The sequence below is a fragment of the Culturomica sp. genome, from assembly GCF_003524185.1.
GTDB lineage: Bacteria > Bacteroidota > Bacteroidia > Bacteroidales > Marinifilaceae > Culturomica > Culturomica massiliensis.
In genome coordinates, this window is sequence record NZ_DOED01000004.1 from 1 (window position 1) to 54200 (window position 54200).

General features: G+C 44.8%; 41 protein-coding genes and 2 pseudogenes. 21 read left to right on the forward strand and 22 right to left on the reverse strand.

What is annotated here, in order from left to right; all coding sequences use genetic code 11:
* The 4 genes from DD657_RS00870 to DD657_RS00885 form a co-directional block, all read left to right on the forward strand.
* Positions 1–780: hypothetical protein (locus DD657_RS00870; RefSeq protein ID WP_287048045.1), on the forward strand; the 780-nt coding region annotated here is incomplete at its 5' end.
* Complete coding sequence (locus tag DD657_RS00875) at positions 777–1277, forward strand: hypothetical protein (protein ID WP_287048046.1); 501 nt, start codon at positions 777–779, stop codon at positions 1275–1277. The genes DD657_RS00870 and DD657_RS00875, both read left to right, overlap by 4 nt.
* 1175 nt (positions 1278–2452) lie before the next feature.
* A complete protein-coding gene (locus DD657_RS00880) occupies positions 2453–3058 on the forward strand; it encodes a DUF6088 family protein (RefSeq protein WP_287048048.1) in 606 nt (201 codons plus the stop codon).
* The gene (locus DD657_RS00885) at positions 3055–4095 is read left to right on the forward strand and encodes a nucleotidyl transferase AbiEii/AbiGii toxin family protein (protein WP_287048110.1); all 1041 of its coding nucleotides are present in this window, start codon (positions 3055–3057) and stop codon (positions 4093–4095) included. Before DD657_RS00880 ends, DD657_RS00885 begins: the two co-directional genes overlap by 4 nt.
* Positions 4096–5131: 1036 nt before the next feature.
* Here DD657_RS00885 and tsaA read toward each other — a convergent pair.
* The 8 genes from tsaA to DD657_RS00925 all read right to left on the reverse strand — a co-directional run bounded on the left by tsaA (position 5132) and on the right by DD657_RS00925 (position 15194).
* The gene (gene tsaA, locus DD657_RS00890) at positions 5132–5992 is read right to left on the reverse strand and encodes a tRNA (N6-threonylcarbamoyladenosine(37)-N6)-methyltransferase TrmO (protein WP_235837457.1); all 861 of its coding nucleotides are present in this window, start codon (positions 5990–5992) and stop codon (positions 5132–5134) included.
* 56 nt (positions 5993–6048) lie between these two features.
* Positions 6049–6804 (reverse strand): ABC transporter ATP-binding protein, encoded by a 756-nt coding sequence (locus DD657_RS00895; RefSeq protein WP_118774280.1) that lies wholly within the window; start codon positions 6802–6804, stop codon positions 6049–6051.
* A complete protein-coding gene (locus DD657_RS00900) occupies positions 6801–7856 on the reverse strand; it encodes a FecCD family ABC transporter permease (protein ID WP_021986634.1) in 1056 nt (351 codons plus the stop codon). The genes DD657_RS00895 and DD657_RS00900 overlap by 4 nt, the downstream gene beginning before the upstream one ends.
* Positions 7857–7927: 71 nt before the next feature.
* A complete protein-coding gene (locus DD657_RS00905; RefSeq protein ID WP_021986633.1) occupies positions 7928–9034 on the reverse strand; it encodes an ABC transporter substrate-binding protein in 1107 nt (368 codons plus the stop codon).
* 96 nt (positions 9035–9130) lie between these two features.
* Positions 9131–11194, reverse strand: a complete 2064-nt coding sequence (locus DD657_RS00910) for a TonB-dependent receptor (protein ID WP_287048050.1) — start codon at positions 11192–11194, stop codon at positions 9131–9133.
* Positions 11195–11291: 97 nt separating this feature from the next.
* Positions 11292–12746: a nucleoside hydrolase gene (locus DD657_RS00915; protein ID WP_021986631.1), complete on the reverse strand. Its 1455-nt coding sequence runs from the start codon at positions 12744–12746 to the stop codon at positions 11292–11294.
* A 10-nt stretch (positions 12747–12756) separates the two neighbouring features.
* Positions 12757–14643, reverse strand: a complete 1887-nt coding sequence (locus DD657_RS00920; RefSeq protein ID WP_287048053.1) for a TonB-dependent receptor — start codon at positions 14641–14643, stop codon at positions 12757–12759.
* A gap of 179 nt (positions 14644–14822) precedes the next feature.
* Entirely contained in the window at positions 14823–15194 is a 372-nt protein-coding gene (locus tag DD657_RS00925; RefSeq protein WP_147379514.1) for a hypothetical protein, read from the reverse strand.
* A 360-nt stretch (positions 15195–15554) separates the two neighbouring features.
* Between DD657_RS00925 and DD657_RS00930 the strand changes: the two genes are divergently transcribed.
* From DD657_RS00930 to DD657_RS00985, 12 genes are all read left to right on the forward strand, one after another.
* Positions 15555–15857 carry an urease subunit gamma gene (locus DD657_RS00930; protein WP_021986628.1) on the forward strand — a complete coding sequence of 101 codons (303 nt, stop codon included), beginning with the start codon at positions 15555–15557 and terminating at the stop codon, positions 15855–15857.
* Between the two features lie 8 nt (positions 15858–15865).
* Positions 15866–16375: an urease subunit beta gene (locus DD657_RS15200; RefSeq protein ID WP_021986627.1), complete on the forward strand. Its 510-nt coding sequence runs from the start codon at positions 15866–15868 to the stop codon at positions 16373–16375.
* A gap of 2 nt (positions 16376–16377) precedes the next feature.
* Positions 16378–18096, forward strand: a complete 1719-nt coding sequence (locus DD657_RS00940) for an urease subunit alpha (RefSeq protein WP_021986626.1) — start codon at positions 16378–16380, stop codon at positions 18094–18096.
* Positions 18097–18268: 172 nt separating this feature from the next.
* Positions 18269–18937 (forward strand): urease accessory protein UreE, encoded by a 669-nt coding sequence (locus tag DD657_RS00945; protein ID WP_021986625.1) that lies wholly within the window; start codon positions 18269–18271, stop codon positions 18935–18937.
* A 46-nt stretch (positions 18938–18983) separates the two neighbouring features.
* Entirely contained in the window at positions 18984–19676 is a 693-nt protein-coding gene (locus DD657_RS00950) for an urease accessory protein UreF (RefSeq protein WP_068691882.1), read from the forward strand.
* 109 nt (positions 19677–19785) lie between these two features.
* Positions 19786–20436, forward strand: coding sequence for an urease accessory protein UreG (gene ureG / locus DD657_RS00955; RefSeq protein ID WP_021986623.1), 651 nt, complete (start codon positions 19786–19788; stop codon positions 20434–20436).
* Positions 20433–21350 (forward strand): urease accessory protein UreD, encoded by a 918-nt coding sequence (locus DD657_RS00960; RefSeq protein WP_287048060.1) that lies wholly within the window; start codon positions 20433–20435, stop codon positions 21348–21350. The genes ureG and DD657_RS00960 overlap by 4 nt, the downstream gene beginning before the upstream one ends.
* A gap of 47 nt (positions 21351–21397) precedes the next feature.
* On the forward strand, positions 21398–22372 hold the full coding sequence (gene yut / locus DD657_RS00965; RefSeq protein ID WP_021986621.1) for an urea transporter: 975 nt from the start codon (positions 21398–21400) through the stop codon (positions 22370–22372).
* Positions 22373–22465: 93 nt separating this feature from the next.
* Positions 22466–23848, forward strand: a complete 1383-nt coding sequence (locus DD657_RS00970; RefSeq protein WP_287048062.1) for an MFS transporter — start codon at positions 22466–22468, stop codon at positions 23846–23848.
* 58 nt (positions 23849–23906) lie between these two features.
* Positions 23907–24284 carry a fluoride efflux transporter CrcB gene (gene crcB / locus DD657_RS00975; protein WP_021986619.1) on the forward strand — a complete coding sequence of 126 codons (378 nt, stop codon included), beginning with the start codon at positions 23907–23909 and terminating at the stop codon, positions 24282–24284.
* Positions 24285–24509: 225 nt separating this feature from the next.
* Complete coding sequence (gene crcB, locus DD657_RS00980) at positions 24510–24887, forward strand: fluoride efflux transporter CrcB (protein ID WP_068691884.1); 378 nt, start codon at positions 24510–24512, stop codon at positions 24885–24887.
* A 185-nt stretch (positions 24888–25072) separates the two neighbouring features.
* On the forward strand, positions 25073–27157 hold the full coding sequence (locus DD657_RS00985; RefSeq protein WP_287048065.1) for an LTA synthase family protein: 2085 nt from the start codon (positions 25073–25075) through the stop codon (positions 27155–27157).
* 135 nt (positions 27158–27292) lie between these two features.
* Here the strand turns inward: DD657_RS00985 and DD657_RS00990 are convergent, their stop codons facing one another.
* The 7 genes from DD657_RS00990 to DD657_RS01020 all read right to left on the reverse strand — a co-directional run bounded on the left by DD657_RS00990 (position 27293) and on the right by DD657_RS01020 (position 33448).
* On the reverse strand, positions 27293–28663 hold the full coding sequence (locus DD657_RS00990) for an FAD-dependent oxidoreductase (protein ID WP_287048067.1): 1371 nt from the start codon (positions 28661–28663) through the stop codon (positions 27293–27295).
* A 6-nt stretch (positions 28664–28669) separates the two neighbouring features.
* A complete protein-coding gene (locus DD657_RS00995) occupies positions 28670–29263 on the reverse strand; it encodes a DUF417 family protein (protein WP_273134105.1) in 594 nt (197 codons plus the stop codon).
* Between the two features lie 85 nt (positions 29264–29348).
* Positions 29349–30188 carry an AraC family transcriptional regulator gene (locus DD657_RS01000; protein WP_068691889.1) on the reverse strand — a complete coding sequence of 280 codons (840 nt, stop codon included), beginning with the start codon at positions 30186–30188 and terminating at the stop codon, positions 29349–29351.
* A gap of 27 nt (positions 30189–30215) precedes the next feature.
* Complete coding sequence (mnmA, locus tag DD657_RS01005) at positions 30216–31295, reverse strand: tRNA 2-thiouridine(34) synthase MnmA (protein ID WP_021986613.1); 1080 nt, start codon at positions 31293–31295, stop codon at positions 30216–30218.
* The gene (gene trmB / locus DD657_RS01010; RefSeq protein WP_287048070.1) at positions 31292–32053 is read right to left on the reverse strand and encodes a tRNA (guanosine(46)-N7)-methyltransferase TrmB; all 762 of its coding nucleotides are present in this window, start codon (positions 32051–32053) and stop codon (positions 31292–31294) included. The genes mnmA and trmB overlap by 4 nt, the downstream gene beginning before the upstream one ends.
* Positions 32054–32074: 21 nt before the next feature.
* Complete coding sequence (locus DD657_RS01015) at positions 32075–32533, reverse strand: gliding motility lipoprotein GldH (RefSeq protein WP_021986611.1); 459 nt, start codon at positions 32531–32533, stop codon at positions 32075–32077.
* Between the two features lie 24 nt (positions 32534–32557).
* Positions 32558–33448, reverse strand: a complete 891-nt coding sequence (locus DD657_RS01020; RefSeq protein WP_021986610.1) for a S66 peptidase family protein — start codon at positions 33446–33448, stop codon at positions 32558–32560.
* Positions 33449–33768: 320 nt separating this feature from the next.
* On the opposite strand from DD657_RS01020, the gene metG reads away from it, so the two are divergent.
* Positions 33769–35799 (forward strand): methionine--tRNA ligase, encoded by a 2031-nt coding sequence (metG, locus tag DD657_RS01025; protein ID WP_068691892.1) that lies wholly within the window; start codon positions 33769–33771, stop codon positions 35797–35799.
* A 59-nt stretch (positions 35800–35858) separates the two neighbouring features.
* On the opposite strand, the gene DD657_RS01030 is transcribed toward metG, so the two are convergent.
* Complete coding sequence (locus DD657_RS01030; protein WP_287048072.1) at positions 35859–38426, reverse strand: beta-mannosidase; 2568 nt, start codon at positions 38424–38426, stop codon at positions 35859–35861.
* 389 nt (positions 38427–38815) lie between these two features.
* On the opposite strand from DD657_RS01030, the pseudogene DD657_RS01035 reads away from it, so the two are divergent.
* Positions 38816–39226, forward strand: a pseudogene (locus DD657_RS01035) (MATE family efflux transporter); the annotation flags it as partial.
* Here DD657_RS01035 and DD657_RS01040 read toward each other — a convergent pair.
* From DD657_RS01040 to DD657_RS01065, 6 genes and pseudogenes are all read right to left on the reverse strand, one after another.
* Positions 39217–39549, reverse strand: a pseudogene (locus DD657_RS01040) (HsdM family class I SAM-dependent methyltransferase); the annotation flags it as partial. The pseudogenes DD657_RS01035 and DD657_RS01040 overlap by 10 nt on opposite strands.
* A gap of 178 nt (positions 39550–39727) precedes the next feature.
* Positions 39728–40519 carry a nucleotidyl transferase AbiEii/AbiGii toxin family protein gene (locus DD657_RS01045; RefSeq protein WP_287048073.1) on the reverse strand — a complete coding sequence of 264 codons (792 nt, stop codon included), beginning with the start codon at positions 40517–40519 and terminating at the stop codon, positions 39728–39730.
* Positions 40516–41328, reverse strand: a complete 813-nt coding sequence (locus DD657_RS01050; RefSeq protein WP_287048075.1) for a type IV toxin-antitoxin system AbiEi family antitoxin domain-containing protein — start codon at positions 41326–41328, stop codon at positions 40516–40518. The genes DD657_RS01045 and DD657_RS01050 overlap by 4 nt, the downstream gene beginning before the upstream one ends.
* Positions 41329–41485: 157 nt before the next feature.
* On the reverse strand, positions 41486–41803 hold the full coding sequence (locus tag DD657_RS01055; protein WP_287048076.1) for a hypothetical protein: 318 nt from the start codon (positions 41801–41803) through the stop codon (positions 41486–41488).
* 438 nt (positions 41804–42241) lie between these two features.
* Positions 42242–44689: a choice-of-anchor J domain-containing protein gene (locus tag DD657_RS01060; protein WP_287048078.1), complete on the reverse strand. Its 2448-nt coding sequence runs from the start codon at positions 44687–44689 to the stop codon at positions 42242–42244.
* Positions 44690–44785: 96 nt separating this feature from the next.
* On the reverse strand, positions 44786–47386 hold the full coding sequence (locus DD657_RS01065) for a TonB-dependent receptor (RefSeq protein ID WP_021986606.1): 2601 nt from the start codon (positions 47384–47386) through the stop codon (positions 44786–44788).
* A gap of 265 nt (positions 47387–47651) precedes the next feature.
* Here DD657_RS01065 and DD657_RS01070 point away from each other — a divergent pair, with 265 nt between their 5' ends.
* The 3 genes from DD657_RS01070 to DD657_RS01080 are packed head-to-tail and all read left to right on the forward strand — an operon-like array spanning position 47652 to position 54169.
* Entirely contained in the window at positions 47652–50369 is a 2718-nt protein-coding gene (locus tag DD657_RS01070; RefSeq protein WP_021986605.1) for a TonB-dependent receptor, read from the forward strand.
* A 27-nt stretch (positions 50370–50396) separates the two neighbouring features.
* The gene (locus tag DD657_RS01075; protein WP_287048079.1) at positions 50397–53042 is read left to right on the forward strand and encodes a single stranded DNA-binding domain-containing protein; all 2646 of its coding nucleotides are present in this window, start codon (positions 50397–50399) and stop codon (positions 53040–53042) included.
* A complete protein-coding gene (locus DD657_RS01080) occupies positions 53042–54169 on the forward strand; it encodes a DNA/RNA non-specific endonuclease (RefSeq protein ID WP_021986603.1) in 1128 nt (375 codons plus the stop codon). Before DD657_RS01075 ends, DD657_RS01080 begins: the two co-directional genes overlap by 1 nt.
* The last annotated feature ends 31 nt before the right edge of the window (positions 54170–54200 follow it).

Sequence of the window (54200 nt, forward strand, 5' to 3'; positions counted from 1 at the left end):
TTGCCTGAAGGCAGCGTAGCGGATAACCTGATGGACTACCGCCACGGGCGGGAACTGGCTAAATGGCAATGGGACGTGATCCACGACCCGGGTATAGTGTTGCGGGTGTTTGAGCGGGATGAGGATGTAATGAGACGTTTTAATAATTTTGAGGCATTTAAAGAAATTGTTAGTGTTTATATTAATAACTTGCTTAATTGGGGTATAAAGGAAGGGTATGATATTGGTACTACGGATGCAGGTGTTAATTTATATAATTCTTCTTTGGATATTTATAAACCTAATCAGGTATCTGGAAATAATATAAGTTATGTCAAAAAATTAAATTTAATGGGCATGAATGAATACTCAGAGGAGATTGAAATAGAAATTTTATCTGGAATAAAACTTAAAATGACAATTGAATTTATTTTATCACCGAATAATGATTATAATGAAATAAAGTCTACAGAATATTTAGGTTTTTCTGCAAGTATTATACATGGAAATCCGGGATATTTTTTCTTATTTTTAGGTTTAAATAATAGAAAAATAGGAACAATAAATTTTAGTAATGATGATTATGATCTTTTTGCTAAATTTCTTAGATATTATAAACTTAAAGGATTTAATATAGGATTAAAAGATTTGATGCAGAATGATGTGGAGCGGGCGCAACAATATGAAAAGTGGGGAATACAAGAAAAAGAATACTACAAATGGAATGAAGTTGTTTCTTCTAAATATTTAATTATAAAAAGGGTTAGTTCTGGAGAAACCTTTAAATTATACTGTGAATGATGAAAAAGAAAAATTTGAGAAAGATATTTTCTGTATTAATTATATTGTTGTTTTTTTATTTATTTTATTCATTTGTAGTATATGAAATAAAAGTATATGTATTAAAAAATACGCTATTTGTTAGTCAATTGTGGGGAGCATATGATGCATTTTATCGGAAAAATGAATATTATCCTACTCAGCAAGATGAGTTAATGAAATTTGTATCAGATGTAGAATATCCGGGTCTTAAAAAACAAATAAAATATTTTAAGTGTACTGTTCTTGTAAAAAAAGATACTTTATATATATATGATTATGGATTTAATGGTGTTAATGATCATATGGAACCCTATATAGATAATATAAATAAAATAACGTTTATAGATGTATTTTTTCGGAAAAAGGGGGATATTTTGTTGGTTAAGCAGCCTGTTTTAAAGTATCAAAAAATTGAGATGGAAAAAATAGATGGAGAAAAGCCAATACCACCACTTAAACAAAAAAGTCGTAAGTGATAATTAAGTTCTTTGAAACTTTATAATCTCTTTGGAGGGTCGTTAATTATGTAATTCTCTGTCCTGAAAAGATGAATATGACATAGTTAAAAGAGCAGCATCCAGTCAGGATCGCCTTCTGAATTTTGTCCGGGACCATCCTTTCGGTCGCTTCCGGGAGGTAGCTCATGGCTTATTTGATAGTGCGCTATTTACAGAAGACGGGGAATCCGGCATCGGAAAACAGTTTGCTTTTTGGTACAGGGACCATAAATTCTCCGGTTACTGTAGTAAGATCGGCAAGGAAACAACCTCTTCGCCGGATTCCCGGTATTTTGTCAGATTTGAATATTCATAATGTCGAACAGAGATTAAGATTCGGTTCTGCAAAAACTCATGATTTTGCTGAAGGATTACAATATGTTATAAATTATATAATGTCTAATCTTGACTTGAATGGTAAATTAATTTTTGAAGGAAAATATTGGATTGATTTTCCTTTTGATTGGCATGAATATAAATAGATTAATGATTGTGACTAAACCTAATTACAAACATATTGCTCAAATTATTAATATGAATTAAATGATTATATGTTTTCGGAAATTTGAACATTTAGGACGGATTCATGTTGTCAATAGAGGTTTAGTGGAATCGCAAAACAATTAGAAATAAAAGGAATTAAAGAGGGAACAAAGATTTTTGATGATTACAGTTGGGAGACTTATAATAAGCCTTGGTTGGAAAGTGCTTTACGAAGAGGAAATGATATTGTGTTAGGGAGAGAGCCTTTCAATTTTAAAAAGATAGAGAATGTATATATGAATAATTGATTATCAGTTGTTTGTGGATGATGTGATAGAAAAGTCCTTGTGATTTGATGATAGTGGTCTGAAAAGTGGAGATTTAGCATTTTAAATCTTTGTTGTTGTAAAAATGAGAGAATAAAAAGTTTTTGTTCGAAGAGTTATGTTCCCATACGATTAAAATAACCTCGTCTTTAAATCGGAATATACCTCATATCCACAAAAGGGGGCGGTTGAAACGACCTCCTTGTATATTACTTTATGTTGCCTATAATAGAATCAGCAGATAGAGTATAAGACATCATAAAATCAGCGTAAGAAACAAATAAATCCCATAAGAGCTACGATTTGCCACAAAAAAAGAGTAATTTTGTGGCAAAACATAAAACTATGGGTGCAAACAGCTCTTACAAGGCAATGTATGATATTGTGGAACAAGCTAAGGATGGAACAATTTTCATTCCAGATGATTTCATGATGTGTGGCACTCCCGATGCAGTTCGTTCGGGGTTAAGCCGCTTATGCCGAAATGGAAAATTGTACCGCTTTGCAAAAGGCATTTATTATGTTCCGCTATATGACAAGTGGGATGGGACATTGCGTGAACCGTCACTGGATGACATTGCCCTAAAAATTGCGCAAAGAGACAGTGCGCGTATCATTCCGACAGGAGCGTATGCGCTTAACAGGCTGGGGCTATCCACACAAGTACCGGCCAACATTGTTTACATAACAGATGGTTCTGCACGGCAGATTAAGTTTGGCGAGGGGAAGAGCATTACATTTCGCCATAGTAATGATTTGGGTAATTTTGCCTATCACTCCAAACTGATGCAACTGGCCGTACTTGCTATGCGGGAGATTGGCGAGAAGTCAATAACGGAAACACAAAAGGGAAAAATCAAGAGTATGATAACAGAACATGTTTCGGAACAAGACTTCAAACATGATATAATACTTGCTCCAACATGGGTAAAAATGATATTGCAGCGGTGAAATTTGTAGACTTGTCAAAAGAAGACCGCGTGGATATACTTGATCGTGTTTCCGCAGAATTGAACATACGGCAACGTGAGGTCATAGAAAAGGATTGGTGGGTAACGGCTGTCCTCCGTGCCATGTTTAGTTTGCCGTATGCCGGTCATCTGTCTTTCAAGGGAGGTACATCGTTGAGCAAGTGCTGGCATTTGATAGATCGCTTCTCGGAAGATATAGACATTGCCATTGACCGGGAGTATCTTGGTTTCGGTGGAGTATTGTCGAAAACACAAATCAGCAACAAATTGCGCCGTGCTGCCTGTACCTTTGTAAGAGAGACCATGCAACACGATTTGGCGGGACAATTGTACAAGAGTGGCATCTCAAAAGAAAAGTTCAAGGTAAATGTTGATACAACCCCTGTTACCACAACTGACCCCGAGGTTATAGGCATTAACTATGACTCAGTTTTATCCTTTTCCATAGATGGAAAGGATGGTCAGTATATCCTGCCTAAAGTGAAAGTGGAAGTAAGTGGCAGGTCTATGAGTGAACCTGTAAGCGAGGTGGCTCTTGATTCAATGATAGACCAGGTGTATCCGAAGGCGCCTTTTGCAGAACCTGAGTTCATGGTACGTGCCGTTCTTCCTGAACGCACCTTTCTTGAAAAGGTATTCCTGCTGCATGAGGAGTTTGCCAGGCCAGAGGAATTAATTCGTGTGGAACGTATGTCGCGACATATGTACGACATCGGGCAGATGTTGAAAACCCCAATAGCCGGGCGTGCCATAAACGATGTAGAACTTTACCGTCAGGTAGTAGCGCATCGCCGCGCATTCATCGGCTTACGTGGTTTCGACTATGATACGCTTTATCCGGCTACGCTCAACATCGTTCCTCCGGCTTCTGTTTTAGAGCAGTGGAGAGCCGACTATGAGAATATGCGTCTGCACATGATATATGGTGATTCTGTTTCATTTGAAGAGTTGGTAAACGATCTTAATGATTTGAATGATTGGATAAAAGAGTCACACATAACTTCGCAAATTAGATAATATGGCAAATTGTTGAAATATATTGCAGAAGAAACACAAGGTGCGCCACTATTCAAATTCTTCTTGGATGGTTCTCGTAGAGTGTATAAAGTTGACGACATTCAGTATGACAAGAAAGTATTTCCTATCGTGAGTGGACAAATATCTGTGGCATGCTGTGGCTGAGAAATGAATGTAAACAATACATTTAAGAGTTTTTAGCATGTTCATGAAGAATCATACCCTGTTCTTTGTTTACCAGTGACAGCTAATCTTATCAATGAGCGTAATCCCGTATGTTACGGGACGGATACAAGATGGGTGGATCATCTTTATCCGGTCTATATGACTGAGTGCTATTGCAAAAGTCGCTTCAAAAGCAATTATTACTTTTTGAATTTATTCTAATTAAACTATGGATACAATAGGAAAGGTTATTGTTACCGAAAAGCGACCAATGTCGGCAATAAAATAAATTACGGTACTGACGACAAGCTTTTTTACCTTCAGAGTTGAAGATAGGTATCAGTTTGACCGGTGTTTTTCGGAGATGTTACCAGTTATCTGTGGGATTGGAAGGCGGAAAATATCTGGTTTCTTTGAAAGAAGAGGATCGTGATCATTCATTGCCCGGAAATATTGGCGCTTCGTTTTCAGACAGAGAAATCAACCGTATTTTTGGGAAAGTCGGATTTGAATACGGTTTCCAGGAGATGGTGTATGGACGTGTGGGCTATTTAATGAAAGGAAGGCGGGATTGCAGCGTAAATACACTACTTTCGAAACCGGGATCCGTTTTATGCGTATTCATCTGGACGCGGCTTATTTCGTGTCACATTTCCGGAATACCTATCTTTGGGACAATAGTTTTCGTTTATCGGCGGGAATGGATTTTAATTATACTTTTACAATTGCAGATTTTAAATTATTGGGCAACCTGATTTGTTGTCGAATTCATTTCATTTAAAATCTGCAATCGTAAATCTACAATTTTGTATCCCTTTGCTTCGCTCTGCTTTTACCGACCGTATAGGCAAGAGAAAGGCCGTTGCCGGTTTTAATCCAGTTCTTCGATGGTGAATAATTCGTCCGGGGATAGTTGTAGGGTGGCGAAGCCTTTTTCAATGGGGGATAGGTTGGCGGGGAGGTGCTCGCTCATGTATTCCCGGTTGTTCGGTTTGAAGCTGACTTTCCAGCCTTTGCCGGCTTTATTTTTGAGGTAAAAACACATATTTTCGGGTGGGCCTTGCAGGTAGCGACGGGTGCCCGGGGTGCAGCCGGTGACGAACAGAACACCGTCGACCGGGCAATTTTGCATTTCTGCGGTAAGGGTATAATCTCCGGGATCTTCCTGATTGTTGTACAGGCATTGCATAACCCGGGTTGCCCCCAGCACGCCCAGGGCCAGACCCGGACAGATGTGGCCGTGTAGTTGTGCTGCTTTTAGCAGAAGTTCTTTGGTGTTGTTTGCCAGAATGTTACGGACAATATCGATCCGGGGGGAATCGGCCTGGATGGTTTGGTGTATACTTTGCTGATCGAAGACGGAGGTGTCGCAATATTTTATATCTATGACCGGGGAACCGTCTAATGCGTCGGCGCCTTTAACGTACAGTTTATTGCCTTCCCGCTGAACCAGTTTGACCGTGGTGATGCCTATGTGGTTGGGACGTCTGGGGGAACGGGAGGCAAAGATGCCTTTGGTTTCACCGGTCCGTATTCTGGTGGTGAGCTCGGTCCGTTTTTCATGGTGGAAAGTGAAGACCAGGTCGATATATTCGGCCTGCTCGATGTCCTGTAAACCTTCCGCATATTCCGGGAGAATTTCTATTTCCGATACTTCTTGTTTGATGACTTCAGGAGTCTGGCTGGTGGTACATGCGTTGTGTACGAAACCGATGGGTTCTAATACGATCATAGTAAAACAGGGTAAAAGGTTAGTGATAAAATGTAATGGGTTCATAATGATTACGGTTATTGAGGGATGATACAGATACAGTTTTTGTGGTGTAATACATCTACCTGAATGTCGTATAGGTTTTCGATGTTTTCGGGGGTGTAGACGGATTGGAGTCCCGATGCAAATACGTTGCCTTGTTTCAGCATCAGGGCTTTGTTACAGAAGCGGGCGGCCATATTGATATCGTGTATGGTGATGATAATCGTCATGCCTTCCCCTGCCAGTTGTTGTAAGAGTTTCATTACTTTCATCTGGTGGTTGATGTCCAGGTTGGCAATGGGTTCGTCCAGCAATAATATGGACGGTTGTTGTGCCAGGGCGCGGGCGATGTAAACGCGTTGCTGCTGACCGCCGCTGAGGGTGTTGAGGTGGCGCATGGCAACTGCCTCCAGTTCAAGTCGGGCAAGCAAGCCGGCTACCAGTTCCATATCGGCCGTTGTCGGTTTGCTGTGGATGTAGGGTTTGCGTCCGAGTAATACGGTATCGAATACGCTGATGCCGCCGACAATTTCTTCAGATTGCGGGATGTAGGCGACGGTGCGCGATAATCTTTTCGGAGAATACTCTTTCAGCGGAATATGTCCGATGGAAATCAGGCCCTCATTGATTTTCAGTATGCGGTTGAGGCATTTCAGCAGGGTGCTTTTGCCGGAACCGTTTTGTCCGATAATGGCCAGCATATCTCCCGATTGGACTTCGAAGGAGATGTGTTTCAGGGCTTTGAAGCCGGTGTAGCTGAACGATATGTCGTCGACTTTAAGGTGCATCATACTTTTTTTCGGGTTAAAAGGAACAGGAATAAAGGTACTCCCAGGAATGAGGTCAATATGCCTACGGGAAGAATAATGGGGGAGATGACCGTCCGGGCTACCGTGTCGCAAAGGAGCAGGAACATACCGCCGAATACGGCCGATCCGGTGATCAGAAATTCTTCGTTGTCACCGATAAATTTGCGGACGATGTGTGGAACCACAAGTCCGACAAAAGCGATAACGCCGAAAAAAGAGACGGCAACGGCTGTAATCAGCGAGGTAACGACCAGACCGACGACGCGAATGCGTTGCGGACGGACGCCCATGCTTTGGGCATAATCGTCGCCGGAGCCCAGTACTTTATAGTCCCATCGCTTGTAATAGAAATAAATCAGGGCGGGTAGCAGGACGATGATCAGGAAAACCAGTTTGCTCCAATCGCTGCGCCCCAGGTCGCCGAAGTTCCAGAAGACGATGGAGGCCAGTTGAACGTTGTTGGCAACATATTGCATGACGGCAATACCGGCGCCGAAAAGCGAATTGATGATGACTCCCGAAAGGATGATCGTTTCGACGGAGGCTTGTCTGATTTTGATGATGAGCAGGATTATGGCCAATCCCAGCAGGCTTCCCAGAAAAGCGGAGATTGTGACAATGTAGGGATTGGTGATCATAAAGAGGTCGGATGAACGGGCGATGCCCGTTCCGGCCCCCAGAAAAACAATTCCGAAGGAGGCTCCGAAAGCGGCGGCATTGGATATTCCCAGGGTGTAAGGAGAGGCCAGGGGGTTGCGTAACAGAATCTGCATGATTGCTCCGGATATGGACAGGATGATGCCGGTGACAATTGTCGCCAGGATTCTGGGGAGGCGGATGTTGAGAATGATCTGCCGGTTCATTTCGATACCTTCGCCTCTTACCAAGGCCCATAAATCGGACCAGCCGATCTGGTGAGAGCCGGCGATCAGGGCCAGCAGGGCGATGGCGGCCAGCAGCACCAGCAGGATAACGATAAAGCGTGCGTTGCGGATCCGGTATTTTTTGTATTGTATTAAAATTTCATTGTCCATAGGCTCTGGTAAATACAGGTTTTATTTTGATTTCCGATTGAAGAACCCACAGTTCTTTCCGATTCGGCGGATCAAAGATCTGTCATATCATTCAACGTGTTCTTTTCTGTGCCGAATACGTTTCGGTAGTCGCCCCAATTCCGGACAAGGCTGTCTGCTACGGGGCTACCGACGAACATGGTCAGAATTTCGTTTGCTTTGTCTGTTACGTCAATATCGGTAAATTGTTCCGGAAAAAGCACTTTACCGGCATTCCAGGCATTGATGAGCATTACCTCGAAGTTGGTGTGGTTGTTGTTGTACGGCCACAGGGTATAGATTTGCCGGTCCCGGTAAGCCGTTAACAACCGGTTCAGGCTTTTACGTGTTTTAAAGTCTTCCTGCACGAGCGGCCAGCCGTCGGTATCGACGAAAATTACCTGCGGATTCCAGTCTGCCAGTTGTTCCCAGTCGATATACGTTCCTGTGATGGGAGATATGTAGGCTGAGTCGATTACGGAGGCTACATTATCGGTTTTTAAAAAATCGAATGCGGCATAGTAAGGATCGGTGGACGTAATGCCTTTTTGTCCTTTGTAGGAAATGCCTCCGACATAAATACGGGGGGATTTGCCGGAAGATTGTGCCCGTTGCCCCAGTTCGGCAATCTGACGATCGGTATAGCGGATCAGGCTGTCTACTTGCCGGGTGGTGCCCAACACTTCGCCTATGGAGCGCAAAGAGTTGTAAAATGTTTGCCGGTTGCGGCCGATGTCTCCGTACTCTATCGTAAATACAGGTATTCCGGTACGTTGCTGTAAGGCATCGGCATCTCCGGCCGTTGTGGTCGACATAAAGATTACATCCGGCCGGGCAGCCATAATCAGTTCCGGATCGCCTCCCATAGATGGGCCGATGATCGGTTTTTGTCTCAATTCCGGGTGGGCGAACAGGTGGGTGAAGCAGTTGTCCCGGGTTTCCTGCTCTTCAACTCCACAGATAAAAGGGGCTCCTCCGGCATAGGTGACCAGACGGATCGCCGAAGCCCGGATACAGACGATTCTTTGAATGGAATCGGGCAGGACAACTTCCCTTTGCAGTGCATCGGTAATGACCCGGCCGGTATTTGGGTGTTTATCGGGCCGTGTACCGCAGGAACCGCAAAGCAGTACGCAAAGAATGTAACAGTATATTTTCATTGTATCGGTTTGAATGAAAATCCGGAAATGTGAATATAAACCGGTTATCGGTGCTGGGAGGTTATTTTCAGATTTCCGGATTTCCGGTTATTGCATTTACCGGTTTATATTGACAGCCAGCTTGATATTCATCAGTCTGCCGGCAGACATATACTCTTTGGTGTTCATGTGCCGGTTGTTGAATATATTGATGATCTCCCCGCTGACGTACAGACGGTGGCGGAAAAGCCATTTGGATAGCTGGGCATCCCATATCGCAAATCCCTTAATGGCAGTGGAGTTGTCTTCGGAGGTATATTGTTTGGATTTATAGCGTCCGCGAAACATGGCATCGACAATACCGCCCGTCCAGAGAATATAGCCTTTGACCTGGTGTTTAGGGGCATATGTCAACAGTTTGTCGTTTAATTCGGGCTGCTCTTTGAAATCTTTGATTTTAGCGTCGTTGTATGAATAATTGAGGTTGATTTTCAGGTTGTTGACAGGAGTGTAGTTTAAGTCGGCTTCTATTCCCTTGACATCCACTTTGGAGATATTCCGGCGTTGGAAAATGTCCCGTTTGCCCCACATTTTTTCTCCGGTGGCGACATAATACAGGAAATCTTTTCCTTTGGCGTAATAAAATGAAGGGGAGAAGGACAGGGTGCCGGTGAGCCGGAAGGTTCCGCCGATTTCGTAATTATCGATCTGTTCGGGTCCGAGGTCGGGGTTGGCAATTTTAGGGCCGACCCACATCCATCCCGAACGGCAGAGATCGTCCAAAATAGAAGCCCGGAATCCCTGGGAATAAGAAATGTAAGCGGATATGGTTTCGGTTGGGTTATAGCGTAAGGCTATCCGGGGGGAGAAATGTTCCCAACGGTTGTTTTTCAATTTCCCGTTGTAGGTGTTAAAGTCGGAGACATTTTCGCCGATGGCCTCGAACCAGCCTTTGTGAAAATAAGCATTGTCGTAGCGTAAAGCCATTTGTAACCAGATTTTCTTGTTCAGAAGACTCAGTTCGTCTTGTGCAAATACGGAGATGATACGGATTGTACCCCGGTTGAGTACCTTATCGGGAGAGGTAACATAATGGTCACCGCCGTCGATGCTGCCGTTTTTGAATTCGCTGCCTATGACCAGGTCGTTGAATTTACCGGACAGTCTGAGGTGCATGATGGCACCCCAGTCGTCACGGTGGGATTTGACATCGAATCGCTGGTAATCCGAGTTTTTCATCCGTTCGTCGAGTTTGAAATAGTCCTGGCGTTGAAAGTAAAGAGCTGCGTTGTAGGAAAATTTACCTTTTTCACCGTAGAAGCGGCCTTGTACCCTGTGGTGGTTGAAGTGACGGTATTCCCCGTCCGGAGCTTGGATTTTTTCACCTTCTCCCCGTTTGTCTTTGTAAAGGTCATAGGCCAGATCGATGTTGAAGAGTGCGGTTGGACTGTATAAGATTTTGGTGTATAAGCCGCCTTCTTTTACAAAGCGGGCTACGCTGTAGTCCGGGTTGGTCCGCAGGCTGTCGGGGACATTGTTAAAACCGTCGCTTTTGTTGTAATAGCCGGAAAGGAAAACGGAAAACTTGTCATTGACCCGGCTTGAAATACCCAGATTGGTTTTCCAGGTGTTCAGGGAGCCGTAACTCCCGGAGGCATTGACAGAGAACGGGGAGAACGGTTTTTTGCTGATGATGTTGATGACTCCTCCCATAGCGTTATTGCCGTAGAGCGAGGAGCCGGGACCTTTGAATACTTCGATCCGCTGGATGTTGTCCATGTGGAGACTGTTCCAGTTGACGCCTCCTTCATCGGACGTATTGATCGGAATGCCGTCGAAAAGTACTAAGGTACGTCCTTGCTCGTCTCCGGCAAGTCCGCGGATACTGACATTGGTGTGCATATTACTGATACCGTCCGAACGGGTGGTATTGACACCGGAGATCATCGTCAGGATGTCGTCGACACTTTGTGCCGGCGTATTCCGGAGAAGCACAGGGCTGACGATACTGATACTTCCCGGACTTTGGGTCACCGGACGTTCTGTGCGGGAACCCGTTACGACGACTTCATGCAGGACCAGGGTTGTATCGACCGTTTCGGTGCGGGCGTATGCCCCAAGATAGAGTCCTGATAAAAGCAGGGCAGATAGAGTTGTTATAAGGCTGTATTTTAGTTGCATTTCACTCGGTTTTATGAACAATAAATAAATTCCGATAACGCTTGAATTTGCTATTCAGAAGCGGTAAAAGCGCAAGCGTGACTTTATTGAAGGTGTTTCAAAGGATATCGAAAATCTCGTGGCGGTCCCAGTCGAGCCAGTATTGTATGGCCAGAGCACGGACATATTGCCAATTGGCTTCTGTATCCGCTCCGTAGGTTTCGACCCCTTTTTTCAGGTCTTCCCGTACACGGCGTTCGTATTCGGGTTTCAGCCGGAGGGTGACTTTTTTATTCTTGAATGTAAAGGTGGCCTCCGGTCGTGTGTCGCCGGCTTTTACTTCGGCAACTGTAATCAGTCCGTGTCCGAGAGTGCCTCCGGTACTGACTTGCAGGCCGTCATTGAGGCAACTTACCGGGGGCCGGTTACCGGCATAAGTGGTGACGTGCATGTCGTCGACGCCGATATCGAAATATTCCCGGGCCCGAATTCCCATTTTCACGCCGACGGTGGCGAATATACCGAGATGTCCGTGTAATTCGTTGGTCAGAACGGCAGCCCGGAATTCACTTAATCCGTAACGTTGAACGGCCCGTCCGATAATCGGCATAATGTCGCGGATATAATAACCTTCATCGAGTGGGAAATGGTAGAATACTTTTCCTTCGGTGTTTTCCGGTCCCTGATAAACAGCCAGTATTTGCTGTTCGATGGGGCGTATTTTCCGGGGAACGTCTATGCTGTACCATTCGATTGCGGGAGAAAGGCTGTCTTTGTTGAAAAGTTGCGGTGAATTGAGTGCCAGTACGGTCAGTTCGTCCCAGATGCGGAGGTGTTCGTCCCGTATTAATTCCCGGAGCGGAGGAATGGCGTGTGTTTCGGCGACTTTCTGAGCATACCGGGAATTTTGGAGATAACCCAGCTCGGTGAGGAATTGCCTGTCTACCGGCGCCGATGCCTGATCGGCAGAGGAGACGAGCAGCATGTTGATCCCGCTGTCCATGACTTTCCGGGCAGCTTCCGGGTCCGTTTCATAATTTATTCCGCTTATGGGACTGGCGCCGCTGTTATACCAAACCAGGCGTTCGATTTTTTCTTTCAGACGGGGATCGGTTGTCAGGGCGTCACTGATATTCGTCAGTGCCCCCAGGCATATCAGGGTTACCGGTTTCTTTTCGTTCCCGATGGTTCTTATCAGCAATTCTTCGGCTGTCAGTTCGGGCATATCGGCGGGCACACTGTCTCCCCACGGAATTGCCCGGGCAATATGCCGCCATTCGGGAGCAGGGGCATGTACTTCCCTGCCTGGGGCGACCGGAATTCCCTGATGGTAAAAATCATTCAGGAGGGCTTTTACTTTCCGGTATCCCTGTTGCGGTGTAAGGGCACCTTCCGAGGTGGTGATCGCCAGTATTTCGATGTCGTGGTCACCCAGCAGCATGCAGAGGGTACGTAAATCATCGGCAGCACAGTCGGTATCGACAATTGCGTACATACGGGGTTTCCCGGAATGGGCGAATGCGGTAAGCGTGAGTGATAAGATGATTCCCAATAAAAATAGCTTATGTCTCATGATTCGGATTTTAACGGTTAATGGATAAATGCAAACCTCCGAAGAAGATGGCTCCGGGCATAGGATAGCCGTCCAATATCTGGTATTTTTCCCGGGTGAGGTTTTCCCCTTTGGCAAAGATCGTCATTGCCGGGAACAGTTTGTAGGATACCTTGGCATTCAGCAGGCCATAGTCTTCCTGTCTGGCATTTTTCCCGGTGACCAGATATAAGCCGTTGATGTATTGATAGCCGATGTTAACCTGCCACTTGGGGGTATGGAAGTTGGCATTGACGTAAAGCTGGCGTTCAGGAGCATTCAATACCGGGATTTTCATATAAAGCCATGAATAGTTTCCGCTAAGGCTGAATTTACCGGAAAGGTCGGCTTGCATTGCTACTTCAATCCCTTTGTTTTTGAAGCTGCCTGTATTGACATTCATGGGTTTGTTGTTGATGATTTGGGTTTGAATCAGGTTCTTCCCGTCGGCGATAAAGCCGGAAACTTCCAGGTAAAGGCTGCGTTTGAAAAGATAATGTTCCAGTACTACTTCATAATTGGTCATCTCTTCCGGTTTCAGGTTGGGATTGGCAGGTGCCCACATAAACATTTCGCGGATGGTCGGGTTGCGGAATCCTTTGGAAAAACTGGATTTGATGACGAAATTTTCGGTAGGACGTATAGCTAATCCGATTTGCGGAATCCATTTGTTGCCGTAAGATTTATTGTGCTCTAGGCGGCCTCCGGCATTTAACGTCAGCCGATCCTTGAAAAGATTTTGTTGCATGATGGCATATCCGCCCAGATCGTAGGAGGAGGTATCGACCATGATTTTATCGGGGGCGTGATTCAGAAAGCGGTTCCAGGCTTTACCGCCATATGATTTATAATCGAAACCGAGTGTAACCATATTCCCTTGCCAGGGTCTTACGATTTGGTAGAAGAGTAGTCCATAGGCGTTGTCGCGTGAGCGGTAGCGGTAGTCCAGCGGTTTGCCGCCGGTGGTGTATCCGTCGTTGATATTGTGATCACCCCAATTGTAGAAAAAAGCCAGGGCTCCGTTCAGGTGCCGGAATTCATTCTCAAGGGATGCCGAAGTCATTCCCCGGAGGACATCTACTGTGTTGTCGAACATGGGTTTCGTGATCATGCCCGGATTTTCCGCTACATAGCCGGCGACGCTGATATCGGCGCGAAACCGGAAGTGTTCGGAGAGGCGTAATCCTGCGTTGGCAAATCCATTGGTAATATGGAATTTCGAGTTTTCCCGATCGCCGTCTGTCCGGTCGTGGTTGACGGAGGCATAGGCATCTACACGACCTTTACGGCCTCCGATATTGGCCATGTATTTCTGGGTGTTGTAACTTCCTCCCATGGCCCGGGCATTCAGTGAAAAACCTTCCCGGTTTTGTTTGCGCGTGATGATATTGATAACGCCTCCCATCGCATTGGTACCGTAAAGAATAGAGGCGGGACCTCTAACAACCTCCACACGCTCGACATCGGAGGCGACATAGGCGTCGGGGAGGGGATGTCCCATTAATCCCATAAATTGAGGATGGCCGTCGATGAGTACCAGCATTTGGGTGTTGGGAGATCCGCCTATGCCGCGGATCGAGATACCTCCGGCTGCTCCGCTGGCTACACCGAATCCGGTGATACCCCGTTCGGAAACGAACAGACCGGGCACCCGTTCGGAAAGTACCGGTAAAAGGGCCGATTCGCTGCTGTTTTCAATTTCATTACGTCCGACGACGGTGATGTTCATCGGGACGTTGTTCCGGTTCACCAGAGTACGGTTTCCGGTAACGACTGCTTCCTGTAATATCAGGGCTGTGTCTGCTTTCTGCTCCTGTCCGTAGCTGGCATTATGGCAAACCCATAACGTCAGCCATATAATAATGGCTGTATATTTCATTGCATATTTGGATTGTGTCGGGAGGCGAACGTTTTAATTGCAGATTTTAGATTGACGATTTTAGATGAAAAGAATCTGACGACAAATCAGGTTGCCAGATAATTTAAAATTTACAATCTGAAATTTACAATGTATATCGACATTACATTTCGGGCTTCCGGCAATGTTATTTATTTACTTCAAAAGGAACGGTCGAATCGGCTCCAGGGAATTATCTGTACCGGCCTCGGGAGATTTCCCGGGGAGGTAAAAGGGGATTTACCGGTAGGTTTGGGCCGGTACGAAAATAGAAACGGAGTCTTTGTCGGATCGCTTTGATAAAGGAATGCGTTGTTCCGGGGGATGGCGAGAGTAGGATAACAAGGGAAAAATATACAGCGCTTGTCGTGCAGGGTGATCTGCGATGCGAGAGGCGAGATGGCTTTCCTGCTGATAGTTTCTATCACGCCTCCCCTGGCAATGTTGCCAGACAGGAAAGTCCCGTGTTCCGATAGGTAGATACCCGGTGTTTTCAACAGATACCGGATATGCTGTTGTGTTTTTTTGTCCATTTGCTTTTCGTTTCGTTTATTTTGCTTGTAACGGATTGCCTATCCGTTTGTTTCAAATTACAGGGGATTTCGGATGAAACGGTCATAAATCCGGAGAATGATTCCGGATATTTAATTGAATGTATTTTCTCAATGTTTTACTATTTGCAAGCGGTTTTCTATCGGTAGGTATTTTATGAATCGGAGTAGCGGATGTTTTCCCTGATAATTCTTAGGTTAACGTAGTATAAATAAGTTAATAATCCGGCCGGATTTGTAACAACTTTCGTTTTTCAGCGTAGTTCTCGTGTTAAAGTCGGAGGGAAATAAATTCCTTTCGTTGCTGGAAAAATTATTTTTTAACTATTAAAACCGAAAACTATGCATTTAACACCAAAGGAGATTGACAAGCTAATGCTGTTATCGTTAGGAGCAATCGCTGCACGGCGCAAAGAAAAAGGGTTGAAGCTGAATTATCCCGAAGCTGTCGCTTACATCAGTTCTGCGGCCTTAGAAGGTGCCCGTGAAGGAAAAACATTGGAACAGGTTATGACCGATTCCACGAAAGTATTGACAAAAGACGATGTGATGGAGGGAGTGGCTGACATGATCTCTCTGATTCAGGTCGAAGCAGTTTTTACCGACGGCAGCCGTTTGGTAAGTATTCATCAACCTATTAAATAACAAAGATTATGGCAGATATGAGTAAAGCGGGTGCTCCGAAACAGGCACCGATTACACCGGGTTTTACTCCGAAGCAGCATGTAGGCGTCGGAGGAGAAATATTGAGTGCAGACCCCATCACGTATAATGAAGGGCGGTATACTGCGAAACTGGTCGTTCATAATACCGGTGATCGTCCGATCCAGGTAGGCTCGCATTTCCATTTTTTTGAAGTAAACCGTTATCTGGAGTTCGACCGGGGGAAAGCATTCGGATGTCATTTGAACATACCGGCAACGACGGCTGTCCGGTTTGAGCCGGGCGAAGAGAAAGAGGTAGAAGTTGTTGCTTATTCCGGAAAGCAGTATGTGATGGGATTCAACGGTTTGGTACAGGGCTTTACAGGTGATGAAGATGCACCGACCTATTTCCCGAAACGGATACTGGCGATCGAGAATGCAAAAAATTTGGGTTTTAAAATCATAGATGAAGCAGCCGCTGAAGCTGATCTTCAGAAAAAGAATCAAAAAAAGAAATAATTATGGCAACAATATCAAGACAACAATATAACGACCTTTACGGCCCTACTGTAGGTGATAAAATCCGTTTGGGAGATACCGATCTGTATGTAGAGATTACAAAAGACCTGTGTGTATACGGGGATGAGATAGTTTACGGAGGCGGTAAGACGCTGCGTGACGGGATGGGATTGGCAAATACGACGACAGCCGAAGGAGGTACACTCGATCTGGTGATTACCAATGTGACGATTATCGACCCGATACTGGGAGTTATTAAAGCCGATGTCGGAATTAAAGACGGGAAAATTGCCGGTGTCGGAAAAGCCGGTAATCCGAATACCATGAAAGGTGTGACTCCTGAATTGGTGACGGGCGCCGCTACCGATGCCATTTCGGGCGAACACCTGATTTTGACGGCGGCGGCTATCGACGGGCATGTGCATATGATTGCACCCCAACAGGCCTACCATTGTTTGAGTAACGGGGTGACGACCCTGGTGGGCGGTGGTGTCGGTCCGACTGACGGTACGAACGGTACGACGATTACTTCCGGTACCTGGAATATGAAACGGATGTTGCAGGCGATTGACGGATTACCTGTAAATTACGGTTTTTTGGGGAAAGGAAACTGCTCTGTCCGTAAGCCTTTGGTGGAACAGATGATGGCCGGTGCCTGTGGTTTCAAGATCCATGAGGACTGGGGAAGTACCCCTGCTGCTATCCGGGCAACCATGGGCGTAGCCGATGAATTCGACGTACAGGTGGCCATTCATACGGATACCCTGAATGAAGGCGGTTATGTGGAAGATACGATTGCCGCCATCGATGGACGTACCATTCATACTTATCATACGGAGGGTGCCGGTGGCGGACATGCCCCCGACTTGTTGAAGGTGGCTTCATTGGCCAATGTGCTGCCTTCCTCTACCAACCCGACTTTGCCGTTCGGTATCAATTCGCAGGCCGAGTTGTTCGACATGATTATGGTATGTCACAATCTGAATCCGAAAATCCCTTCTGACGTAGCTTTTGCCGAGAGCCGTGTTCGTCCGGAAACTCAGGCTGCAGAGAACATATTACACGATTTGGGGGTGATCTCTATGGTTTCTTCTGACTCTCAGGCGATGGGGCGTGTGGGTGAAAACTTTATGCGTGCCTTCCAGATGGCCAGCTATATGAAACAGGTGAGAGGTAAATTGGCGGAAGATTCTGCTGAAAATGATAATTTCCGTGTATTGCGTTATCTGGCCAAATTGACGATCAATCCTGCCATTACTTACGGATTTTCTGAAGTATTGGGTTCTATCGAGAAAGGTAAGATGGCCGATCTCGTTTTATGGGAACCGGCTTTCTTCGGAACCAAACCGAAATTAGTGATTAAAGGGGGAATGATCAACTGGGCTAATATGGGAGACCCGAATGCCTCTTTACCGACGCCGCAGCCGGTTTATTATCGCCCGATGTACGGTAGTTTCGGATCAGCCATGCCGAAGAGCTGTATTTCTTTCGTGTCCCGTGTCGCTCACGATGCAGGTATCAAAGAAAAATACGGTTTACAACGCATCGTTTATCCGGTACACGGTTGTCGTCAGATCGGCAAACCACATATGGTGTATAATGGAAATATGCCGAAGATCGACGTTAATCCCGAGACTTTTGAAGTGTTCATTGACGGACAGCAAGCTTACGTCAAACCGGCACAGAAATTCTCTCTGGGGCAACTTTACTGGTTTAGTTAATTTATTTATCCATTGATGAAGTTGCGCCCGGTTCAAACGGAAATCTTCTGAACAGGTCTATAAGGTCCTTCAAGTCAGGCAATGCTCTTTCGGGAGTATCGGAACCCGGCTTTGGGACTTTATAGACTGACTTTTCCGGTTTTTGGGCCCCTTCTTCTTTAAAATACCTTTTATGAAAATATTTTCTGAGGTCATTGGAAATATGACAACCGACTCTACCTGGGTAGAGAAATTAAAAAACGCTAAAATCGAGTATCTGAATCTGGATCAGTGGACTGCTCAAAAGAGCCGCTTTATCGCCAAAGGTACGGATGGAACGGACTATGCCGTGGCGTTGAAACGTCACAGTCAGATAGAAAACGGTGATATCCTCGAATATGACGCCGCACAAAACAAAGCGGTTGTGATCCGTATCGAATTGAAACCGGTGATGGTCGTTGATTTGCAACAAATTGTACGAAAAAATCCGGAAGAGATCATACGTTTCTGCGTCGAATTGGGACATGCCATCGGGAATCAGCATTGGCCGGCAATAGTGAAGGGGACGACTTTATATATACCGTTGACGGTAGATAAAAAAGTAATGACCAGTGTGATGGATACTCACCATTTTGAAGATATTACCTATGAATTTCAATCCGGCCTGGAAGTGATTCCTTTTCTGGCACCGCACGAAATCCGGAAGCTTTTCGGCGGGAGTTCACAGGATATTACCCATCACCACGAGCACGTCCATGACCACGGGATTACCCATGATCATGAGCATAGCCATGACCACGGGCACGATCACGGGCATGTACATCCGGAACAAGATGCTTCCCGGTATATGCACAAAAATTAAATCATACACTCAAACTACTGAAATCTTACCTTGAAAATATTACGTTATGACAGATGAGATCACCCGATTGATGCGTCTTCTGGAATTTTCGGATTCTGCTTTCCCGGTCGGTACATTTTCGTTTTCAAACGGATTGGAGACTGCGGCATTTGAAGGAATTGTATATGACGCACCGAGTCTGGAAGAATATACCCGTACGGCTCTCCGGCAGACAATTTACAGCGATGCCATTGCTGCTCTGATTGCTTACCGGGCGGCGGCCAGCGGCAATTACGAGATGATACGGGAAGCCGACCGCCAGATTATTTTATGCAAGATGAATGCGGAGGCACGCCTGATGCTTACCCGTATGGGGAAAAAAATGGCGGAAATCTGTACGCAGATTGCCGGTAACCGGTTGATGAGCGATTGGTTGGAAGATATCCGCGAGGAAAAGACGCCGGGCACTTATCCGGTGGCTCAGGCCATTTATTTCCAGCAAAACGGTTTAACCGAAGCGGATTTGTTTGTGGCCATCGAATACGGAGCCATCAATATGATACTTAATGCAGCTTTGCGTTGTGTAAAAGTATCTCATTATGAAACACAAAGCATTCTTTACCGGCTTTGTACGGAGGCTGCCGCCGATTTCAGGATCGTGAAGGAACTGAATTTCGAAGATATGCAGGCTTTTGCTCCTGAAATGGATATCGTCGCTTCGTTACATGAGAAAGGAAAGATGAGAATGTTTATGAACTGAGTCTGTTGACTTGTTTAATGGCTTTATTCTGTCTTGAACAGAGGTGATTAAAGTTTTTAAATGTGTCATTATAATTTTTAGCTTACTTAAAATCTTAAAAACTGAATTTATGAGCAATACATGCAGAATTGGTGTCGGTGGCCCGGTAGGATCCGGTAAAACAGCCCTGATAGAAGCCATTACCCCTTATTTTTTGAAATTAGGATTGCAGGTTTTAATTATTACCAACGATATAGTTACCACAGAGGACGCTAAACACGTCCGGAAAATGCTGAAAGGATATCTGGCCGAAGAGCGCATTATCGGCGTTGAGACAGGGGCTTGTCCGCATACGGCTGTCCGGGAAGATCCCTCGATGAATATTGCTGCCGTAGAAGAAATGGAAGCTAAGTTTCCGGATAGCGACGTCGTATTGATCGAGTCGGGCGGGGATAACCTGACATTGACATTTAGTCCGGCATTGGTAGACTTTTTTATTTATGTCATCGATGTTGCTGCCGGCGATAAGATTCCGCGTAAGGACGGCCCCGGTATTTCTTATTCGGATATTCTGGTGATCAATAAAACGGACCTTGCTCCTTATGTACACGCTGACCTGGAAGTGATGCGCAGGGATTCGGAGCTGATGCGGCCGGGCAAACCGTTTGTTTTTACCAATTGTATGACCGGTGAGGGGATTAAGGAACTGGTTGCGCTGATCCGGGATATGGCACTTTTCGACCGTGTTTCGAAAAAAGAAGTGGAGGAAATGAAGGTATGAACGATTATGCAAAATGTCGGGAAGTAAGTTCTTATCTGACCCCTACCAAAGCCATGCGGATGGGGGCGCCGGGAAAATTCGGCTTGCTGGATCTGGTGTTTGAATTGGATAAGGACAAGAAGTCCATCATGAGGCATTGGGACAGACGCGCTCCCCTCATCGTACAGCAGGAGTTGTATTTTGATGAGGGAATGCCCGAAATGCCCTGTGTATACATCTTGTCGGCAGGAGGGCCGAATGTGGACGGAGACCGGTACGAAAACCGGTTTACCGTCCGCAAGGATGCTTATGCTTATATTTCTACGGGGGCAGCCACGAAGATTGCCGAGATGATTTATAATTTTTCGGCTTTGAAGCAGACGTTTGTTTTGGAAGAAAATGCCTATTTGGAATATATGCCGGAGCAAACGATCCCCTGCCGCCACAGTCGTTATGTTACGGATACGGATATAGAAATTCATCCGTCTGCGACATTATTTTATTCGGAGATTTATACCGGTGGGCGGAAGTATTACGGTGAAGGGGAATTGTTCGAATATGATTTGCTTTCGGTTTGTACGCGGGCTCACCGGCCCGACGGTACTCCCCTGTTCCGCGAGAAATTGGTGACCGAGCCGCAAAAACATCCGGTTCGGGGCATCGGGACAATGCATCATTACGATGTATTTGCGAATGTCATTGTATTGACTCCGGAAAAAGAGGCTGCGGAAATTTATGAGAAGACAAGAGTTTTTATTGATAATCAGCAAAGATTAGCTGTCGGCATCAGTTATTTGCCGAATCGTTGCGGATTGATATTTAAGGTATTGGGGATGGAAACGCCTCCGGTAAAAAACGCTATCCGGCAGTTTTGTTCGGTGGTAAGGATGCAGGTTAAGGGGAAACCTTTGCCTGAAGAGTTTGCCTGGAGGTAACCGAACCAGGGTGAAAAACGAGAAGTGAAAGTAAAATGTTGTAAACTATGGAAACGCAAACAGTGACTTTGCCAAAAGTGTTTTCTTTTGGATTTTGGAAAATCCTGTGCAGAGGGACAGGACAGGTAATGTTTCAGGATAATGCCTGGACGGGATTGTTCTTTTTGGCCGGGATTTTTTACGGCTCTTATGCAACCGGTAATCCGGCTGTGGCCTGGGGAGCTTTGGTAGGTGTATTTATGTCCACCATTACCGGCTATCTTTTGAAGTATCCGGCGGAGAAAGGAACCGCGGGCTTGTGGGGATTCAACGGAGTATTGGTAGGATGTGCTTTGCCGACTTTTCTGGGGAATGTACCCTTGATGTGGCTGGCAATTGTTGTTTTTTCCTCTATGACCACCTGGGTGATGGTAGGATTGAATCATTTGCTGGCTCCCTATAAAGTAAGTTCGTTTACCTTTCCTTTTGTGCTTACCACCTGGTTTATATTGATGGCTGCCCGTATTATGCACGGTTTGCCGGATTCCGGTCTGGGGGCACCGGAACTTCCCGGGAATTTTTCTTCTGCATTCGATACCGGATTCGGAAGTCTGGTTATTTATTGGCTGAGGGGAATCAGTCAGGTTTTTCTGGTGAATTCCTGGGTAACCGGTCTGCTTTTCCTGATCGGTTTGGCTATCAGTAATTATTGGGCCGCTATCTGGGCCGCCATTGCTTCTGCTTTGGCTTTGGCCGTTGCCATCTTGTATCAGTGTAACGGAGGAGATATTGCCAATGGATTGTTTGGCTTCAGTCCTGTCCTGACCGGTATAGCTCTCGGAATTACCTTCTATCAGGTCAACTGGCGGACAGCTATATGGAGTTTATTGGGAATTTTTGCTACCGTATTTATTCAGGCGGGGATGGATACTTTCTTTTCTCCCTTGGGAATTCCGACGTTAACCGGTCCGTTCTGCGTGGCTACCTGGTTGTTCTTATTGCCACACCTGAATCTGGATAAAAAGATATTGCAGCAAGGATAAAGTAGTTTACGGTTTATGATTTACAATCGGCTTATACTTTGCAAAACGGTCAATCGTAAATCATAAATCGTAAATCCTAAATCAAAAATGAATATGGTTGAAAGTCTAACGCCGAAATACAATATGGATACTATGCCCTTACGCCGAAGGCATATCCTTATTTTAATCATCGCTTCTGCCGGACAGTTTTTCGGGGGAGCTTTGGCCATACTGGTAGGTGTTATCGCCCCGTTGATTGCCATAACACATCATCCGGAATTGTCTTCCTGGTTGCAGGGGTTTATTTTTGCGTCGGGGTTGATCGGGATCATGCTAGGGTCTTTATTTTTCGGCCGTCTTAGTGATAAATACGGGTATTTATTTTTTTTCCGGCTCTGTCCGGTTATGATTGCCGGTGCTTCTCTATGGATTTATTTCAGCCATTCGATTTCCGTTCTGACGATTTGTTTGTTCACGATCGGCTTTGCCATCGGTGGTGCTTATGCACTCGATCCTTCGTATGTTTCGGAAATTATGCCTAAAAAATGGCGCCGTACGATGCTGGGAGTCTCTAAAGCTACTTCGGGATTGGGAAATATCCTGATGATTCTGGTGGCCTGGTATGTTTTGAAAATTTCCGCAAATCCGGATATCTGGAACCGTTTATTTCTGTTTTTGACGTTGTTTGCCGCAATAACCTTTATGGCCCGTTTTTGGTTTGTGGAAAGTCCCGAATGGCTGGCTCTTCACGGTAAGGTACAGGAAGCCGAGAAAAATATCAAGCATTTTCTGGGACAGGATGTTTATATCGGGGAGCTGGCCGGTAAGAAAGATCAGGCGGCACAGCCGAAAGCTTCCCACCGGGATATCTTTGCCCGGGGTAATATCAAGCGGGTAGTACTCAGTGGAATTCCTTGGGGATGCGAAGGTATGGGGGTGTATGGAATCGGAATTTTTACACCTGTTCTGCTGCTTACCCTGGGCTTGATTCCCGAGGGAGAGAATGCCCTTCCCCGGGTGGTGGAATCGCTTCGTTTTACGTTTTACATTAACATTTTTGTTCTGCTGGGGTTTGTTGCCGGCCTGACGATTGTAAGACGGTTAAATCTGATACGTACCCAAGCCTGGGGTTTTTTTATCTGTGCAGCCGGTTTGCTGATTACGCTTTTGGGATATGTTTATCAGGCTCCGGTAAGCGTGACGTTAGGAGGTTTTTTGTTGTTTGAGCTGGCGTTAAATGCCGGTCCTCATCTTTCTACGTTCGAATTACCCAGCCGGATTTATACGCTTCAGGAACGGGCCAGCGGCGAGGGGATTGCTTCGGCTTTGGGGAAGCTGGGGGCTATCATCGCTACTTTTATTATTCCGCCTTTATTGAGTTTGGGGGGTGGGCAACTGGTGCTGATGGTTGCCATCGGCGTGCTCATTCTGGGAGGAGTAGTTACAATGATCGCCGGCCCCCTGGTTTTTAAAACTCTGCCTGGGGGAACTCCGTAAAACCCGGATGATTCTTAGCATTCAGAAACAATATTACTAATCTATAAATTTCAGAACTATGTTTAAAGCTATGCTTATTGCCGGAGCAGGTGGTTTTATCGGTACCTGCCTGCGTTATTTAGTGGGGAAGTTGGCCCATTACATCTTTTCTTCTCCCTTTCCCTGGGGCACTTTTGCCGTGAATATCATCGGTAGCTTTGTTATCGGTATTTTCTTCGGAATGGCCGAGAAAGCTCATTTGATATCGACCAATATGAATATATTTCTGATTACCGGATTTTGCGGCGGTTTTACCACTTTTTCTTCTTTTGCCGACGATATGTTTTTGTTGTTGCAAAATAAGCATTGGGGATATTTTTCAACCTATCTGGTATTGAGTATCGTATTGGGTATTTTATTGGTATGGTTGGGGCGCAGCCTGGTGAAACCTGCCTGACCATAGATTATATAAATTTTAGATTTTAGATTTTAGATTTTAGATTTTAAATTTCAGATTGTAGATTTCAGATTAAAAAAATTGATAACGGAACGGGTGTCCGGGTAATCTGAAATTTACGATCTGAAATTCGGTGTTTGCTTATAACTTTCTTTGAAAATCCTGTCTTTCTTATTCTTTTCGTGTAATTTTGCCTTGATTTATGCAATACTGATTTAAGAAAAGATGTTTAAGACAATGTTAATCGTAGGGACCGGTGGCTTTATCGGTTCGTGCTGCCGATATCTGATAGGGAAGTTGGTGCATCATATTTTTTCACTTCCTTTTCCCTGGGGCACTTTTATTGTAAATATAATCGGTAGCTTTCTGATCGGTGTTTTTTTCGGTATGGCAGAAAAGATGCATTTGTTTTCCGCTCAGATGAGTATTTTTCTGATCACCGGTTTTTGCGGCGGTTTTACGACGTTTTCTTCTTTTTCGAATGAGATGTTTTTGTTGATACAAAACAAGCAATGGGGGTATTTTACGGCTTATTTTGTGTTGAGTATTGCATTGGGAATTCTGTCGGTGTGGCTGGGGCGCAGTGTTGTAAAACCGGCCTGATATTTATATTTGATTATATTTCTGACAGTTATCGTTTATGCAGAGTAGAAAATTACTATTTTTGTAGCCATTGTAAAATTTATAGGTCTCTTGACTTATTTATTATGGGGGATTTCTTCTTATAAAAGATAATGAGGATATTGAAAGGTTGTGTTAATTTTTAGCGTATTTAATGGATTTGTGAAATGAGAAAAAACAGTGTAAAAGATTTATTTATTGCGACATGTGGTAAATTAATCGGGTTATCTGTACTTGTCGGTTTTGTATTGCGGATTGTATTGTTGTTTAATGATCAGACGGAAGTCGCTTTTCCTTTGGTGGGATGGCTGGAAATCTTCTTTCTGGGGATTGCCAACGATTTGTGTGTCGGAATTATCGCTTGTTTCTTTATCTGGCTGAATCTGATTTTCTGGTCGGAAGGGAAATACGGAAAACCGTGGGGATATTTGATCTGGGGAGCTTTGGTCCTGGGGTTTTGTTATGTGAAATTTTTCAATACCATATTCAATGAATATGGTGGTGGGGCGTCTAAAATCGCTGCCGGATTTTTAGGGTTTAAGGTCGTTAGCTTCGGATTACGGCTGTTCATGCCTGTACTCCGGAAACCCTGGAGAAAGATCGAATATTATTTACTTGTTTTTATTTACGTAACGGCGATTTTGCTGAACGCTGTGAGCGAGTATTATTTCTGGAACGAATTCGGGGTGCGTTATAATTTTATAGCGGTAGATTACCTGATATATACGACCGAAGTGATCGGTAATATTTTTGAGTCATATCCGATGTTACCGTTAATGACGGCCTTGTTTGTGGTATCTGCACTTGTCACATGGGTACTGACACGGAAAACCGGGAAGGTATTCGGTGCGTTACCCTGTTTTTTTACCAAATTGAAAGTGACCGTTGTATATGGCGTAAGCGTATTGTTCGGAATCGGACTATTGAATTTTAATACCGTTTTTCAGACATCGGATAATGTTTATGTGAATGAGTTACAGTCGAATGGGATTTTCCGGTTTTACGCGGCTTTTATGAATAACGAACTGGATTACCATAAATTTTACCAGACATTACCTGCGGATGAGGCTGTGGTGATGATGAATAGGTTTTACCGTAGTGACGGGCGCTGTAATACTTACCGGATAAAGGATTCGTTACCGGAAATACATAAAAATGTGGTGTTGATTACGGTAGAAAGTTTGAGTGCTTCTTATTTATCCCGTTATGGTAATACAGACGGTATTACTCCCTATATAGACAAGTTGATGGAAGAAAGTCTGGTGTTCAATAAAGTGTACGCAGCCGGCAACCGGACCGTGAGGGGATTGGAAGCTGTGACCTTATGTATTCCGCCCAGTCCCGGGCAAAGCATCATAAAGCGTCCGGATAATGCAAATCTGTTTTCAACGGGGTTGGTGTTGAAGGAAAGGGGATATTCTGTACAATATTTTTACGGAGGAAACAGTTATTTCGACAATATGGAAACCTTCTTTTCGGGGAATGACTATGAGATTGTGGATAAAAAAAGTTTTACACCGGAGGAAATTACTTTTTCCAATATCTGGGGTGTTTGTGATGAGGATATGTACCGGAAGGCATTGTCGGTGTTGGGGCAGGATGCTGCTTTGGGAAAACCTTTTTTTGCACATATCATGACGGTCAGCAATCACCGGCCTTTTACCTATCCCGGCGGGAAAATCGATATTCCTGAAAATTCCAAATCCCGGAAAGGCGGTGTGAAATATACCGATTATGCTTTGGGCCGGTTTATTGAAGAAGCTAAAAAACAACCTTGGTTCGAGAATACGGTTTTTGTTATTACGGCGGACCATTGTGCTTCCAGTGCCGGAAAGACAGAGATTCCCCTGGAGAAGTACCATATTCCGGCTATGATTTATGCCCCGGGATTTGTACAACCCGGAGAAATCAATACGTTGGTATCGCAAATCGATCTTATGCCGACCTTATTCGGTCTGTTGCATTTCTCTTACGAGTCCCGTTTTTACGGACAGAATATATTAGATCCGGATTATGTTTCGCGGGCATTGGTAGCTACTTATCAAAGCCTGGGATATTGGGAAGACGGTATTCTGACCATATTATCGCCGGTGAAACGGGCCGAGCAGTTCCGGGTAATCGAGGGAGCGGGAGAGAATATTGAACTGGAGCCTTTGGAACAGAAAGATACGGAGAAATTAAACCGGGCTATTATGAATTACCAGACGATAGGAGGATGGATGAAAGTGAAGACTTATCGTGCCCGGTTATAATTTTTAGTTCACCGGTATTTTTACCATTGAGGCCTCCGGTTTCCGGGGGCCTCAATAGTAAGCAGGAATAGCAGGCAACTGAAATCCGCAGATCTTTTTTGCAGGAGTATACGCTTGCCGGCCTGTGTTTTTATCTCAATGGAATAATTCGTTAAATGCTTCGCTCATACTCGGATGCGTAAAGATAAAATCCCGGAGGAAAGTATAATCTTTACCGGCTTTCATGGCTAAAGCCACGCTATTGATTATCTCGCTCGATTCCGGGCATAAAAGCGTACATCCGAGTATTTTTCCCGTCGGAGTATGGATGACCGCCTTTAGCAAGCCTTTGTTCTCATTAATGGTGAGCATCCGGGGGATAGCGGCTACGGCTAATTTTTTTACCGTTATATCGAGTCCCTGTTGCCGGGCTTCGGTTTCACTCATACCTATTCTGGAAAGAGGAGGATCGATAAAGACGGAATAGCTTACCGGATTCCGGTCGCTTTGTTTCCGGCTGTGATCTCCGAACAAATCTTCCCGGATGATGCGGTAGTCGTCCAGGGAAATATAAGTGAACTGTAAACCTCCTTTTACATCCCCTATGGCCCGGATAGCCGGATTCGTGGTTTTCAGATATTCATCGACTAGGATGGCACCTCTTTCGTCCGTTCGGACACCTGCGGCTTCGAGGTTTAATCCGGTTGTATCGGGACGCCTGCCGGTAGCCAGAAGGACAGCTTCGGCTTTGAGCTGTTGCTCCCGGCCGGATTGGGCATTCCGATAGGTGATTTCTGCCGTTTCTCCGGTATTTTCTATGCTTTGAACATTGACATTCAATTCGAACCGGATGCCTTTGCTTTCCAGAATGTCTTTTACCGCTTCGGCAATGTCTCTGTCTTCCCGGGGAATCAGCTCGGAAGAACCTTCCAGAACAGTGACTTGTGATCCGAAGGAGGCGTATATGGAAGCGAATTCAAGCCCTATATAACCTCCGCCGACGATCGCCAACCGTCGGGGCAGCTCTGTCAATTCCATGATGGATGTGCTGTTGAATACCAGTGGATTGTTAAGGATCCCTTTTATGGGGGGAAGGACTGTCTCTGCGCCCGTATTGATGAATATTTTGCCGGCTTTCAGTTCGGTTGTTCCGTCCGGCATAGCGACTGATACCGTATCTGCATTAAGAAAGGAACCGATGCCGGTATAAACCGTGATATTTTTGTTGTCGGCTAAATTATGGTAATTTTTATCCCGGAGCAGAGTCGTGACTTCCTCCTTTTTTTCAATGGCTTTGCGGTAATATTCTTTTTTTTCCTCAAAGCTCATTTCAGGTTTGTATGTTTCGGTTTTAGCTTGGTGAACCAATGTTTTGGTCGGGATACAACCGATGTTGATACAAGTGCCTCCGTACATTTTTTCAGAGCGTTCGATTACGGCTACCTGCCAATTGTGCCGGGCCAGTTCGGCGGCGAGTGTTTTACCGCCTTTGCCGAAACCTATAATGATGGCATCATACTGTTTCATGGTCGTTTATTTTGAGTTTTGTTTTTTCAATATGCGTTGGGCGGAATCTGCAAGCAGCACAATGGCCCCTGCCAATATGGCTGTGTCTTTTATAACCAGTCGCCCTGCCCCGCTAAGTAACGGAAAGCCGTGTTCCCCGCTTCCGAGGTCCGGGACCCAGACTTCCGGAGTCGTTACCAGAAAGGAAAGCGTACCGATTGTCATGATAATGGCTAAGGCGGCTCCGATAAGTCCGGCCTTCGGGGAGAACATACCTATAAATACCAGGATGCCGATGCTCATAATCAATACACCCAAACCATGTGAAAAGCCGTAGGTATTATTGTCTTTGTGCCATTGCTGTTTGGCGGCATTGAATTCGCCTTCTTTCATTTTGTATTCTTTATATTCCGGAGCGGTTTTATTGTAAAAGAAATTCATAAACGGACTGTTGGCTACGAAAGGTACGATGCCTTCTGCTTCGTAATTCCAGAACTTCAATCCCCCGATCCAGACAAATATGATCAGAATGGATATACGTATCAGATTGATTCCGAGTTTCTGGCTGGAGGCGGCCAATGAGAGAAAGCGGTGGACGAGTTTACTTACTTGTGTTACCATGTTATTCAGATTAAAGGTTAAACTTACGATACAAAGATGATCGTTTTCTCTTTCGGAATAAATGGCAATTTTACCGGATCATTTGTCAATTTTTCCCAACTTCCCGTTTCCGGTAGTCAGAGATGCTTTCGCCGGTTATATTTTTAAAGAAACGGCTGAATGTGGATAGGTCTTCAAACCCCAGAATATCGGCAATTTCCTTCGCATTTTTAGCGGTGTAAAGCAACAGTCGTTTGGCTTCGGCTTCGATTCGCTCGTGAATGATGCGCAGGGGAGAAGGAAGATTGTAGCTCGAGAAAAGATTCGACAGGGTTTTGGGAGAACGGTGCAGCAGGTCTGCATATTCCTGCACCATCTTTTTTTCTTTGAAATGCTGATCTACCAATACGTAATACTGACGGATGATGTCGAAGCTTTTTTCCTTATCGGTCGTGATGGCAAATTTTTCTCTTGCAATACGGGTACAGGCGATGATGAAACGTTTCAACAGGATACGGAGCATTTCTTCCTGTAAATTATCCTTGATTTGGTATTCGTTGTCGAGTTTGTCCGTAATCTCATGCAAAAGGGCCGATTGGCGGTCCGATAGCTGCAACCGGATTATGCTGGAGGTTCCGTTGAACAGGAATCCGTTGCAGGAAACTTCCTGGTCGTGTCCGTAAATACAGTAAAAATTGCTGTTGAATAAAAGGGTAAGGTAGGTCCCGTTTATTTCTTTAAATTCGATGTGGTGCAGGGGAGTAAGCGAAATAAGCTCATCTTTGCCCAATGTGATATCGATATGGTCTATTTCAAGGGTGATCGTCCCGTTTTGTACCCAGATGAATTTGTATAATGTTTTGTCTTTCCGTAAAGCCTGATTGGCATGGAAATCAGAGGTCAGGGTAAGATTCCCTTTTAGCCGGGTATTGAAGTTATAGTCCATATAAAATTTTAAACTGTAAATCCGAAATCAATCGATAATACCTCCTCCGACAACGTCCTGACCTTCGTAAAATACAGCACTTTGTCCCGGAGTAATGGAGTCTACGGTTTCCTGAAAGACGACCCGCAGCTTGTCCCCTTCATGGAACAGTGAAGCCTGCCTGCCTGCGTTGCGGTAGCGGATTTTGGCCGTAACGGTCAATCCTTCGGGAATCCGGGCATATTTCATAAGATTTATGTCGCTTACGTAACAGCTTTGTCCCTGTAATTCCTCTTTTGTCCCGAGAACGACTTTATTTTCTTCGGGGTGGATGGCAACGACGAACATGGGGTGTCCCAGTGCTATGCCCAGGCCTTTTCTTTGTCCGATGGTATAGTTGGGAAAACCTTTGTGACGGCCGAGTATATTCCCTTGGGTATCGACGAAATCCCCGGGACCGTATTTGCCCTGGAAATCATCAACCTGCTGGTTTAGGAAAACCCGGTAGTCGTTGTCGGGGATGAAGCAAATTTCCTGGCTTTCGCTTTTCTTCGATAATTTCTCATACCCGTGTTTCAATGCGATCGCCCGTACTTCCGGTTTGGTGAGTTCCCCAAGGGGAAATAGGGTCCGGGCCAGGTTTTCCTGACTCAATTTCCAGAGGAAATACGTCTGGTCTTTGGCTTCATCCACTCCTTTTTGCAGAAAATAGCGTTCGTTCTGCCGGCCGATACGGGCATAATGTCCGGTAGCGATTGCGTTGCAACCGAATTCATCTGCTGTTTCAAGCAGTTTGCCCCATTTTATCGTCGAGTTGCATATCACACAGGGATTGGGTGTACGGCCGTGCAGGTATTCGTCGATAAAGTTGTGTATGACCGTTTCCTTGAATTCCTGACGAATATCGAGTATGTGATGTTCGAATCCCAGATCGTCGGCCATTCTTTTGGCTTCAAAAAGAGAATCGACACTGCAACATCCTTTTTCTTTTTCCATACATCCCCGCGAAATCGTATCGAAGGTACGATAGGTAACACCTACCAGCTCATATCCTTGTTCTTGCAGCAACATGGCGGCAACAGTACTGTCGATGCCTCCGCTCATGGCCATTAGTACCCGTTTTTTCATAGCATTCGGTTTTTAGGGGTCGGCCCCATATAACGGGCTTCACTGTGATAATCGTCTTTTTCAATAGCAATTTCCGGTTCTGTCAGGGAATCGCTCCCTTCGAGAGAAAAACGGATGTATTTGATCTTTTTGCCCCGGGAAAGCCATTGTTGTTCGTAAAATGTCTTGATGCCCAGCATTTTATCGTCCAGGTCACCTCCGTATAAATCATCCGTGACAACGGAGGCCGGTAAGTGATTGTGTTTTATCAATTCTGCCGTATAGGTATATAAAAAAGGACTGTCGGTTTTGAGGTGGAGAATCCCGTTTGCTTTCAGTATTTTTTTATACAAGGAAAGGAAACGGGTGCCTGTCAGTCTTTTGCGGGCTTTCGACATTTGGGGGTCCGGAAACGTGATCCAGATTTCGGCTATTTCTCCCGGAGCGAATAAGGATTCCATAAATTCAGCATAAGCTCTTATGAAAACGGCGTTGTGAATATTTTTTTCCAGCGCACCTTTAGCACCGTGCCACATGCGTGCTCCTTTTATATCCATCCCGATAAAATTTTTATCGGGGAAAAGCTCGCCCAGCCCGACGGTATATTCCCCTTTGCCACAACCGATCTCCAAAACAATCGGGTGGTCGTTCCGGAAAACTTTTTCATTCCATTTTCCTTTTAAATCGTAATCGGTGCGGAAAATTTCACGGTGAGCCGGTTGGAATACATTCTCTAATGTTTCCATTTCCGCAAATTTTGCCAGTTTGTTTTTTGCCATAGAATGTGCCTTACCGGGTGATCAGTGATTGGTTTCTTTTGTGCGGATAACCAGGCCTACGTTTTTGATGCCGTTTAAAGATCTGGTTCGCATGCCCTGAATAATGTCGAAGGTGTATTTACCGGCGTTTAGCATATGTATATGGGACGGAGTTTCCAAGGTTTTTATGGAATTCCCTTTTCCCAGCCATCTGCCGTCCGGTTCTGCTATTTTTATATTCAAAGTATCCCGGAGAATGGTTTGTGCCGAATCTTTTATTTGTATAAAACACCATAAATTAGCCATTTCATAATCTGTCGTATGACGTATGCCGACATTAAAGTCGTATTCTCCGGACCGGGGGATGTCAACCTGGAAACGGACGGTGTCGTTGATAAGCCAGGACTCTTTCTCGATTGTTTTGTAGTTTTCAAAAATTGCCGGCTGTTGACAAGCGGCTAAAATACATAAAACAAGAACCGTCCAAATATATTTTTTCATTTTTGTAATCTGATCCTGTATAAATTAAAGAAATGTAATTTCACTTCCCGCATTATCGACACTCATTTCGATTGTCGATCCGAGAATCAAAGGGTAATTGTCCGGAATATGTCCGGCCGGAAAACCGAAACAAAGCGGATAATCATATTCCTCTACAGCTTCCCGGATAATTTCTTCTGCGGTTTTTCCGAAGTTTTCTCCTTTCATGTCCGAGAAACCTCCGACAATGAGCCCTTGCAGTTCTTCCAGGCGTCCTGTCAGCTTAAAACTTTGCATCATCCGGTCGATTGCATATAAATTTTCTCCGACATCCTCGATAAACAGGATTGCCCCCCGCGTCGGGTATTCGATGACTGAAGAACGGATGCAATGAAGTAAGCTTAAATTTCCTCCTGTCAGATCCGCTTGTACGATCCCTTCCCGGTTGAAGGGATGGGGAGGAAGCAAATAGGGAGATACCTCTCCGAATAAGAAATTTTTCAGGTGGGACAACGCTTCCGCCGTTGTGTCCCGATAACTTTTCGGCATAGGGGCATGCATGCTTTCAATGCCTAACGATGTCAATTTGGTATGCAGGACGGTAATATCGCTGAAACCGATCAGCCATTTGGGATTACCTTGAAAAATAGAGTAATCGGCTTTTTCTACGATACGCAGACAACCGTACCCTCCCCGGGTACAAAGAATCGCACGTATTTCTTCGTCATCCAGCGCCCATTGTAAATCCGTGAGCCGTTCGTTGTCCGTGCCTGCAAAATAACCGCATTGACAGGTTGCATGTGAGCCGATAACAGGCTCTAATCCCCAGGAACGTAATATGTGCCCGGCATATTCGATGTCATGCGAATCGATAATGCCTGCCGGAGAAATGAGAGCAACTTTGTCCCCGCTTTGTAAATAGGATGGACGTAGCATATACTTTTGTATCTAAAGTTAAAGACCGACTTGCGGTCGATGAAGAAACCTAAAATAATAAACGTGTTAATTTTAGATTTACGATTTACGATTTTAGATTGTAGATTGACTGGCAATCCGATTCGTTATCAGATTCATTTCAATCTAAAATCGTAAATCTACAATCTAAAATCTACATCAGTTCTTTAAAGGGTTTTATCGTCCTGGTTTAAGGGTACGATAAAAACATTGAATAAGTCAATCGACTTAATCATGCGAAAATACGATTTTTTTGTAAATTTGCGGCTTAATTGAGCGCTAAAACATTAAAAAGAATATATATGAGCCATTTCAAGAGAAATCTGATCACAACGGCATTACCGTATGCCAACGGGCCTGTACACATCGGCCATCTGGCCGGAGTATATGTACCTGCCGATATTTATGTAAGGTATTTGAGGGCTAAGGGGGAAGAAGTGGTATTTATCGGTGGCTCCGATGAGCACGGGGTACCTATTACGATTAAAGCTCAGAAAGAAGGTGTCACTCCGCAAGACATTGTAGACCGGTATCATGAATTGATAAAAAAATCGTTTCAGGAGTTCGGTATCTCTTTTGATATTTATTCGCGTACCAGTTCGAAAACCCACCATGAATTGTCTTCGGCTTTTTTTAAAAAACTGTATGATGAAGGTAAGTTTATTGAAAAAACGTCTATGCAATTCTACGATGAGAAAGCGGGACAGTTTCTGGCAGACCGTTACATTATCGGTAAATGTCCGCATTGCGGCAATGAACGGGCTTACGGAGATCAGTGTGAAGCCTGTGGTACGAGCTTAAATGCAACCGATTTGATCAATCCCGTTTCGGCTATAACCGGTAATACTCCCCAATTGAAGGAAACGAAACATTGGTATTTGCCACTGGATCGTTATGAAGATTGGTTGAAGAAGTGGATTTTAGAAGAGCACAAGGAATGGAAAAGTAATGTTTACGGACAATGTAAGTCCTGGTTAGACAATGGCCTGCAACCTCGGGCAGTTACCCGGGATTTGGATTGGGGCGTACCGGTGCCGGTTGAAGGGGCTGAAGGCAAGGTTTTGTATGTGTGGTTTGACGCGCCGATCGGTTATATTTCTGCGACGAAGGACCTGACACCGGATTGGGAGAAATACTGGAAAGATAAGGAAACCCGGATGATTCATTTTATCGGTAAGGACAATATCGTATTTCATTGTATTATTTTCCCGGCAATGTTAAAGGCTGAAGGGTCTTATATTTTGCCCGACAATGTGCCCGCAAACGAGTTTTTAAATCTGGAAGGGGATAAGATTTCGACTTCCCGGAACTGGGCGGTCTGGTTGCACGAATATTTGCGCGATTTTGAAGGGAAACAGGATGTGTTGCGTTATGTATTGACAGCTAACGCTCCGGAGACAAAGGACAACGATTTTACCTGGAAGGATTTTCAAACCCGCAATAACAGTGAGCTGGTAGCTATTTACGGTAACTTTATCAACCGGGCACTGGTGTTGACACATAAATATTTCGGAGGTATTGTTCCTGAAAGAGGGGAATTGACGGCATACGATGAGGAAGTACTGGCAGAAATACCCCGGATAGTAGAAAGGGTGGAGAAGAATCTGGATAACTTCCATTTCCGCGAAGCTTTGAAGGAATGTATGGGGTTGGCCCGTCTGGGAAATAAATATCTGGCCGATACGGAACCCTGGAAGTTGATAAAAGTGGACGAAGGACGGGTAAAGACGATTTTGAATATCTGTTTGCAGATTGCGGCGGATTTGACTGCATTGACCGAACCTTTTATGCCGTTCAGTGCGCTGCGGCTGAGGACATTCCTGAATATGGAACCGTTGTCCTGGGATAAGATGGGAGACAATGTATTGGCTGCCGGACACCGGATCAATGAAGCCGGTTTGTTGTTCGATAAGATCGAGGATGAAGAGATTCAGCGGCAAGTCGACCGTTTACTGGCTACGAAAAAAGCGAATGAGCTGGCGAATGTAACGGCTGCTCCGGCAAAACCGGATATTACTTTTGAGGATTTTCAGAAAATGGATATCCGGGTCGGTAAAATCGTTGCGGCGGAGAAAGTGGCGAAAACCAAAAAATTGATGAAGCTGACGGTTGATACCGGTATCGATACCCGTACCGTGGTTTCGGGTATTGCCGAATATTATACCCCGGAGGAAGTCATCGGACGGCAGGTAAGTATACTGGTGAATCTGGAGCCGAAAGCATTGAAAGGTATCGAGTCGCAGGGAATGATACTGATGGCGGAGGATGCCGGCGGAGCTCTTTCTTTTGTGACTCCGGATAAAGAAATAAAACCGGGATCGGAAATCCGGTAAAGCTTTGTGGCAATGCAATAAGCCCCGCAGTATTTTTGCTGCGGGGCTTATTATTACGCTTACTGTATAAATCTTGTTTTTATTTCCGGATCGGTAATATCGGTAAATAATTCGATCGTATATGTCCTGTCCGGTAGCAGATCGATGTAATTGTCCGAGAAACGGACGGTGTTTCCGGGTGAATAGAACATAACATCACAGGCCAGTTTATCGGTTGTTACCGTCAGAAATTTTCTCCCGTTTTTTTCGTTGTAACGGGTGGTGATCCGGGGATGAGCCGGCAGGTCCAGGTTTTTGGGTTCTGTAAAATAAACATGGTGTTCATCCAGGATTTTATTGCCGTTGCGAAGGGTGACGACGGCTAGTGTTTTTTCCCGGGGATGATTTTTTAGCAAACGGTCTGAACCGATATGATCTATCAGCACCGAACGATTGCCTTCCGCTGAAAAGTCAGCCTGAATCCGGTTTAATACGTTTCCTTCAAAATCCTGTAATTCTATGATGCAATTCCCTTTGACTTTTTTGAGGCGGTCGTTGACCACCCATAGCTCCAATTGACTTCCGTTTTTCCGGGGAACGACAATAACGGGCTTGCAGGCTTCACGTACGGCATAGTGTGCGGCTTTCCAGTTGTGGTAATAATCGGTTGTCGACCAACTGGCTACCGGCCAACAGTCGTTGAGTTGCCACAGTAATGACCCCATGCAGTAAGGCATTGCCCGGCGATGGGTTCGCATGGCTATATCCATGGCTTTGGCTTGCAACACCTGACTCATATACAGAAACTGTTCGAAATTTTCCGGTACGCGGTAATACCAGCTCATGTATTCTTTGATGCGCAGGTTACCGATGCCGCTGCGCTGATGTGAAGCCATGACATCGGATTCGATATTGTAATCTTCCGGTACGGTGTATTTTTTTACCGTTTCAAATTCCGGGAAAGACTGGAATCCGTATTCGCTGACGAAACGCCCTACGTTGTCGGCGAAGGCTTCCAGACGGTGTTTACCGTGCCATACCCCCCAGTAGTGGTTGTCTCCGCTGGTTCCGGGCAGAAGCTCGAAATCCGATTCTCCCGGACCGGACATGGGAGAGGAGGGCCAATAAGCCATGTCGTCGGTGTACTTTTCGACGGCTTCCGGTAGTATCCGGTGGAAAATATCTTGATAAGCCTGAAATATTCTTTCCTGTTCTTCGGTCGAATATTTTTGTTTCCATCCCCAGCCTCCGGGGCTGTTGTGCCGCCAGGCGACACCGATTTCATTGTTTCCGCACCAGAGGGCTATACAAGGGTGATTCCGGAGACGGATGAGGTTGTCGGCCGCTTCTTGCCGGACATTTTCTAAAAATTCGGGGTTGCCCGGATACATAGCACAGGCAAACATAAAATCCTGCCAGATCATAATCCCGTTCCGGTCGCACAATTCGTAAAAATAATCGTCCTCATAGATTCCTCCTCCCCAAATCCGAAGCATGTTCATGTTGGCTTCTGTTGCGTCTGCGATAACTTTTTCGTAATCGGAACGGCTGACTCGCGGAAGGAAAGCGTCATTGGGTATATAATTGGCTCCTTTGGCAAATACCGGTACGCCGTTTAGTTCGAAATAGAACGTTTCGCCTGCCTTGTCTTTTTTACGGACGAGCCGAAGGGTGCGTAATCCTGTGGTTACTTGCTTGTTGTCAAGAGTCTGTGCTCCCGTTTTGACACATATATCGAAGGTATATAAATGAGGTTTGCCGAGTCCGTTACACCACCACAGTTTAGGGTGTTTGATTTTGATCGGTAGACCGATCCGGTTTTTTCCGCTTTTCAGCGGGACGGATTGTTGCGATACGATCCGGTTACCGTGCCGGATTTCGATGTCGGCGGTTTGCGGATGTGCGGCGGTTAATGTAATTTCAGCATTCAGCTGGGCCAGCTTGCTGTCTACTTTCAACGGATGGATATAGGTGTCTTCAATCCTGACTTCGTTCCAGGCCTCGAGTACAACCGGTCGCCAAATGCCGCTGGTCACCAGGCGAGGTCCCCAGTCCCAACCGTAATTGTACGGAGCCTTTCGGGTGAAGACACTGACTTTCTTGTTTTCCATCCCGCCCAATACGCTTTGATCGTTATCGGCCGGTAAAGCCAGCCCGTATTTTTCCATTTCTTTTAGCCCCTGCCCGGTTGGAGAAAGAAAAACGATGTTCAGTTCATTACGGCCTTTTTTCAGCATATCCGAGACATCATAGCTCCAGGTGCGGAACATATTGTCACAATGTCCCAGTTTGTGTCCGTTTAAGAAAATATCGGCGTAGGTGTCTAACCCGTAAAATGTCAGGCGTTTTTGCTTTTTGACATAGGTGAAATCGTCTATTTCGAAGTTTGTTTTATATTCCCAGGCAACTTTATCAATCCATTGAAGTTCCCTTTCGTTTGTCCGGTAATAGGGATCTTCGATTTTCCCGTTTGCCAGCAAATCCGTATGCACACAACCGGGGACATTGGCCTGTAGCCATTCTTTTGTGTCGTATTGCCGGAAGTACCAGTTGTTGTCCAGCTCCAAACGCCGGTGGTTTTGTGCATTTGTGAAAACAGGGAACCCCAGCAGGCCGATCAATGTGAGATAGATGAACCGTTTAGTCATGCGATATCTTTTTATGGGTTATGGACAAATTTAATCATTTTTTTTGATGATTTCCGTTTGACCGTTTTTTCGGTGATTTCAGAGCCGTTTTTTTGCCTGATTGTGTTTAGGGTAACAAGAAATTTGATTGTAATCTATTGAGCAATAGATTTTTGAAGAAGAAGAGAAAAACAATGGGGAACGATATAGAAATGAGTGAAACTCTTTAGTTTTCTGTGTTTTTCCATTGCCTCAAATAACTCTAATACAAATGTAGGCATTATAAATTAACTATGTAATACTTAGACAACTATCATTATAAGCAATGAAAAACAACACTAAAATACAAAGTCGAATTTATACAATCTATTGATTTTCACACAAGCTATCTTTGTCTTCAAAAAACAAAAATGCAAATATCCTATAAACACATTTGTAAGATTACCCTTCCTGTTTTGGTCAGTCTATTAGTGGAATATCTAATAGGTTTTACTGATACTGCTTATTTAGGAAGAGTTGGAGAAACGGAATTGGCTGCTTCTGCTTTAGCAGGAACATATTATATGATAATCTATATGATAGGTTTTGGTTTTAGTATCGGAGCGCAAGTATTAATTGCCCGTTATAATGGAAGTGGGCAATATTTCCGAACGGGTGAGGTATTTACACAAGGAACTATCTTCTTATTATTGGTCGCAACTCTGCTGTTTATATTGTCTTATCTGTATTCTCCTATCGTATTAAGGTTTTTGATAGATTCCGAGCAAGTCTATCAGGCAACAATAAGTTATTTGAACTGGCGTATTTATGGATTCTTTTTTGGAGTATGATGAACATTAGTTCTATAATCATAGAACCAAACATCTTTTGTCATGTGTTTTTCAGGCTTTTTCGCAGTATTAAAGAATAATACATTGGCTTTTACTCCTTGCGCGTAAAAAATGCCTGCTGGTAATCGAAGGACTGTATGTAAATTCAAATTGTCCGGCATTTTTTTCCGTATCAATTCTCCAGCTCCCCCTTCAAACAATACATTATCTGGCAGTACTACGGCTGCTCTTCCATTTTCAGGATTAAGCATTGTGACGATGTGTTGTAAAAAGGCCAATTGCTTATTACTCGTTGTTACCCAAAAATCTTTGCGCAAATATTTTCCCTTATAATCAGAAAGATCAGCAGGAGTAACCTACGTTATATCACCTTCCCAAAACAAAGGCTCTTTTGTAGATGGTGTGCCTCCACTAACGACAATACCAAGTTCTCCCAATGTTGTCCACGATCATCCTTCAGGTAGTTTACTATTTTGTTTCGTATTGTCCATCTTATACTCTTTCGACCAATCTCTTTTTTACTAATTCCCAAGCCTTGCCATTATCATATTCAGCTACCGGCTTTAATACAGCATGAATATCTTCCATAAATTCCCCGTCAAGTAGTTTTTCTTCCATGTTGGCAAGAAACTGCTTCTGAGATGGAGGTTTGCCTACAGAGTACTCCATGTAGGTTTTATAACAACTGATTAGTTTTTCCGTATTCACATCTTGGTGAATCATCGCCCAATACAAATCAAACAGATCACGACCTTTGCGACGCTGATATAATGCACGCATTTTTGTTCCCAGTAATTCTTCAAGTTCATATCCTGTCAAATTACATTCACCGGAAAACCATCCGTTCTCAACTTTATATGGGATTTCCTTTAAGCCAAGTACAGTAAAGTGTTCTCGAGTGTTAATCTCTATTTTCAACCGCATATTAATTACCGGTTGTGTACTTGTATCGAAACGATAAACAATAGTGTTGTTGTGAATATGTTGTTTTACCGTTCGCTTAGTCCCAAGGAATGACAGCCGTTCACGAATTTGTTTTAAGATCGGATTGATTGGTTCTGAATTGATTTGCACTAAATCTATATCTTCCGAATAGCGGACTTGCGGTTGCAAATACAATTTATGCAAAGCAGTGCCACCTCTGAAAGCAAGTGATTTTTTCAGCAGATCATCAGAAAATATTTCCACCAAAGCCCTGGCAATAACTAAATCTTGCTCTACTTGTGCATCATTTGGCCAAGGAGCAACCGCTTTCCATTCTTCTATATATCGGCGGGGTATCATAAATCGCTTTCTATCTCTCTATTTTTAATTACTTTCCATGTTTCGTCTAACTCTCCCTGCTTTTCTTTTTGAGTAATCAATAATACCGGAGATATATTTCTTTTATTCAAAATTTTCAGTAAAGGATTAGACAGTTTTTCTTCGCTTAATGTCTTATCTAAAATATAACCCAATCGTTGGATTACAGGAGTATTTGGATATCTTTTTGCTGTTCTATAGAGTGTTGTTGCTTTCATCGCTTGGACTAGCTCTTGTAAAAGAGTAACAGTTCTATTCATCCCTATTTTATCGACGTAGGCTAGTAAATCCAATGCAGTCAATTCAGGAGAAGAAACATTGAGATAACCGACGTCGGTTGTTTTTTGAACAATATCATCTTGCTCCCATGAGTTTTTTGAAAAAAAGGAGATCTTCAATTTTTTATTATTAATACTCCTAGGGGCCGGGGTTTTTGCTATTACAAAGTATTCCATCGGTTGTTGATGTGCTGCCCCATACAAAGCTGCCGCAGACAATAAAGCTACATAATAAGGTTTACTCAAGGACTTCATCAGGTCATCGATAAACAAATATGGAGGGAGCATTCCCTGATTTGAATAATTAGGTGGAATGATCACATAAAAGCCTTTTCGTATTTGAGCTATCTGTTTCTTGGTTTTATATCTATACAAACCTTGCAGCAATGTTTTTTTAGACGACTTGAAATGATTACCTACTTCTTCAAATGTAAAGGCATAACGTCCTTGGGATTGCAGTTCGACAAAGAACTGATCCCATTTATTACTTCTATCTAATTTCAAATTATCCATAAATCACATTTGCAAAACACTACGCAATCTGTAGTTGTTTGCAAATATAGATAATTTATCTGATTTTTTTAGTGTTGGCGCATAAAAATGGGGTTACAAAAGCTAAAAAATATCTCAATATAATTGTGAACTAAACTTGAAACATATTTTTTTGTACTCAAAAGGCGTTCTTCACTTCAATAGCGGTTACTTTTCCTGTTCGCTTTAAAATGTCCCTGTAATGCGCATGTATGGAGAGATTAATTTTATTAATCTCTCTGTTAAGTTCAACGGCAACACGGCTTTTGCCGATTGCCCGACCTGATTTTACACTCCAAAGTCGTTCTTCGATTTTCAGTTTTGAGCCGAATTGGGCGATGGTATTACTAATGATGATTTTCCCGACAATCGGATAAACGGCATCGGGATTTGTTTCTGTTCTCTCCGTGTTACCCTCTCGTTTGAGGTAAAAAGAGACTTTAAGTTCGTTGTTCATAATGCTCACATTTTTAGTTCGTAAAATTACTTTCTTTGTGAGTTGTCTGAACAATGTAAACCACAGACAAACAGTGCTATAATCAGACGTTTAAGGTCATTGGTTTGCTGTGTTTTTCGCCTATCTGAATGGGTAACGGATAAGAAACGGAAAGTATGCGCTAATCTGCTTTTTCCTGCAATTCTGCTATCAGCCATCGTTAGCCACTAAAAGACATACATTTCTATTTATCAATCAATTACCCTGATTTTCTCTCTTTCTCCTTTTACACTCCTTGTGTTTAGGGCAACGTAAAAGAGAATATTTTTTTGTGATTTATAATGTGTTGATTATCGGGTAAGGAGGACGGTAAAAAAATAAAGTGCCCCCGGAAGTTTGACAAAAAACTTTTGGGTGGCACTTTATACAAGCAGCCTCTTTTCGTATATCCGGCGGGGATTATTTCAGCTCGGTCTGGGAGCCTTCTACATATTCGAATTTACCTTTGGCAATGCCTTTGAATCTGGCTTGCCAGGTACCGGTCGGGCTGTAGGTAGCATATTTGACCAGATAAAACATCTGCATATTGTCCTTTATGGCTTCTGCATCCGGGTATCTGGCCGGTAGCACATGGTTGGCAATTCCTTCCTGTAATCTTTGGTGGAAGATTTCCCGGCATTCGGCATCTTCCTTGCCGTCCAGGAAGTGATCTCCGGCTTTTGTATCGTAATATTTCCGGGATTTTATCAACATACTGATGTTGTTGTATTTGGCGTTTGCACCATACCACCATTCTGTATTGGACGGGTAAGCTTCGTCCAGATAAATTTTATATTTCGGATCGTTGGTTACAAAATCGACCAGGGCCTGATAATCGCTGCTGATCATCGTAAAGACGACGGTCGGATCAAAGGACCATTTGGTCCCGTTGTGAATGTATTGCTCGGTCACCGGCACCACTCCGTTGTAATTGGTCCAGTTGCCTTCGGCCCGGCGATATTCCTGTACGGCTGTTTTACCGTTCAATTCGAATAGTACGTGCATTGTTTTTTCTGAAACCGTATACGGGTATTTTTGTTGCAGGAAGAGCGGTAAATATTGCATGGCAACGGAAGCATCCTTAAAGCTGTTGCCGGTAATGCCCATCGTTTCGTAATCTTCCGGATTGACAATGACCGTATTGGCTTTCGGGGCCCATTTACTGCCGTTGTACTCGTATAGGGCAAAGCGTATTACCTGATCGGTAGCTGCCGGGCGTATACCCGAAGAAACAGGTGTCGTGCTGCGTTTATAATAATGTATTTTTACATTGTCGATTTCATAAGCCGTGTTCCGGTTGTCGGCTGCATCGCCGTGGTATTTAAATGCGATACAGACGGTTTTTCCCGCATAGGTTTTCAGGTTGACCGTTCCGGCTTTTTTGAATGTGGAGTATTTGCTGCTTTGCGGTATTGTAAAATGACCTGTGAGGTTTGTCCAGCTTGCCGTTTCCGGGTGGCTGCCGTCGAAATCTTCCGAGAGCAGAATTTCCAGGCAATCGGTGTCGTAATAAGCCGCATCAATGTCGAAAGTGAACAGAGGCGCCGGTTCGTCCGGAACAGATAAAGCCGGTGTAATCAGCCAGCTGAAAAATTCTACGGCGGAACCGTAAGACGTTATTTGTGCCGATTTGTTGTTGTCAAAATTATAACCTTTCCAGAGATTAGCACCTTCGGTAGCGGAAGAGTTTGTCCAATCTGTGAGTTGTATGGTTGCTTTGTGTGTCGTTGTTTCGAAATCTTCCGCTAATAGTATTGTTTCCGTTACGCCGATATTTTCTCCGATTTGGAGGTTGTCGATCTGATAGGTTGTCGTTTTGTTGTTATTACCGTCTCCCGTATATTTAAAGGCAATATGTACGGTTGTTTTATAGGCACTCAGGTCCAGGATACCGGCCGGCATTTTTTTACCGAAACCTTTGGCCGGAATATCGAAATAGAAATTCGGCGTAATATCCGTCCAGGTGGCCAGAGTCGGGTCGCCTTCTTCGTAATCGGCGGAAATCAGAACCTGCAGGCAGGAAGCGTTGTAATGACCTAGTGTGATGTCGAAAGCAAACAGGGGGTTTGTGGCTGCGGTCAGGTCGATTCCCGGGGTGATCAGCCAACCGATATTTTCTTCGTTCGAGTTATAGGATGAAAAAGATACGTATCCGTCGCCGTTGTATAGGTTACCCTGCCATCTGACATTTCCTTTTTCTGCGAAATTGGTCCAGCCTTCGGCGGCAAAAGCGGCTTTGTCGGTGACCGTTTCATCGAAATTTTCATCCAGCGAGGTCAGTACCGGTGCCGGAGTATGGCCGTTACCGGGTTCCGTCGGCGAATAGTTGTAAGTTACCCGGTATAGGTCGCCTTTTTGAGCGTTTGTGACGGCTGTCGCCAGTATTTTTTCCAGGTATTTATCTGCATTTTTTCCGGGGGTCAGGTAATTGGTTCCGGCTTCTCCCCAAATTGACGCATAATCCGCCGGTGTCAGCGTGTAGTTCGGAGCTTTCTGTAAAAGCATCATGGCCTTTAGGTAGCTGCTGTCCCTTTCGTCGATGGCATAGGTAACAGCCGCTGTCGATTGGGCATTCAGGGCCGGGAATAATGAGCTCAGATAGCCGGCGACTCCTTCTTTGGCGATTTCTTTATCGGGAAAACGCAGATTGCTTTTGATGTCGGCAGCGATAGCCGAGTCGGCTGCCGTGTGTTTGTTTTTAAATACATAACCTACGCTGGAATAGTCCTGAGCGGTAAAGGTATAAGTGACATCTTCGTGAAGCGGCTGTTTGGCGGCATCCAAAGCATCATACACATCGTCCATCGGGTTGCAGGCTGTGAAGGCAAGCAACGCCGGGAGAATCAAGCTATATTTACTTTTTATCATTGTCGTATCGTTTGAAAATTATAAGTCCATTGACTGTTTGAATACATTGTGTGTTTTTTTATTAAAGGTTGTCGGTTTCCTTCGTTTGTCGTATGTTTAAAACCTCACTTTGAAACCCATTGTCCAGGTGCGTCCGAATCCGTAGTATACCAGGGATGAAAATTCGTCGTGATATACGCCGTCTTTAGCGTCTGCAATATATTGGGTGTTGAAAAGGTTGTTGACATTGATATATAAGGTGGCCCGGATATTTTTGACCAGGGTCAGCTGATAGTTGACATTGGCATCGAAAGTGCAAAAACGCGGGAGTTTCCAGGCATCCAAACCGGCTTCCCGTGAACTGGTACGGTCTTCGATGGCGTAATCGGCATAGTTCTTGTCGAAAAGATTCCAGGCGGCACCGACTCTGAAATTATCGAACGGTTCGTAGGAGGCGTTGAGCGCGGCTGTCATCTGTGCCGAGTTGCCGACGTGGACATTTTTCACATACAACTGGTCGTTTTCACTGATCAGTTTGTTGTTGCTGTCGAAAAGCGATACGATGGGATTGTCTGTCAATATCCAGTCGCCCCAGGAAAACATGCCTCTCAGGGTGAAATTGTAAACCGGTTTATAAACCGCTTCGAATTCGACCCCGTGGTGACGGGCATTTACGCCGTGCATTGTCGCAAAAATACCGTTTCCCATATTTTTATTCAGTCCCCGGTCTCTCCATTCGGTGTAATAATAATTGACATTGACGGATAGCTTGGGTAAGGTCAGTCCGTATCCTCCTTCGAAGGTATATACGCTTTCGTATTTGACGGAAGGTGTCAGTTCGTTGGTGTTGTTTTTGAATACGATATTCATGTAAGGGGCCCGTTTGAAGTAACCTCCGTTTACGAATACGTTGTGTATACGGCCGAATTTATAATTGGCACCGCCTTTGACGCCCCAGGGGAGAAATGTCTGCCAGGATGATTTACGCATGGGATCGCCGGGAGCATAATTCCCGTCGTCGATACGCCGGTAGGCATTTTCCGTCAAAGAAGCGGACAAAAATGCCGAGAAATTATCTTTGACGTATTCGAGTTGGGCGAATGCACCGACCCACAATACCTCGCTTGTGTTTTCATAACCGAGGCGGTCGCCTTTGTATTTGGGAGTGCCCTTGGACTGGTAAGCCAGATAATCGCCTTCATAATAACTGCCGCCCATCAGATCGGTGATTTTGTTGTAGTGGTATCCTTTGTAATACCGCCCGTCCAAACCGGCTGTCAATTTGAATTCCTGTGTCAGATCGTTCGTATAGGTTGACAATATTCCATACCAATCGTGGGCGTTTACGGCGGTTCCGAGCACCAGCAACGAACCGGTTTGCGAGGCTGCATTTTCTTTTAATACGGCATCGTAGTCCAGTAAGCCATCGGGGGTTAATTTGGTGTCGGCATTTGTACCGACGTAAGGTTTACCGGTTGTATTGTTGTATTGCAGCCAGTTTTTCTTGGTTCCGAACGCTCTGCGGGCTCCTCCTTTGGCAAAAGATACATAGGCAGCCGTTGAAAGAGAGGACTGGTCGTCGATTTTCCAATAGTGGTTCAGAGACAGTTGCGGTTTGTGATATTCGTTGTAGGCGTAGGGACCGTTGAATACCTTGCCGTTTAAATATCCGTAGCTGGAGTTCCAGCGGATGCCGCTGGGATGATCCCGGAATTCCTGTATGGTGTGCATTTGTCCGCGCTGGTTGTGCCATTGCGGTGCGCCGAAAAGAGTAAAGGACAGACGGTGGTTGTCGTTGATCCGTTTGGAGATGTTGAGAAAATACATCCAGGCTTTGTAATCGGTCGCTTCGACATATCCCCGTGTGCTTTCGGTTGTCGAGCCGGCGATACTGACGGCCCAGCCGTTTGACATCAAACCGGTGGATACGTTGATTGCCATTTTCTGAAAACCGTCGTGACCGACTCCGTAATAGACGGAACCTCCGATTTTCGCATCCGTATTGCGGGTAATCATATTCATGGTACCTCCGACAGAGTTGACGGCCAGTTTTGAAGCTCCCAGACCGCGTTGAACCTGGATGAATTGAGTTACGTCCGATAGAGCTGACCAGTTCGACCAGTAAACTTTGCCGTTTTCCATGTCATTGATCGGCACACCGTTGATAAGTATACCGATGTTATTGGAATCGAATCCGCGCAGATTGACACGGGAGTCTCCGTATCCTCCGCCGGATTTTGTCGCATATATGGAAGGCGTGGATTTCATGATTTCCGGAAACTCCTGATTGCCCAGGCGCTCTTCGATGATTTCCGGGGTGATGTTGGAGATAGCGATAGGGGTTGCCCGGTCTTTGCTGACAATAGAAGCCGTCACTTTTACCTCCTCCAGGCCGACAGTCGAAGCCTGTAATTTTATAACACCTAAATCGGTGACGTTATGTTCAAGCGATACGCTTTTTTGTTGCTCTTCATACCCTACATTGCGGAAGATAAGGGTTATTTTCCCTTCTTTCGTACAATAAATAGTGAAATTACCGTCCGGATCACTGGCAGCTCCGATAGATGTACCTTCGATGATGGCAGTTGCTCCGATCAGGGTTTCCCCTGTCTCTGCATCTACAATTTTTCCTTTCACGGTTTTCTGTCCCATAACTCCCCAGGCTCCTAAAAGCAAAGGGATTATGAAAACCAGATGTTTGATTGAAATTCTGATCATTTTGTTGTTATTGATTAATTAATGAATAAAAAAAATACGTACGCACATCCTTTAAATCTGTGCATTTTACTGATAAAACGAAGGTTTTTTTCGGATATCGATTATGAAGTTTTAGTTAAGATTGAAAAAAACTTATAGTTTTAACTATAACCTCATTTTATATTATTTAACTTTGCGTCATGAATTTTTATATGTGCCTAAAAAAAACGTTCGTTTTATTAGGTTGTGTGCATACAAACTTATTAATTAACAAGTAATAGAAAGTATGAAGAAAATCTTTATTAGAAGTCTGCTTTTCATGGTACCACTGTTTTTCTTGACATTGGTAACGATGGCTCAGGGAATCGTTAAAGGTAAGATCATCGATTCTCAGACAAAAGAGGAATTAATCGGAGCGACAGTCATGGTTGAGGGAACGACGGAAGGTGTTGCTTCCTCTCTGGACGGAAGTTTTACGTTGAAAACCTCGAAAGAGGGAACACAAACCCTTGTATTTCGTTGTGTCGGATACAAAGAGTTGAAAAAGACGGTAAAAATTTCGGGACAACCTTTGGATTTGGGGGTTATAGGAATGGAAACCGAAGCCATAGGTCTGGGAGACGTTACCGTGACGGCATCTGTTGCCGTGCGGCGCAAGACTCCGGTGGCATTGTCCGTAATCGAGCCGGTTGAGATTGAAAACAAGCTTTCTACGCAGGAGTTTCCGGAAATATTGAAATCTACACCGGGGGTATATGCGACGAAATCCGGAGGTGCTTTCGGAGATTCCCGTATTAATCTGCGTGGTTTCGAGCAAGCCAATATTGCTGTGATGATCAACGGTGTTCCGATGAATGATATGGAATGGGGCGGTTTGTATTGGTCGAACTGGGCCGGTCTTTCGGATGTAACCCGTTCGATGCAGGTGCAGAGAGGTTTGGGCGCTTCTAAAGTATCTTCTCCTTCTGTGGGTGGTTCTATCAATATCGTGACAAAAACGACGGATGTCAAAGCCGGAGGATCGGTTTCCTATGCTTTGGGAAACGACGGATACAACAAGATCATGTTCAATGTGTCTACCGGTTTGCGTAACGGCTGGGCCATTACCTTGCTGGGAGCCAAGAGCTGGGGAGACGGTTATGTACAAGGTACGGAATTCGAGGCTTATTCTTATTTCGGAAACATCTCCAAACAGATCAATGAAAATCATCTGTTGTCGTTTACGGTGTTCGGAGCTCCGCAATGGCATAATCAGCGCAGCAATTACGACGGATTGTCTATTGCCGGGTGGCAGAACGTTGAAAAATATACGGGCAGAGACCGGCAGTACCGGTATAACCCGACCTACGGTTTCGGCCTGCACGGCGAACGTAAAACTTCGAGCTACAATAAATACCACAAACCCCAGATTTCTTTGAACCATTTCTGGACGATCAATGAGAAATCCAGTCTTTCTACCGTGTTGTACGTTTCCATCGGTCGCGGAGGCGGTTATAAAGGTTTGGGAAGTACTTCCGATTATGCCAATATGTGGTACGGTTCCAGCAATGGTACATTAAATACTTATTTCCGCAATGCAGACGGAACCTTTGCTTATGATAAAATTTACGAGTTGAATGCTACCAGTGATAACGGTTCGCTGATGGCCATGTCCGAATCGAAGAACGAGCACAACTGGTACGGTTTGATGTCTACTTATACGACTTCTATCGGTAAATATTTCGATGTTTACGGAGGTATCGACTTCCGGTATTACAACGGTACACACACCAATGAGTTGGTTGACCTTTACGGAGGCGAATTCTTTGTGGATCGTTACCGGGGACAGATGAGTGTGGCTAACAATGCCAACAGCGCAGACCCGAACTGGGTAAATCAAAAACTGAAAGTCGGGGATGTCGTTTACCGGGATTACGACGGTTATGTGATGCAGGAAGGTATTTTCGGGCAGGCAGAGTTCAACCGGAATGCATTGAGCGTTTTCCTTGCAGGTGCCGTATCTAATACCGGATACTGGCAGAAGAATCATTATTATTACGATAAGACGCATGAAAAATCGAAGACAGAAAACTTTATCGGTTGGAACCTGAAAGGGGGAGCTAACTATAATCTGACGGATCAACACAATGTATTTGCCAACATCGGTTATATTTCCCGTGCTCCTTTCTATTCCGGCGGGGTGTTCCTGTACGCAATGAACAGTAATGCCACCAACCCGGATGCCGTCAATGAAAAAGTATTTTCCGTAGAAGTCGGTTACGGTTTCCGTTCTTCTATTTTCAGTGCTAATGTGAACGTATACCGGACAGAGTGGTTGGATAAAACGATGACCCGTACGATTACGTTGAAAAATGACGACCGGGCAACGATCAATATGAGCGGTATCGACGCTTTGCATCAGGGTGTTGAGTTGGATTTTGTATTCCGTCCGATTAAAAATGTGGACATCAACGGTATGGTTTCTATCGGAGACTGGAAATGGAACAGTTCATCTACCGGTTATTTTTATAATTCATCCGGTCAGCCGTTGAAAAATATGGACGGAGATATTGCTTCCGGCATTCAGGCAGAAGATCATGCCAAGATGGAAGTGGACCTGAACGGTACACGTGTCGGAAATTCTGCTCAGACGACATTTGCTATCGGCGCTAAAGTGCAACCTTTAAAAGGCTTGCGGGTAGGTGCTGATTATACCTATTGGATGCGTAATTATGCTGAATTTTCTGTCGGCGGAGACAATGGTGCCGATTTGGTAATGAACGGTTATAAAAAGTACGAAACCCCGTGGCGGATGCCTTCGGCAGGAGAACTGGATCTGAATGTCAGTTACCGTTTCCCGTTGGGTAAATTATGGGGTACAATTTACGGAAATGTAAACAATGTATTGGATGGCGTGTCTATTTCCGATGCTTATGACGGTTCGGGTCACAACTGGCAGTCGGCTTACCGTGTATTTTACCGTTTCGGCCGGAATTATTCCGTTCGCCTGAAGATTAGTTTCTAATAATTTGATAGTTTAAAAGGATAGGATATGAAAAAACATCTCATATATCTTTGCATGGCCTCTGTTTTAGGATTGACAAGCTGTGAGGACTTTAATGACAAACACTTCGACGGATTGGACGATATGACCAAGCCGGAGAATGTATTGAATAAGGATTATACGCTTACCGCCGATGATTATTCTGCTATCAGCGGTTATAAGGAGGCTGATATTATGGCCCTTCTGACCGGTGACGAGGCGACAAAAAAAGAGAAAGCAGAGAAGATCGTAACGGCTTTAAAAGCAGCTAAAAGCAATCAGTACCTGACTCCTGCCGCAGAACCGAGAACGGTTTTACCGCTTTTTATGTCAAAAAACTGGAAAACGGCTTCTCTGGGCGCTACCATTCGTGCAAGCTATAATTATGTTCCCAATGCGCCGGCTTATCTGGCTGAATTGGCTGCTGCCGATACTTATGAATTGACGGCTGCGGATTATGAAACCATTTGGGGAATTCCCGATGTGTCTTACCTGACTCCGTCCAAGAGTCCGGAAAAAAGTCTGCCGAAAGTTTTGGAAGGGGCGATTGAAAATCCCGTAACCGGAGAGTATGTGGTAGTATCTTACAAATATTCTGCCAATGAACCGGGTTCAGGCGGCGGAGAAGAGGAAACTTTCGACAAGATCGGAGATGTAATAACGGCCGGTCCCGGAAATTATAAAGTAAAAGGTACGGTGATTGCTACATACAAGAATGGTTTTCTGGTATCCGACGGTACCGCTTCGATTCTGGTGTATCTGGAGGGAAAGCCTTCAAATAATGCAATCGGAGATATTGTTACCGTTGAAGGAACGACAACCGAGTTTGGCGGCATGAGCCAATTTCCGAACACATCTGTTGTAACGAAAGTGGGAGTTGAAGAATATACACAACCCGTACCGAGTCAGTGGGGCGCTGCGGAAATGGATGCTTATCTGACAGGGGTTTCCGTACAGTATATTTCATACGTCGGGACATTATCTATCAGTGGCAGTTATTATAACGTCAATATAGAAGGTGCAGCAAAAGCGATCGGAAGTATTAAATATCCGGCTGATGGTTTTATCGACGCTTCCCTGAACGGTCAGAAAGTGATTGTAACGGGTTATACTATCGGTGTTTCCAGCAGTAAATACGTTAATACGATGGCTACTGACGTAGTAGCTTTGTCTCACTATGATGAAATCGGTACGGTAGCTGCGGCTGAGGCCGGTGAATATACGGTAAGGGGTACGATTTGCGCGGAATACAAACAAGGATTTCTGCTTACCGACGGAACGGGATATATACTGACATTCCTGGGAAGTTCTTACGACGGGGCTTATTCGGCAGGTGATGTGATGACCGTATCCGGAACGACTACAAAATATAGCGGATTGATGCAGTTCCCGAAGGAGTCGACGGTTACTTTAGCGGCTCATGGCTCTTATAGTTATCCGACAGCGGCCTCGATGGATGCTGCAGCAATGGATGCTTATCTGGCAGCCCCTGAGGTGAAGTTTGTTTCTTATACGGGAACCTTGTCTATCAGCGGAAATTATTATAATGTAAATGTGGCTGGAACGACGACCGCAATCGGAAGCATACAATATCCGTTAAGCGATATGGTTGATCCGGCATTAAACGGACAGGAAGTAACGGTAACCGGATTTGCGATCGGGGTATCGGGAACAAAATATGTAAATACGATGGCTGTTTCCGTGACGGCGGCAGGCAGTTCGTCTTCTGTTGCCCTTGCTGCTTCAGCCGATTATGTGCCGGCACTGAATAAATTCAGCCGTTCGCCATTGTCTTCCAGAGCTGCTGCTGTGGCTACAGAAATTCAGTATGCTGTTTATGTTTACGATGGTTCAGCCTGGAAGGCACCTGAAAAAGTGACGATCCTTAATCCTGCCGATTATAAGGCAATGGGAGAACCGGGTACACATAATAATTTCAGTTCCTCCATCGATCCTCAAAATTATTTGCCGCAGTTCCTGGGATTGAAATATCCGTATGCTCAGGCCGGTGATACGATGGCTGTGGTGTATAATTATTATAACGGGGATGCGACGGTATTGAAAGCCGACGAATATGTATTTACAGCCGGTGCATGGACATACAACACACAGCCTGTAACCGTTGTGACCGAGCAATATGCCCTGGCGGAAAACGGATGGGTATTCAGTCCGGATGTAACCATTACCCTGGTGCCGGGTAGAAATGCCGAGACGAATCACTATTTTCAGAAACTGACCGATTGGGTATGGGAAAATATCGATCAGAAAGAAGGCGTTACAGAGAAAGGGAAAGGCTATGTAACCTCTTACGGTAATAACGATTATTACTATGGAGGTTCTGCTTATCAGAATAATTTCGATTTCCGTCCGTCGGCTTGGAAAGCTCAAAATGAAAAAGCTTACGGAGAAATGCCGGATGAAGATCTGACGGCATTGATGTGGGAACGCCTGCCGGAAGCTTTGTTACATATGCTGGAATGTGCATATCCGGATGTTCAATTGGAAGATGTACCCGTTACCTATGTGCTTAAATTCGGAGTATACGGTATAGAAGGGTCCAGTGCTACCAAATATTATACGGCACGTTATAAATTGACCGGTAAAGGTGAATTTACCTATGTGGAAGATTCTTTAAAAGAAATCAGTAGTTTATAATGAAAGGAATAAAATCTGTTTCAACTTTAATTGCGGGCAGCGGAATGCTGCTCGCAATGCTTTTTGCTGCCTGTGACGATACGGACGAACGGGCAGAGTTGTCTTCGGAATCAAACCTGTCGGCCGTACCCGGTGCAGGTGGTGAGTATACACTGAATGTCGGTGCGGAGGGGTCCTGGGTTATTTCCCTTTCGGGAACCGGTAGTCAGTGGTGTAACGTCGACCCGTTGCGGGGAGTGGACGATGGCGTTGTAAATGTCGTTATCGCCCCGAACGACGAACGGACTTCCCGGAATACGTTGCTTACCCTGGCCAGTGGAGCCAGCAGGGATACTTTGCGGATTACGCAACAGGCAACGGAGGAGAATTTTACAAATGTGATTGCCGGTCGCCTGGAAATTCCCCGTCTGACCGGAGAGACGGATTACAAGTTTATCGACCATTCCGTCACCTATCAGAATAAAACGGTGCATAACTATTGCATGGAATATAACCTTCCCAAACGGCATGCCCGTTGGGTCGCTTTTAAAGCCTATGATGTGACGGCTGCCGATAATGTTAGCCGCACGGATGCCTGGGGCGACGATCCGCAGGTGCCGGCTGAATACCGGACGACGAAAACGGATTACAGCGGATACGACCGGGGGCATTTGGTGGCTTCAAACGACCGCCGTTACTCTAAGGAAGCCAATGAGCAGACGTTTTATTACTCCAATATGAGTCCGCAATTGTCGGGCTTCAACCAGAAAATCTGGCAAAAGCTCGAGGAAGATGTCAAAGCCTGGATGCAGGATGCCGCTTTGAGAGATACGCTGTATGTCGTCAAAGGAGGAACGATTGCCGATGATCAGATCATCAAACTGACCGGGGAGCACAATAATGTAGCTGTGCCTAAGTATTATTATATGGCGGTTTTGGCTCGTAAAAACGATAGTTATAAAGCCATTGCTTTCTGGTTGGAACACAAAGAGTATTCTCAGCCTTATCATTTGAAAAGCCTGACACTGACAATCGATCAGTTGGAGGAGAAAACCGGTATCGATTTTTTCCCGGGTTTACCCGACTCTGTGGAAAGAACGGTGGAAGCCGTGTGTGACGTGAACGATTGGACCTGGATTACGGAGTAAACGGGGCTTCATAAAATAAACCGGCCGGAAA

Coding starts and splice junctions, on each gene's coding strand:
- DD657_RS01055 (WP_287048076.1), bottom strand. CDS start 41,803: ATGAACAACGAACTTAAAGTCTCTTTTTACCTCAAACGAGAGGGTAAC.
- DD657_RS01065 (WP_021986606.1), bottom strand. CDS start 47,386: ATGATCAGAATTTCAATCAAACATCTGGTTTTCATAATCCCTTTGCTT.
- DD657_RS00950 (WP_068691882.1), top strand. CDS start 18,984: ATGACAGATGAGATCACCCGATTGATGCGTCTTCTGGAATTTTCGGAT.
- DD657_RS00905 (WP_021986633.1), bottom strand. CDS start 9,034: ATGAAAATATACTGTTACATTCTTTGCGTACTGCTTTGCGGTTCCTGC.
- DD657_RS00995 (WP_273134105.1), bottom strand. CDS start 29,263: ATGGTAACACAAGTAAGTAAACTCGTCCACCGCTTTCTCTCATTGGCC.
- DD657_RS01050 (WP_287048075.1), bottom strand. CDS start 41,328: ATGGATAATTTGAAATTAGATAGAAGTAATAAATGGGATCAGTTCTTT.
- DD657_RS00880 (WP_287048048.1), top strand. CDS start 2,453: ATGGGTGCAAACAGCTCTTACAAGGCAATGTATGATATTGTGGAACAA.
- trmB (WP_287048070.1), bottom strand. CDS start 32,053: ATGGCAAAAAACAAACTGGCAAAATTTGCGGAAATGGAAACATTAGAG.
- DD657_RS01045 (WP_287048073.1), bottom strand. CDS start 40,519: ATGATACCCCGCCGATATATAGAAGAATGGAAAGCGGTTGCTCCTTGG.
- crcB (WP_068691884.1), top strand. CDS start 24,510: ATGTTTAAGACAATGTTAATCGTAGGGACCGGTGGCTTTATCGGTTCG.
- DD657_RS00910 (WP_287048050.1), bottom strand. CDS start 11,194: ATGCAACTAAAATACAGCCTTATAACAACTCTATCTGCCCTGCTTTTA.
- DD657_RS00940 (WP_021986626.1), top strand. CDS start 16,378: ATGGCAACAATATCAAGACAACAATATAACGACCTTTACGGCCCTACT.
- DD657_RS01080 (WP_021986603.1), top strand. CDS start 53,042: ATGAAAGGAATAAAATCTGTTTCAACTTTAATTGCGGGCAGCGGAATG.
- DD657_RS01015 (WP_021986611.1), bottom strand. CDS start 32,533: ATGAAAAAATATATTTGGACGGTTCTTGTTTTATGTATTTTAGCCGCT.
- DD657_RS00960 (WP_287048060.1), top strand. CDS start 20,433: ATGAACGATTATGCAAAATGTCGGGAAGTAAGTTCTTATCTGACCCCT.
- DD657_RS00895 (WP_118774280.1), bottom strand. CDS start 6,804: ATGATGCACCTTAAAGTCGACGACATATCGTTCAGCTACACCGGCTTC.
- DD657_RS00900 (WP_021986634.1), bottom strand. CDS start 7,856: ATGGACAATGAAATTTTAATACAATACAAAAAATACCGGATCCGCAAC.
- DD657_RS01070 (WP_021986605.1), top strand. CDS start 47,652: ATGAAGAAAATCTTTATTAGAAGTCTGCTTTTCATGGTACCACTGTTT.
- DD657_RS00930 (WP_021986628.1), top strand. CDS start 15,555: ATGCATTTAACACCAAAGGAGATTGACAAGCTAATGCTGTTATCGTTA.
- DD657_RS00985 (WP_287048065.1), top strand. CDS start 25,073: ATGAGAAAAAACAGTGTAAAAGATTTATTTATTGCGACATGTGGTAAA.
- metG (WP_068691892.1), top strand. CDS start 33,769: ATGAGCCATTTCAAGAGAAATCTGATCACAACGGCATTACCGTATGCC.
- mnmA (WP_021986613.1), bottom strand. CDS start 31,295: ATGAAAAAACGGGTACTAATGGCCATGAGCGGAGGCATCGACAGTACT.
- ureG (WP_021986623.1), top strand. CDS start 19,786: ATGAGCAATACATGCAGAATTGGTGTCGGTGGCCCGGTAGGATCCGGT.
- DD657_RS00990 (WP_287048067.1), bottom strand. CDS start 28,663: ATGAAACAGTATGATGCCATCATTATAGGTTTCGGCAAAGGCGGTAAA.
- DD657_RS00945 (WP_021986625.1), top strand. CDS start 18,269: ATGAAAATATTTTCTGAGGTCATTGGAAATATGACAACCGACTCTACC.
- DD657_RS00925 (WP_147379514.1), bottom strand. CDS start 15,194: ATGGACAAAAAAACACAACAGCATATCCGGTATCTGTTGAAAACACCG.
- yut (WP_021986621.1), top strand. CDS start 21,398: ATGGAAACGCAAACAGTGACTTTGCCAAAAGTGTTTTCTTTTGGATTT.
- DD657_RS00970 (WP_287048062.1), top strand. CDS start 22,466: ATGGTTGAAAGTCTAACGCCGAAATACAATATGGATACTATGCCCTTA.
- tsaA (WP_235837457.1), bottom strand. CDS start 5,992: ATGATCGTATTAGAACCCATCGGTTTCGTACACAACGCATGTACCACC.
- DD657_RS01030 (WP_287048072.1), bottom strand. CDS start 38,426: ATGACTAAACGGTTCATCTATCTCACATTGATCGGCCTGCTGGGGTTC.
- DD657_RS01060 (WP_287048078.1), bottom strand. CDS start 44,689: ATGATAAAAAGTAAATATAGCTTGATTCTCCCGGCGTTGCTTGCCTTC.
- DD657_RS00915 (WP_021986631.1), bottom strand. CDS start 12,746: ATGAGACATAAGCTATTTTTATTGGGAATCATCTTATCACTCACGCTT.
- DD657_RS00875 (WP_287048046.1), top strand. CDS start 777: ATGATGAAAAAGAAAAATTTGAGAAAGATATTTTCTGTATTAATTATA.
- DD657_RS01075 (WP_287048079.1), top strand. CDS start 50,397: ATGAAAAAACATCTCATATATCTTTGCATGGCCTCTGTTTTAGGATTG.
- crcB (WP_021986619.1), top strand. CDS start 23,907: ATGTTTAAAGCTATGCTTATTGCCGGAGCAGGTGGTTTTATCGGTACC.
- DD657_RS00920 (WP_287048053.1), bottom strand. CDS start 14,643: ATGAAATATACAGCCATTATTATATGGCTGACGTTATGGGTTTGCCAT.
- DD657_RS01000 (WP_068691889.1), bottom strand. CDS start 30,188: ATGGACTATAACTTCAATACCCGGCTAAAAGGGAATCTTACCCTGACC.
- DD657_RS01020 (WP_021986610.1), bottom strand. CDS start 33,448: ATGCTACGTCCATCCTATTTACAAAGCGGGGACAAAGTTGCTCTCATT.
- DD657_RS15200 (WP_021986627.1), top strand. CDS start 15,866: ATGGCAGATATGAGTAAAGCGGGTGCTCCGAAACAGGCACCGATTACA.